44 protein-coding genes and 2 pseudogenes are annotated in these 54,398 nt (G+C 59.0%); 28 read left to right on the top strand and 18 right to left on the bottom strand.

The window, feature by feature from the left end; genetic code table 11:
* Positions 1 to 44: 44 nt before the first annotated feature.
* The 6 genes from ACIY1O_RS08160 (at position 45) to ACIY1O_RS08185 (ending at position 5,695) form a co-directional block, all read left to right on the top strand.
* The gene (locus ACIY1O_RS08160; protein WP_397474594.1) at positions 45 to 794 is read left to right on the top strand and encodes a PIG-L deacetylase family protein; all 750 of its coding nucleotides are present in this window, start codon (positions 45 to 47) and stop codon (positions 792 to 794) included.
* Complete coding sequence (locus ACIY1O_RS08165; protein ID WP_397474595.1) at positions 791 to 1,492, top strand: 4-carboxy-4-hydroxy-2-oxoadipate aldolase/oxaloacetate decarboxylase; 702 nt, start codon at positions 791 to 793, stop codon at positions 1,490 to 1,492. Before ACIY1O_RS08160 ends, ACIY1O_RS08165 begins: the two co-directional genes overlap by 4 nt.
* A gap of 2 nt (positions 1,493 to 1,494) precedes the next feature.
* Positions 1,495 to 2,595 (top strand): 4-oxalomesaconate tautomerase, encoded by a 1,101-nt coding sequence (locus tag ACIY1O_RS08170; RefSeq protein WP_397474639.1) that lies wholly within the window; start codon positions 1,495 to 1,497, stop codon positions 2,593 to 2,595.
* Positions 2,592 to 3,314, top strand: a complete 723-nt coding sequence (locus tag ACIY1O_RS08175; protein ID WP_397474596.1) for an alpha/beta fold hydrolase — start codon at positions 2,592 to 2,594, stop codon at positions 3,312 to 3,314. Before ACIY1O_RS08170 ends, ACIY1O_RS08175 begins: the two co-directional genes overlap by 4 nt.
* A gap of 66 nt (positions 3,315 to 3,380) precedes the next feature.
* Positions 3,381 to 4,289 carry a DUF1932 domain-containing protein gene (locus ACIY1O_RS08180; RefSeq protein ID WP_397474597.1) on the top strand — a complete coding sequence of 303 codons (909 nt, stop codon included), beginning with the start codon at positions 3,381 to 3,383 and terminating at the stop codon, positions 4,287 to 4,289.
* A gap of 272 nt (positions 4,290 to 4,561) precedes the next feature.
* On the top strand, positions 4,562 to 5,695 hold the full coding sequence (locus ACIY1O_RS08185) for an aminotransferase class V-fold PLP-dependent enzyme (RefSeq protein WP_397474598.1): 1,134 nt from the start codon (positions 4,562 to 4,564) through the stop codon (positions 5,693 to 5,695).
* Positions 5,696 to 5,805: 110 nt separating this feature from the next.
* Here the strand turns inward: ACIY1O_RS08185 and ACIY1O_RS08190 are convergent, their stop codons facing one another.
* Positions 5,806 to 6,165: a protocatechuate 3,4-dioxygenase gene (locus tag ACIY1O_RS08190; RefSeq protein WP_397474599.1), complete on the bottom strand. Its 360-nt coding sequence runs from the start codon at positions 6,163 to 6,165 to the stop codon at positions 5,806 to 5,808.
* 8 nt (positions 6,166 to 6,173) lie between these two features.
* Complete coding sequence (locus ACIY1O_RS08195; protein WP_397474600.1) at positions 6,174 to 7,070, bottom strand: gallate dioxygenase; 897 nt, start codon at positions 7,068 to 7,070, stop codon at positions 6,174 to 6,176.
* Between the two features lie 178 nt (positions 7,071 to 7,248).
* Between ACIY1O_RS08195 and dinB the strand changes: the two genes are divergently transcribed.
* The 5 genes from dinB to ACIY1O_RS08220 all read left to right on the top strand — a co-directional run bounded on the left by dinB (position 7,249) and on the right by ACIY1O_RS08220 (position 12,434).
* The gene (dinB, locus tag ACIY1O_RS08200) at positions 7,249 to 8,409 is read left to right on the top strand and encodes a DNA polymerase IV (RefSeq protein ID WP_397474601.1); all 1,161 of its coding nucleotides are present in this window, start codon (positions 7,249 to 7,251) and stop codon (positions 8,407 to 8,409) included.
* Between the two features lie 205 nt (positions 8,410 to 8,614).
* Positions 8,615 to 9,448, top strand: coding sequence for an alpha/beta fold hydrolase (locus ACIY1O_RS08205; RefSeq protein ID WP_397474602.1), 834 nt, complete (start codon positions 8,615 to 8,617; stop codon positions 9,446 to 9,448).
* A 34-nt stretch (positions 9,449 to 9,482) separates the two neighbouring features.
* A complete protein-coding gene (locus tag ACIY1O_RS08210) occupies positions 9,483 to 10,517 on the top strand; it encodes a 2,5-dihydroxypyridine 5,6-dioxygenase NicX family protein (RefSeq protein WP_397474603.1) in 1,035 nt (344 codons plus the stop codon).
* Between the two features lie 6 nt (positions 10,518 to 10,523).
* On the top strand, positions 10,524 to 11,150 hold the full coding sequence (locus ACIY1O_RS08215) for an N-carbamoylsarcosine amidohydrolase (RefSeq protein WP_397474604.1): 627 nt from the start codon (positions 10,524 to 10,526) through the stop codon (positions 11,148 to 11,150).
* 93 nt (positions 11,151 to 11,243) lie between these two features.
* Entirely contained in the window at positions 11,244 to 12,434 is a 1,191-nt protein-coding gene (locus ACIY1O_RS08220) for an acetylornithine transaminase (RefSeq protein ID WP_397474605.1), read from the top strand.
* Between the two features lie 593 nt (positions 12,435 to 13,027).
* Here the strand turns inward: ACIY1O_RS08220 and ACIY1O_RS08225 are convergent.
* Positions 13,028 to 14,182, bottom strand: a complete 1,155-nt coding sequence (locus tag ACIY1O_RS08225; protein ID WP_397474606.1) for a porin — start codon at positions 14,180 to 14,182, stop codon at positions 13,028 to 13,030.
* A 338-nt stretch (positions 14,183 to 14,520) separates the two neighbouring features.
* Here ACIY1O_RS08225 and ACIY1O_RS08230 point away from each other — a divergent pair, with 338 nt between their 5' ends.
* The 9 genes from ACIY1O_RS08230 (at position 14,521) to ACIY1O_RS08270 (ending at position 24,563) form a co-directional block, all read left to right on the top strand.
* On the top strand, positions 14,521 to 16,440 hold the full coding sequence (locus ACIY1O_RS08230) for a TRAP transporter permease (protein ID WP_397474607.1): 1,920 nt from the start codon (positions 14,521 to 14,523) through the stop codon (positions 16,438 to 16,440).
* Positions 16,441 to 16,502: 62 nt separating this feature from the next.
* Positions 16,503 to 17,519, top strand: coding sequence for a TAXI family TRAP transporter solute-binding subunit (locus tag ACIY1O_RS08235; protein ID WP_397474608.1), 1,017 nt, complete (start codon positions 16,503 to 16,505; stop codon positions 17,517 to 17,519).
* Positions 17,520 to 17,578: 59 nt separating this feature from the next.
* Positions 17,579 to 18,208 (top strand): NIPSNAP family protein, encoded by a 630-nt coding sequence (locus tag ACIY1O_RS08240; RefSeq protein ID WP_397474609.1) that lies wholly within the window; start codon positions 17,579 to 17,581, stop codon positions 18,206 to 18,208.
* A 19-nt stretch (positions 18,209 to 18,227) separates the two neighbouring features.
* Complete coding sequence (locus ACIY1O_RS08245) at positions 18,228 to 19,712, top strand: amidase (RefSeq protein ID WP_397474610.1); 1,485 nt, start codon at positions 18,228 to 18,230, stop codon at positions 19,710 to 19,712.
* 20 nt (positions 19,713 to 19,732) lie between these two features.
* On the top strand, positions 19,733 to 20,356 hold the full coding sequence (locus ACIY1O_RS08250) for a hypothetical protein (RefSeq protein WP_397474611.1): 624 nt from the start codon (positions 19,733 to 19,735) through the stop codon (positions 20,354 to 20,356).
* A gap of 122 nt (positions 20,357 to 20,478) precedes the next feature.
* A complete protein-coding gene (locus ACIY1O_RS08255; protein WP_397474612.1) occupies positions 20,479 to 21,174 on the top strand; it encodes an FCD domain-containing protein in 696 nt (231 codons plus the stop codon).
* A gap of 46 nt (positions 21,175 to 21,220) precedes the next feature.
* Positions 21,221 to 21,889 (top strand): dienelactone hydrolase family protein, encoded by a 669-nt coding sequence (locus ACIY1O_RS08260; protein WP_397474613.1) that lies wholly within the window; start codon positions 21,221 to 21,223, stop codon positions 21,887 to 21,889.
* A 123-nt stretch (positions 21,890 to 22,012) separates the two neighbouring features.
* Positions 22,013 to 23,380, top strand: coding sequence for an MmgE/PrpD family protein (locus ACIY1O_RS08265; protein ID WP_397474614.1), 1,368 nt, complete (start codon positions 22,013 to 22,015; stop codon positions 23,378 to 23,380).
* A 79-nt stretch (positions 23,381 to 23,459) separates the two neighbouring features.
* The gene (locus ACIY1O_RS08270) at positions 23,460 to 24,563 is read left to right on the top strand and encodes a cupin domain-containing protein (protein ID WP_397474615.1); all 1,104 of its coding nucleotides are present in this window, start codon (positions 23,460 to 23,462) and stop codon (positions 24,561 to 24,563) included.
* Between the two features lie 133 nt (positions 24,564 to 24,696).
* Here ACIY1O_RS08270 and ACIY1O_RS08275 read toward each other — a convergent pair whose 3' ends face one another.
* Positions 24,697 to 26,856 carry a malate synthase G gene (locus ACIY1O_RS08275; RefSeq protein ID WP_397474616.1) on the bottom strand — a complete coding sequence of 720 codons (2,160 nt, stop codon included), beginning with the start codon at positions 26,854 to 26,856 and terminating at the stop codon, positions 24,697 to 24,699.
* Between the two features lie 189 nt (positions 26,857 to 27,045).
* Here ACIY1O_RS08275 and ACIY1O_RS08280 point away from each other — a divergent pair, with 189 nt between their 5' ends.
* Both ACIY1O_RS08280 and ACIY1O_RS08285 read left to right on the top strand, forming a co-directional pair.
* Positions 27,046 to 27,330 carry a 4a-hydroxytetrahydrobiopterin dehydratase gene (locus ACIY1O_RS08280; protein ID WP_397474617.1) on the top strand — a complete coding sequence of 95 codons (285 nt, stop codon included), beginning with the start codon at positions 27,046 to 27,048 and terminating at the stop codon, positions 27,328 to 27,330.
* Between the two features lie 72 nt (positions 27,331 to 27,402).
* Positions 27,403 to 28,854 carry an AMP nucleosidase gene (locus ACIY1O_RS08285; protein ID WP_397474640.1) on the top strand — a complete coding sequence of 484 codons (1,452 nt, stop codon included), beginning with the start codon at positions 27,403 to 27,405 and terminating at the stop codon, positions 28,852 to 28,854.
* 484 nt (positions 28,855 to 29,338) lie between these two features.
* Here ACIY1O_RS08285 and ACIY1O_RS08290 read toward each other — a convergent pair.
* The 6 genes and pseudogenes from ACIY1O_RS08290 to aceK all read right to left on the bottom strand — a co-directional run.
* Positions 29,339 to 29,833, bottom strand: a pseudogene (locus ACIY1O_RS08290) (SET domain-containing protein); the annotation flags it as partial.
* Positions 29,834 to 29,867: 34 nt separating this feature from the next.
* Complete coding sequence (locus ACIY1O_RS08295; RefSeq protein ID WP_397474618.1) at positions 29,868 to 32,519, bottom strand: DNA topoisomerase III; 2,652 nt, start codon at positions 32,517 to 32,519, stop codon at positions 29,868 to 29,870.
* Between the two features lie 90 nt (positions 32,520 to 32,609).
* Positions 32,610 to 33,467 (bottom strand): tRNA glutamyl-Q(34) synthetase GluQRS, encoded by an 858-nt coding sequence (gene gluQRS / locus ACIY1O_RS08300; RefSeq protein WP_397474619.1) that lies wholly within the window; start codon positions 33,465 to 33,467, stop codon positions 32,610 to 32,612.
* Between the two features lie 37 nt (positions 33,468 to 33,504).
* A complete protein-coding gene (locus tag ACIY1O_RS08305; protein ID WP_397474620.1) occupies positions 33,505 to 33,966 on the bottom strand; it encodes a Smg family protein in 462 nt (153 codons plus the stop codon).
* A 319-nt stretch (positions 33,967 to 34,285) separates the two neighbouring features.
* The gene (locus ACIY1O_RS08310; RefSeq protein ID WP_397474621.1) at positions 34,286 to 35,467 is read right to left on the bottom strand and encodes an acetyl-CoA C-acyltransferase; all 1,182 of its coding nucleotides are present in this window, start codon (positions 35,465 to 35,467) and stop codon (positions 34,286 to 34,288) included.
* Between the two features lie 19 nt (positions 35,468 to 35,486).
* Positions 35,487 to 37,358 carry a bifunctional isocitrate dehydrogenase kinase/phosphatase gene (gene aceK / locus ACIY1O_RS08315; RefSeq protein WP_397474622.1) on the bottom strand — a complete coding sequence of 624 codons (1,872 nt, stop codon included), beginning with the start codon at positions 37,356 to 37,358 and terminating at the stop codon, positions 35,487 to 35,489.
* 136 nt (positions 37,359 to 37,494) lie between these two features.
* Between aceK and ACIY1O_RS08320 the strand changes: the two genes are divergently transcribed.
* Positions 37,495 to 38,574: an MBL fold metallo-hydrolase gene (locus ACIY1O_RS08320; protein ID WP_397474623.1), complete on the top strand. Its 1,080-nt coding sequence runs from the start codon at positions 37,495 to 37,497 to the stop codon at positions 38,572 to 38,574.
* 485 nt (positions 38,575 to 39,059) lie between these two features.
* On the opposite strand, the gene ACIY1O_RS08325 is transcribed toward ACIY1O_RS08320, so the two are convergent.
* Positions 39,060 to 39,692 carry a LysE family translocator gene (locus ACIY1O_RS08325; protein ID WP_397474624.1) on the bottom strand — a complete coding sequence of 211 codons (633 nt, stop codon included), beginning with the start codon at positions 39,690 to 39,692 and terminating at the stop codon, positions 39,060 to 39,062.
* 57 nt (positions 39,693 to 39,749) lie between these two features.
* Here ACIY1O_RS08325 and metC point away from each other — a divergent pair, with 57 nt between their 5' ends.
* Positions 39,750 to 40,946, top strand: a complete 1,197-nt coding sequence (metC, locus tag ACIY1O_RS08330) for a cystathionine beta-lyase (protein ID WP_397474625.1) — start codon at positions 39,750 to 39,752, stop codon at positions 40,944 to 40,946.
* 108 nt (positions 40,947 to 41,054) lie between these two features.
* Here metC and ACIY1O_RS08335 read toward each other — a convergent pair whose 3' ends face one another.
* The 4 genes from ACIY1O_RS08335 to ACIY1O_RS08350 all read right to left on the bottom strand — a co-directional run bounded on the left by ACIY1O_RS08335 (position 41,055) and on the right by ACIY1O_RS08350 (position 48,055).
* The gene (locus tag ACIY1O_RS08335) at positions 41,055 to 41,672 is read right to left on the bottom strand and encodes a thiol:disulfide interchange protein DsbA/DsbL (protein WP_397474626.1); all 618 of its coding nucleotides are present in this window, start codon (positions 41,670 to 41,672) and stop codon (positions 41,055 to 41,057) included.
* A 65-nt stretch (positions 41,673 to 41,737) separates the two neighbouring features.
* Positions 41,738 to 42,409, bottom strand: coding sequence for an SPOR domain-containing protein (locus tag ACIY1O_RS08340; protein ID WP_397474627.1), 672 nt, complete (start codon positions 42,407 to 42,409; stop codon positions 41,738 to 41,740).
* An 8-nt stretch (positions 42,410 to 42,417) separates the two neighbouring features.
* A complete protein-coding gene (argS, locus tag ACIY1O_RS08345; RefSeq protein WP_397474628.1) occupies positions 42,418 to 44,103 on the bottom strand; it encodes an arginine--tRNA ligase in 1,686 nt (561 codons plus the stop codon).
* Between the two features lie 91 nt (positions 44,104 to 44,194).
* On the bottom strand, positions 44,195 to 48,055 hold the full coding sequence (locus ACIY1O_RS08350; RefSeq protein ID WP_397474629.1) for a phospholipase effector Tle1 domain-containing protein: 3,861 nt from the start codon (positions 48,053 to 48,055) through the stop codon (positions 44,195 to 44,197).
* 96 nt (positions 48,056 to 48,151) lie between these two features.
* Here ACIY1O_RS08350 and ACIY1O_RS08355 point away from each other — a divergent pair, with 96 nt between their 5' ends.
* Entirely contained in the window at positions 48,152 to 48,496 is a 345-nt protein-coding gene (locus ACIY1O_RS08355; protein ID WP_397474630.1) for a DUF1840 domain-containing protein, read from the top strand.
* Between the two features lie 66 nt (positions 48,497 to 48,562).
* Here ACIY1O_RS08355 and leuA read toward each other — a convergent pair whose 3' ends face one another.
* Together leuA and ACIY1O_RS08365 are read right to left on the bottom strand one after the other, a co-directional pair.
* A complete protein-coding gene (leuA, locus tag ACIY1O_RS08360; protein WP_397474631.1) occupies positions 48,563 to 50,263 on the bottom strand; it encodes a 2-isopropylmalate synthase in 1,701 nt (566 codons plus the stop codon).
* A gap of 405 nt (positions 50,264 to 50,668) precedes the next feature.
* A complete protein-coding gene (locus ACIY1O_RS08365) occupies positions 50,669 to 51,250 on the bottom strand; it encodes a hypothetical protein (protein WP_397474632.1) in 582 nt (193 codons plus the stop codon).
* On the opposite strand from ACIY1O_RS08365, the gene rpoN reads away from it, so the two are divergent.
* The 3 genes from rpoN (at position 51,249) to bfr (ending at position 53,902) form a co-directional block, all read left to right on the top strand.
* Complete coding sequence (gene rpoN / locus ACIY1O_RS08370; RefSeq protein ID WP_397474633.1) at positions 51,249 to 52,670, top strand: RNA polymerase factor sigma-54; 1,422 nt, start codon at positions 51,249 to 51,251, stop codon at positions 52,668 to 52,670. The genes ACIY1O_RS08365 and rpoN overlap by 2 nt on opposite strands.
* A gap of 147 nt (positions 52,671 to 52,817) precedes the next feature.
* Entirely contained in the window at positions 52,818 to 53,084 is a 267-nt protein-coding gene (locus ACIY1O_RS08375; RefSeq protein WP_397474634.1) for a (2Fe-2S)-binding protein, read from the top strand.
* A 347-nt stretch (positions 53,085 to 53,431) separates the two neighbouring features.
* The gene (gene bfr, locus ACIY1O_RS08380) at positions 53,432 to 53,902 is read left to right on the top strand and encodes a bacterioferritin (RefSeq protein WP_397474635.1); all 471 of its coding nucleotides are present in this window, start codon (positions 53,432 to 53,434) and stop codon (positions 53,900 to 53,902) included.
* Between the two features lie 117 nt (positions 53,903 to 54,019).
* On the opposite strand, the pseudogene ACIY1O_RS08385 reads toward bfr, so the two are convergent.
* Positions 54,020 to 54,398: pseudogene (locus tag ACIY1O_RS08385) on the bottom strand (hypothetical protein); the annotation flags it as partial.

A 54,398-nucleotide genomic window follows, 5' to 3' on the forward strand; every position in this document is an offset into this window, starting at 1 on the left:
CGCATCGGGTCTCAACAGCTTATTTCATTCATACAGGAACCCCCATGAACGCAAGTAACGCATCCACCCTACGCGCGGGCCTGGTCATCAGCGCGCACTCGGCCGATTTTGTCTGGCGCTCGGCCGGAGCCATTGCCAGCCATGTACGTCAGGGCTATCGCATGAAAGTCGTGTGCCTGTCGTTCGGCGAGCGGGGCGAATCGGCCAAACTATGGCGCAAGGGCAGCGACATGACCCTTGAAAAGGTCAAAGAGGCACGGCGCGAAGAGGCGCAGAAGGCCGCCGACGTGCTCGGCGCCGAGATCGAGTTTTTCGACCTGGGCGACTATCCCATGCGCATAAGCGACGAGGCGCTGTTTCGCCTGGTCGACGTGTACCGAGACGTGCAACCCGCCTTTGTGCTTAGCCATTCCGTCAAAGATCCATACAACTTCGACCATCCGCTGGCGATGCACGTGGCTCAAGAGGCTCGTATCATCGCCCAGGCCGAAGGCCACAACCCCGGCCAGAAAGTGGTGGGCGCGCCGCCCGTGTACGCTTTCGAACCGCACCAGACCGAGCAGTGCGAGTGGGTGCCCAACACCTTCCTGGACATCACCGATGTGTGGGACATAAAGCGCCAGGCCATTGAGTGCATGGCGGGCCAGGAACATCTCTGGGCGTACTACACCCGCGTCGCGCAGCAGCGTGGTGTGCAAGCCAAGCGCAATATAGGCATTACCGCCAGCCGCAACATCGAATATGCCGAAGGCTATATGCGGCTTACCCCCGCCGTGGTGGGAGACCTGTCATGATCCGCGGCGTAGTGGTGCAAAACATTCCCCGCGCCGATGCCGCCGACATCGAAATCCTGAGGGCCGCGGGCGTCGCCACCGTGCACGAGGCGCAAAGCCGCCTTGGCTTGCTGGCGCCGTATATGCGCCCCATTTGGGAGGGCGCGGCCATTGCCGGGTCGGCTGTTACTGTGTTGGTGGCGCCGTCCGACAACTGGATGCTTCACGTGGCTGTCGAGCAGTGCCGCGAAGGTGATGTATTGGTGGTGGCGCCCACCTCCGAATGCCTGGACGGCTATTTCGGCGAGCTATTGGCCACCTCGCTTGCGGTTCGCGGCGTTCGAGGCCTGATTATCGACGCCGGCTGCCGCGACGTCAGAGACCTCAAGAAAATGGGTTTTCCCGTGTGGTCCAGGGCGGTGTCGGCGCAAGGCACGGTGAAAGAAACGCTGGGCTCGGTGAACGTTCCCGTGGTTTGCGCCCAGCAGATCATCAACCCCGGCGATGTAATCGTGGCCGACGACGACGGCGTGGTTGTTGTGCCGGTGGCCAACGTGGCCCAGGTGGCGCGCGCGTCTCAGGCCCGGCTTGAAAAAGAAGCGAAAACGCGCGAGGCGCTGGCGAAGGGAATTTTAGGGCTCGACTATTACAAGATGCGCGAAAAGCTCGCAGAAAAGGGCCTGCGTTACGTCGATTCGCTTCAAGATTTGCGAGGTTGATGATGCAAACCCGTATTCCCTGCGTGCAAATGCGCGGCGGCACATCCAAAGGGGCGTATTTCCTGGAGTCCGATCTGCCGGCCGATCCCGCGTTGCGCGATCAGGTGTTGCTGTCGGTAATGGGCTCGCCCGATTCAAGGCAGATCGACGGCATCGGCGGCGCAGACTCCCTCACAAGCAAGGTCGCCATTGTTTCGCCGGCCAGCCGAAAGGGCGCCGACGTTGATTATCTTTTCGCCCAGGTGCTTGTCAACGAAGCGCGGGTGGATTATGGGCAGAACTGCGGCAACATGCTGGCCGGTGTGGGGCCGTTTGCCATCGAGCGCGGCATGGTCAATGTCCAGGGTGATACCACCCGCGTTGCGATACACATGGTCAACACGGGCCAGGTGGCTATCGCCACCGTCGCCACGCCTGACGGCCATGTGCAGTACGACGGCGACCAGCGCATCGACGGCGTGCCCGGCACGGCGGCGGCCATTCCGCTCGAGTTCAAGGATACGGCGGGTTCGTCTTGCGGCGCCCTGCTGCCCACGGGTAACGTGCGCGACGTCATCGACGGCGTAGAGGCGACGCTTATCGACAATGGCATGCCCACGGTGGTGCTGCGTGCGCAAGACTTCGGCCGCACCGGCTATGAAACCAGGGCCGAGCTCGACGCCGACGAACAGCTCAAGGCGCGGGTCGAGGCAATACGCCTCAAGGCCGGGCCCATGATGAACCTGGGCGACGTCGCGCAGCGAACCGTGCCCAAGATGTGCCTGGTGTCCGCGCCACGAGAGGGTGGCGCCTTGAATACACGCAGCTTCATTCCCCATCGATGCCATGCTTCCATCGGCGTGCTGGGGGCGGTCAGCGCTGCTTCGGCAGCGGTCTTGCCAGGCAGCGTGTGTGACGGCTTGGCGCAAGTGCCGCCCGGAGACAACCCGGTTCTCGGCATCGAGCATCCTACCGGCGAGCTAAGCACGCAAATGCATTTGATCCGCGAGGCGGATGCAATAACCATCGCCAGTGCCGCCCTGATACGAACGGCGCGCTGGTTGTTCGACGGCCAAGTTCATATTCCCGCCCGTGTCTGGAATAACAACCGGAAAGACGCATGACGCTCGAACAGGTTCTTTTTCTTCCGGGCCTGATGTGCGACGCGGCGGTATGGAAGCATCAGCAAAACGGGCTGGCTGCGCGGGCCGAATCTTTCGTGGCCGAATACCACGATCTGGATTCCGTGCCGGCCATGGCGGCAAAGGTGCTGAAAGACTCGCCTTACGACACGTTTTCAATGGCCGGCCACTCCATGGGTGGCCGCGTTGCGCTTGAGGTCATGCGTCAAGCGCCGCAACGTGTGCGCCGCCTGGCCCTGCTGGATACCGGCTACGAGGCGCTGGAGCCGGGCCCGGCGGGCGAGAAGGAAAAGGCCAGGCGAATGGAATTGCTTGACTACGCCCGCAGTAATGGCATGCGAGAAATGGGCAAGACGCGTTGGGCGCCGGGCATGGTTCATCCCGATCACTTGAATACCCCGGTGTTCGACGAGATTCTGGCCATGATCGAGCGGCGTAGCGTAGAGCAATTTCATGCCCAGATAAAGGCATTGCTGGGCCGGCCCGACGCGGGCCCGGTATTGCGTTCGCTGGCCTGCCCCACTTATCTGATTTGCGGGCGCCAAGATGCCTGGAGCCCCTACGAACGCCACGAGATAATTAGAGACATGGTCCCGGCGCCACATGCAACTTTGGTGGCCATTGAACATAGCGGCCACATGTCGACCATGGAGCAGCCCGACGCCGTCACGGCCGTGCTGGCCGAATGGCTCCGCCAATAAAGATAGCTGCCTTGAAAGTTGAAAGCGGCCTTGAAAAGCCCCCGTTTGCCTTACACAGAGAACATCATGAATGACGTACTTGCACCCACATTGAATTCCATCGCCCTGATCGGCTTTGGCGAGGCGGGCTTTCTGCTCGGCCAAGGCTTGGCCGAAGCCGGCGTTAAAGTCGCCGCCTACGATATCAAAGTGCACGACCCGGACCAAAGGCCGTCGCTCGAAGCACGGGCGCAGCAGGCCGGGGTGATGCTTCATGCCGGCCTTGAAGCGGCTGTGTCGGGGGCTGACCTTCTGATTTCGGCCGTCACGGCCAGTTCGGCGGCCCAGGCCGCTGTCGATGCGGCCAAATGCATGAGCGCCGGCCAGTATTTCCTGGACATCAACTCTGTGTCGCCCGCCACCAAGCATGCCGACCATGACGCCATTGAAGCCGCGGGCGGTTTCTATGTGGAGTCGGCCGTCATGGCGCCCGTGCCGCCATATGGCCTGAAGGTGCCCATGCTGCTGGGCGGCGGCCATGCAAGCGCCCTTTCCGACAGTCTTAACAAGTTGGGCCTGCGCACCAAGGCAGTGTCCACCCAGGTGGGCGTGGCATCTGCCATCAAGATGTGTCGCAGCGTGATGATCAAGGGGCTTGAGGCGCTTACTGTGGAATGCATGACAGCTGCGCGGCGCTATGGCGCCGAAGACGCGGTGCTGGCCTCGCTGAATGAAACGTTTCCCGGCATGGGGTGGACCGACCAGTTGCCCCATTATCTAATAAGCCGCGTCGCCGAACACGGCCGTCGCCGCGCCGCAGAAATGCGCGAGGTAATGGAAACCCTTCAAGACGTTGGCGTCATTCCCTTGATGGCGCAAGCCACAGCCCAAACCCAGGACGCGCTGGTCGACGCGATGGAGGCACAAGGCATGGCCTACGACACAGAGAATGATTTCGTCTGGCAAAACTTCGCAGACCAGCTGAAAAAGGGATAGAAGAAGAAAAGGTTAAGACGAATAACCGCCTTGCCGTCGCCTCGCTGTACCGTTTACCGGCACATGCCCCTACAATGAACAATCGGTCCGGCGCATCGCGACCGGCCCCCGATCTCAGACCTTCGATGTGTCGCCATGCCAGGGTAAGGGGCGACCTGTAAATTAGCCAGCCGCCCCTTGCCAAGCTGAAGAACCCAAAAACAACGCAATAAGTAATAAAGTAATCCGAACCAAGAAAGCGCCTTAACGCCCCCAACATTCTGGAGAGACTTATGTCTGGCCTGCTACCCGACGTCGACCCCGACGGGCTTCTCGAATACTCCGTCGTATATACCGATCGTGCTCTCAATCATATGTCGTCCGCTTTTCAGGACGTCATGAACGACATCTCCCGCACGCTGAAGACGGTGTACGGTGCTGATGCCGCCATTGTTGTGCCTGGCAGCGGAACGTTCGGTATGGAAGCCGTGGCCAGGCAGTTTGCCACCGACAAGCGCTGCCTGGTAATACGCAATGGCTGGTTCAGCTATCGCTGGACGCAAATCTTTCAGGCCGGCTCCATTCCCTCGCAAGAAATCGTGTTGAAAGCCCGCCCTGTAGAGGCTGGCCCCGAAGCTGCATTTGCCCCGCCGCCCATCGACGAGGTGGTCGAGGCCATCAAGCGCGACAAGCCTGACCTGGTCTTTGCCGCCCACGTCGAAACGGCCTCGGGCATCTTGCTGCCCGACGATTACCTGCGTCGTGTTTCCGAGGCCGCCCATTCGGTCGGCGCCTTGTTTGTGCTCGACTGCATCGCCTCGGGCACCATCTGGGTCGACATGCGCGACACCGGTGTCGACATTTTGATCAGTGCGCCGCAAAAAGGCTGGACCGGGTCGGCTTGTTGCGGTTTGGTCATGCTGTCGGCCAAAGCGCTTGAACAGATTGAGCACACCGCCAGCACAAGCTTTGCCTGCGATCTTCGCAAATGGCTGGGCATCATGCGCGCCTACGAACAGGGCGGCCACGGCTACCATGCCACCATGCCTACCGATTCGCTTACCGTGTTGCGCGATGCGATGGTCGAAGCCGAGTCGGTTGGGTTTGAAGCGCTGCGCAAGGCCCAGTTCGAGCTGGGAACGCGGGTGCGTGCGCTGCTGCGCGAGAAGGGTTTCAAAAGTGTTGCCGCGCCTGGCTTCGAAGCGCCCGGCGTGGTAGTGAGCTACACCAGCGATGACGGCATTCATTCGACCAGCAAGTTTGCGCAGGCCGGCATCCAGGCCGCAGCCGGCGTACCTTTGCAATGTGACGAGCCTGAAGGCTTCAAGACCTTTCGTCTGGGCCTATTCGGCCTTGATAAACTGCGCGACGTTGGCAGCAGCGTCGAACGTCTGAAGAAGGCGCTGGACCAGATTTTGCCGGCGTAATAAAAAAAGCGCCGGGCAGCCTCAACGGCGGCGCATCATGCAATCCATAGCAAAATAACCGCCCGCCTGCGCGCGAATTTCTATTTGCGCAGGCGGGCGCGCCCCGGGCTTCAGCGTGACTCTGGCACGCGCCGGGTTTGCATGAACTCTTCGAAGGTTTCGCCGCGCATCAGGGCGTAGACCTCGAGGTTGGTCTTGCGCACCACACGAGCAAATTTTTCGACGACAAAGAAGCACGCGCCGTATTGGACAAGGCCGAGCCAGTCTTCGTTGCGCACCAGCTCTTTCTCAGTGTCGTTTAGGCCGGCTTCTTCCATAAGGGCTTCGGGGTCGGCTTTGTAGCGATCACGCCATTCGGCGCGGATCATGTTCCAGAAAAAGCGGTTGAGCCTAAGGGCCTTATTGCTGGTTCGGATATCGAATGCGTACGTGCCTTCGATGTCTTCGATGCCTTTGAGTTGTGGGTTCATGGTTGTGCCTACGCGGATACGTTGTCGAAGGTTTGAGCGGCAGCCGCGGTGGCCTGCCCCGCCGGCTCTTCGCCTTCTTCGTAGAGTGCGAGGGTCATGGCGGTGGTGGTGGCCAGGTAGTAGTTAAGATGCAGCCTGCGGATTTTTTCTGGCATGGCGCCGCGCATGGCCAGCCACATGATCTGCTCGACGCTTTCGGCGCCGCCCAGCCGCACGAAATCGGCATGAGTCATGTCCAGGAGCTTCTCGGGCTCGAACTGCAGAAGGCGCAGAAACTCGTGGTCCCATTCTTCATTATTGAAACCGGTGCGCTCGCCGTGAATTTGATGCGAAAGGCCGCCCGTGCCCACGATGACCACTTTTAGGTCTTCGGGGTAGGATTCAACCGCTCGACGCACGGCCTGGCCCAGCTTGTAGCAGCGTCTGCCGGTGGGTAGCGGATATTGCAGCACGTTGATGGCGATGGGCACCAAGGCGCCCGGCCAATCAGGGTCGTGGGGCCAAAGCAGCGGCAAGGGCGACGCGCAACCGTGATCGATGGGCTTTTCCTGGAAGATGGTCAGGTCGAATTCGTCGTTGACCAAAGACTCGGCGATATGGCATTGCAGGTCGACGTTGCCCTTGATGTGAGGCAGGGGACGAAGGCCGGCGCCTTCGTCGGCGACCGGAAAGCGATCACCCACGCCTAGCGCGAAGGTGGGATACATGTCGAAGAAAAAAGTGGTGGCGTGGTCGTTGTAGAAGAAGACCAGCGCATCGGGTTTTTTCTCGGCAAGCCACTGTGCGACCGGTTTGTAGCCGTCAAACAGTGGGGCCCAGGCGGGATCGGTCTGGCGACCTTTATCGTAAGCGACGCCGATGGTGGGAACGTGCGAAGTGCCGATGCAGCCGATGATCTTGGCCATGCTGTGTATCCTTGAACGAGTTGGACGACCGAATGCCCCGAGCGCTTTGGCGCCGGTGGGGACATTATACTTTTTGTTTCCTGACCAGGCCCTAACGGTGCGGGCCGAGCACCGACGGTGGAATCCATTAAACTTGTCGCCAGTGGCGCTGCGAGGTCGCAACGCTGGTTGGCCGCCCATGGAACTACCTGAACACAAGCCTTCGATGCCGCGCCGTGTCGCACACCTGGACATGGATGCGTTTTTCGCCTCGGTCGAGTTGCTGCGTTACCCCGAGCTGCGGGGGCGCCCCGTCGTTATCGGAGGGCGTGGCGATCCGCCCTTGCAACTTAAGGACGGCACCCATCGCTTTGCCCGTCTGGGTGATTATGTCGGACGAGGCGTCATCACCACATCCACGTACGAAGCGCGCAAGTTCGGCGTCTTTTCGGCCATGGGCATGATGAAGGCGGCAAAGCTGGCCCCCGAGGCCATTCTGCTGCCCAGCAACTTTGCCACCTATCGAGACTACTCGCGGCGCTTCAAGGAAGCGGTGGCTTCGGTCACTCCGTGTATTGAAGATCGCGGTATAGATGAAATCTACATCGACCTGACCGAGCATGACGAAGCGGATGAGCCCCTGGGCCGCCGCATCAAGGAGGCCGTACGCGAGGCGACGGGGCTGTCATGTTCGATTGCCATCGCACCCAACAAGTTGCTGGCCAAGATTGGTTCCGATCTGGATAAGCCGGACGGCCTGACGCTTTTGGGCATGGACGACGTTCCGAAACGGATCTGGCCCTTGCCGGCGTCGAAGATAAACGGCATTGGGCCGAAGTCGGCGCGCAAGCTCACGTCGCTGGGAATAGAAACGGTGGGGCAACTGGCGCAAGCCAGCCCGGCGATGCTGCAAGAGCATTTCGGCCTGAGATATGCGCGCTGGCTGCTGCGGGTTTCCAATGGCCACGACGAGCGGCCGGTAGTGACATATTCGGAACCTAAGTCGATCAGCCGCGAAACCACTTTCGAGCGCGATCTGCACGTCGTGCAGGATCGGGCCCGGCTGTCTCAGGTCTTGACAGGCTTGTGTGAACAGCTGGAAAGCGACTTGAAGCGCAAGCGAGTGGTAGGGCGTACAGTGGGCATCAAGCTGCGCTTCGATGATTTTCGTACCGTCACCCGCGACCTGACCTTGCCTTCCGACATGGCTGATGCGCAGGCAATACGTGGTGCTGCGGGCCAATGCCTGAAGCGAATCACTTTCGAAAGCCGGATACGATTGCTGGGTGTGCGGGTCAGCGGCCTTCGGAAAGCTCCCAACGGGCCTGAGCTGGACAGGCAACTGAACTTACTGGATTAAGCGGGGCCGTTGCGCATTTTGGCTTTTCATTCTGCGCGCACGGCCATGCGTACCGTGGTGCGATGTTAAATTAATCGAGCGACCACTACATGCAAGGCGGCTTCTCTGCTACGCTTTAGCTTAGCCTGCGCCGGCCTGTGGAAACTTTGCAGACGCGGCTGTTCATGTTTCGCTTATTTTTTTTAGTTGGTTGGAGAAATACGAAATGAGTACCCTTCTTTATGGTGCCAATGTGCATGCCAATGGCATACGGCAACACTATTTGCGCTATGGCGGCCAGAAAGGCGAGCGCGCCGGCCGCGACGCAGTAATCATCATCCCGGGCATTACCAGCCCGGCCATCACATGGGGCTTCGTCGGCGAGCGTTTCGGCACTCATTTTGACACCTATGTGCTGGATGTGCGGGGGCGTGGGCTGTCCGAGGCATCCGAGGCGCTGGACTACAGTCTGGATGCACAGGCGGCCGACGTGGCTGCTTTTGCCCAGGCGCTGGGCCTTGAGCGCTATGCACTGGTGGGCCATTCTATGGGAGGCCGCATTGCACTGCGGGCCGCCCGCAGCCAGCCGAAGGGCTTGACCCGCATGGTGCTGGTCGATCCGCCGGTGTCGGGTCCGGGCCGCCGCGCCTATCCTTCCAAGCTGCCGTGGTATGTCGACTCGATGGCTCTTGCGCGACAGGGCTGCGATGCCGAGGCCATGCGTGAATTTTGTCCCACCTGGACCGACGAGCAGCTTGCGCTGCGAGCCGAATGGCTGCACACCTGCGACGAACGCGCCATCATCGACAGTTTCGAAGGGTTCCATACCGACGACATTCATCCGGATTTTCCTGAAATCAAGGTGCCGGTATTGTTGATGACGGCGGAGCGCGGTGATGTCGTGCGCGATGAAGACGTCGAAGAGATCCGCGGCTTGTTGTCTTCCATCAAACATATTCGAGTTGGCGGTGCGGGCCATATGATCCCCTGGGACAACGAAGAGGGCTTCTACGAAGCGTTCGGCAGTTTCCTGGGCGCGCGGCTTGCACCTCGGGCTTAAGGCGTACATTCTTTAGCTTACCAAGGAGAAACCCATGGCTGTAAGCGACTACCAATTGCTTCAGGCCTGGCAGCAGGTATTGAAGCTTTCCCGGCTCGAGCCGGGCCAGACCGTGACGATACTGACCAGCGCCTCGACTCATCCACAAACCCTGGCCATGGCCGGCATTGCGGCGCAGTCCATGGGCGCCATCGTGAACCGCCTGGACCTTCCCCCGGTCAATGCCGAAAAATCCCTTAGCCGCGATCCGCTGGCCTATTTGGGCACCACCCCGCTTACCGGCAACACGGCGGCTATCGCCACGCTGAAGGCCAGCGACCTGGTGCTTGACCTGATGACGCTGCTGTTCTCACCAGAGCAAATCGACATTCTTAAAAGTGGTACCAAGATACTGCTTGCCGTCGAGCCGCCCGAGGTGTTGGTGCGTACGGTACCCACCGAACAGGATCGCACTCGCGTCAAGGCGCACAGCGACCGCCTGGGCCGGGCCAAAGAGATGACGGTAGTGTCCGACGCGGGCACCGATATTCGTTTCGCGTTGGGCGAGTTTCCGGTTATCAGCGAATATGGTTACGTCGACGAGCCCGGGCGTTGGGATCACTGGCCCAGCGGCTTTTGCTTCACCTTCCCCCGCGAAGGCGGCAGCAACGGTGTCATTGTCATCGACAAGGGCGATATTCTATTGCCGCAAAAAAGCTATACCTCCGACAAGATTGTGCTGACGGTCGAGAACGGCTATGCAGTCAAGATCGAGGGCGGTGTCGACGCCGAGCTGCTGCGCGATTACATGGCCTCGTTCAACGACCCGGAGGGTTACGCGATCTCGCATATCGGCTGGGGCTTGCAGCCGCGCTGTCACTGGTCGACCCTGGGTCTATACGATCGCGAGCAGACCATCGGCATGGATGCGCGCGCCTACGAAGGGAATTTCCTGTTTTCTTTGGGGCCCAACAACGAGGCAGGCGGTAATCGCACAACAGCCTGCCATATTGATATTCCGTTGCGCAATTGCACGGTACGGCTGGACGGTGCTGATGTGGTGCGTTACGGGCAGGTAATAGAGGATTAGATTGCAATGAGCAACGATGTGCAGACGTATTCGCGCCAGGGCTTTGGCGCTCAGCTCGAACTGAAGGCTCCGGTTGGTTTACTGATCATCGACCTGGTCAATGGCTTTGCCGACCCCAAGGTATTCGGTGGCGGGAATATCCCGCAGGCGATTGCCAATACCGTTCCGCTTTTGGCTGAGGCACGCAAGCGCGGCTGGGTGGTGGCTCATACGCGCATTGTCTTTGCCGACGACGGCTCGGATAACAATATTTTCAGCCTCAAGGTTCCCAGCATGCTGGGCCTCAAAGAGCGCGACCGCAACAGCGCCATCGTGCCCGAGCTTGCCCCGGCTTCAGGCGAGCTGGTGGTTCGCAAGACTGTGCCCTCGGCCTTTTTTGGCACTTCGCTGGCGGCATGGCTGGCGCAGCGCGGTGTCCAGACTCTGGTGGTGGCAGGGGCGGTTACCAGCGGCTGCGTGCGCGCCAGCGTGGTCGACGCCATGCAGTTCGGCTTTCGGCCGCTGGTGGTGTCCGACTGCGTGGGCGACCGCGCCATAGGGCCGCACGACGCCAACCTGTTCGACATGCAACAGAAGTACGCCACCGTAATGACGCGTGACGAGGCGTTGGCGGCATTGGCCCAAATCGAATAGAACCGCCGGCGTGCTTCCGCGTATGGCGTTGGGCTAAAATCGGCCTTTAATTGCCGTTCTCCGTTCTGGAGGCGGGGCACCTTCGGAGCAAACATGAAATTCGATCGGTCGGGCGTCGACGCGCTTATGGATATTACGGCTCGTCCGGAACTTGTGTTTGTGCGAGGAGAAGGCTCTTGGCTGGAAGATCATACGGGTAAGCGCTATCTCGATCTGGTACAGGGTTGGGCGGTTACGTCACTAGGACATTGCCCGGCGGCGCTTGTCGAGGCCATCACCGCCCAAGCCAAGACACTGATCAACCCTTCCCCGGCGTTCTATAACCAACCATCGATGGATTTGGCCAAGCGCCTGGTGGGTGCTTCGTGCTTCGACCGGGTCTTTTTCGCCAACAGCGGCGCCGAAGCCAATGAAGGCGCCATCAAGCTGGCCCGCAAATGGGGCCGGGTCAGGCGTAACGGCGCATACAAGATCATCACGTTTGAAAACAGCTTTCATGGCCGCACCTTGGCCACTATGTCAGCATCCGGAAAACCAGGGTGGGACACTTTGTTCGCGCCTCAGGTCGACGGCTTCCCAAAAGCCCGCCTGAACGATCTGGCGTCCGTCCAGGCGCTGATCGATGACCAGACTGTTGCGATCATGCTTGAGCCTGTCCAGGGCGAGGCGGGCGTGCTGCCGGCTTCGGCGGGGTTCATGCAGGCTCTGCGTGAATTGGCCGATGAGCATGGCATGCTGTTGATGGTGGACGAGGTGCAGACTGGTATGGGCCGTACTGGAAAAATGTTTGGCTATCAGCATTCCGGCATTACGCCCGACATCATGACGCTGGCCAAGGGCATAGGCGGCGGCGTGCCGCTGGCGGCTCTGTGCGCCCGTGAAGAAGTTTGCGTGTTCGAGCACGGCGATCAGGGTGGCACTTATAACGGGAACCCACTCATGACGGCGGCGGGCATTGCGGTGTTCGACACTATCAATGCGCCTGGCTTTCTTGATTCCGTCAACGAGCGTGCGCAACAGCTTTCCACTGGCTTGCTGGCGCTGTCTACCAAATGGGGTATGAAGGGCGAGCGCGGCCAAGGCATGCTTCGCGCGCTGTTGATGGATCGCCCGGATGGGGCCGCTATTGTAGAGGCGGCCCGTAACCGCTCGCCCGAAGGCATGCTGCTTAATTCGCCGCGAGCCGACCTGCTGCGTTTCATGCCGGCGCTTAATATCACGGCGGATGAAATTGATCTGATGCTGGTTTGGCTGGACGAGGTGATTGCGCAGGTGCGTGGTTAAGTGCGCCGCTGAGGCGTAGGTCTGTCTGGCAGTTTTCTTTTTTGCTGATAGGCCCTAGCAGCCCAGGTAACGAAATTCCGACGGCGACAATCGAAACAGGCGTAAAGCCTACATAGGTTTAGTTTATAGGGTCGTGCAGGCCTCATTGGAACGCCAGGTCGGCAAGCGGAAGATCGAGTGCAGGTGTTTGCAGCAGGTGGGTGAGTTTCTCAAGGCGCAGTCCACGGATGTGGGCGGCGCCTACCCGGCCCCGCGGCAAGGTGACCTGGGTGAACCTTAAGCGAACAACAGGAATTGCTCCGATTGCGGGTGGGCGTTCTTTTGGGCATCGCCGCATGGAGGACGGTACTGTGGCCCATAGGCCGTGGATATCGTTGAGATGGATCGAGGTGTCTTATTGTGGCATAACTGCTTGGGGTCTGCCGGAGCAAGAACTCGAAGAATGAGGAAAAAAAGCCCACTTATTTCAAGTGGGCTTCAAAATCAACGTTGTAGAATAAGTAGCTGCGTCGTCCGGGCTATCCATCACACTGGCAAGCTGCCATGATTAGAGCTTGCCGTGACGCGACGGATGACGATACCGCCAAGAACTGTTAAAAGCTGTGCCGCAAGCCTACCATGACGGCCGTTTGGCTAGCGCCGAAGTCGGGACTCGCGCCTTGAGAGCCGCTGCTTGCGGATACATTGGCGTCGCCCTTGTTGCGGACATAAGCCGTTGATAAGTATGTAGTGGTTCGCTTGGAAAGTGCATAGCGTACGCGCGCGACATATTGCCAGGTTTTGGAGCTGTCGGACGCATTTTTGTAGTTAAGGTGATTGACTGCGCCGTCCAGCGCGAAGGCGGGCGTAAATTGGTAGGTGGCACTGAGCGACCAAAGGTCGCTGCGGTTACCCAAGGTCCGCGACCCTGCACCGGGTACGGGGTTGCTCAGGATTCCGCCTTCATTTTTGCGATTCAGATAGAGCGCCCCGATTTTGAGTGCGTCGAACTTGACATAACCATTTATGGTCCAGCGTATGTCTTTATGATCCGGGTTAGACAAGCCGCTGCCCGGCCAAGAGGTGTCGCCGCCTTGGATGACGTCGTAGGCACTGGCGACTCCCCAGTTGGCGGAGTCATAGCCCATCATGAAAGAATAGGCTTGGCAGGCCGAAGAGTCGGTATAGTCAACGCCACACCCCCGCGCTGCTGGGCCGCCTGTACTCACGGTGTCGCGACCGCGGGCCCAGGCTGCACCGAGTTTGAAGCCATCAAAGCTGCCGCGATACGTGATGGCGTTATCCATGCGGGCGTTGGGAATATAGTTATCCAACCCTCCCAGGCCCTGAGAGTTCGGCCCCAAAAGATTGGCACCCAGCGTTCCCCAGAACAGCATGTTGTATTGGCGACCGAAGGCGATCTGGCCCCAGTCGCCTTTCAATCCCGCCCAAGCTTGGCGACCGAATAAACGACCGCCTTGCCCCTGCACGCCGGTACCCGGTGTGAAGCCGGATTCCAGGGTGAAAATTGCGCTTAGGCCGTTTCCGAGGTCTTCGGTGCCCCGTAGCCCCCAGTTGGACGGTACGGAAGAAGTCAGGGTGTTGAAGTGGACTGAACTGTTTGCTCCGCCTGTTCCGTCGGCAATGTTGTTGACATATTCGACACCTGTGTCAATGGTGCCGTACAGCGTGACGTTGGTGGAGCTCTGTGCCCCGGCCATAAGGGGGAAGGCTATGGCCAACCCGATTGTTAATATTTTCGACCTCATTTATTTCCTCCGTGAGTGAAAAGCAATGGCACTGTTGTCATGCCTTGACGATTGTTGACGTAATAAAGAGATCGTATTATTGTCTACAATCTACTTGCCTGCAATATGCGCTAGGGTAAATACTGAAGGAAGCGGGCGGGAGGAGGACTGCGGCCTGAGGGACTGGCTCTATGGAGACGAGTGTGGATGGTTGAATTGCGCTATGGGGCGTGAGCAATTCAAGCAGTGAAATGCTGGTATTTACCCTAGACCCTATTGCAGGCAAGTAGATTGTAGACAATAATACAATCTAACTATTACAAAACTGTCAGAGCACGATGGCGAACAAAGGAGGGACTATGGAGAGTAGTGACGCAATGGCCAAGGGGTGGAGCTTAAGCTCAAGCGCAATCGCTTTGCTGATTATTCTATCTGCGGTGATCTATTCGTTGGGCATTTTGCCCGAGTTCGGAATCATCATTTACAAAGAGCAGTACTTGGCGTTTTTTCTGACGCTTTGCTTGGCATTGACCTTCATCAAGGTATCAGCTCAGCGCAACAGTGACAAGCTCAGGACGGTTGTGCCATGGTATGACGTCGCCTTTGTCGTGGCGTCTTTGGCAGTAGGGATCTACATGTTCTTTGGCTACCAAAGCCTGATTGTCGGCCAGACTGGCTTGCTGACGAACGATAAGATCTTGGCCAGCGTAGTTGGAATTGTGCTGTTGCTTGAGGCAGTTCGCCGGCACGCGGGCTGGTCCATGGTTGGAGTTTGTCTCGTGGCGCTGGCCTATGCTTATTTTGGACATCACCTGAGCGGCATTTTCGAAACGCGGGTGATCAGGTGGGATAGGCTATTTGTTTACACCTTTCTGGGCGAGGACTCAGTATTGGGTATGCCCCTAGCGGTGGCAGGTACGATCATTGTGGCGTTCGTACTGTTCGGGCAAATGCTGTTTCTGGTGGGCGGGGGCGATGCCATCTCCAACTTTTCGCTTGCCTTGATGGGCAAGCGTCGAGGCGGGCCGGCAAAAGTTTCCGTAGTGGCCAGCGCGTTATTCGGTTCATTGTCGGGCAGCGCTTCGGCCAACGTTGCCACCACGGGCATCGTCACGATTCCAATGATGAAAAAGGTAGGCTACAGCGCGGAAAAAGCGGCAGCGGTAGAGGCGGTTTCATCAACGGGCGGGTTGATTCTTCCTCCTATCATGGGCGCGACTGCTTTCATCATCGCCGAATTTCTAGGTGTGCCTTATTCCGAGGTTGCGCTTGCCGCGCTGATACCGGCCTTGCTGTTCTTCCTGTGCGTATATATGCAGGTGCATTTCGAGGCGGGCAAGGCGGATCTCAAGCCACTGGACATGGACAAGGCGCCAAGGTTGAAAAGCTCCTTCCTGGCGATGCTCCCCATGTTGATACCGTTCGGGGTGCTTGTTTATGTGTTGTTTTCAATGTCATGGACAGCCCAGGCTGCGGCGTTTATCGCGACAACGGTCACGGTGATATGTAGTCTGTTCTGGCGCGAAAAACGCGTCTCGTTGCGCAAGTACGTCAGTGTGCTGATATCAGCAGGTGAGATGGTGGTTTTTATTTCCCTGATGTGTGCCGCAGCGGGGCTTGTCGTCGGTGTATTGGGGCTGACGGGCCTCGGCGCGAACCTGGCACAAAACTTCATCACCATGTCGGGTGGGAACGTAGCGATTCTGCTGCTGCTCGCCGCCATTGCGTCCATCGTGCTGGGAATGGGTGTCCCGGTTACAGCGGCCTACATCATCTTGATCGTACCGATAGGTCCGGCACTGGTACAGGCAGGTGTGAATGAACTCGGCACGCATCTTTTCATCTTCTATTTTGGAACGCTGTCTTTCCTGACCCCGCCTGTGTGCCTTTCCGTATTCGTCGCGGCGTCATTGGCAAAATCCGCGGTATGGAGCACAGCCATGTACTCGATGCGCCTGGGGGTTGTGGCTTATGTGATTCCGTTCATTTTTGTCATGAATCCGGCGTTCTTGCTGCAGGGCGACTCGGCAAGCATATGGAATGCCGTGGTCGCAGCGGTGGCAGGCATATTCCTTTTGTCAGCCGGCCTGGTTGGCTTTTATCGGAAGAAACTTGACATTGTGACCCGGGCGGGGATGGTTGTGCTGGGTGGCGTCATGTTGTGGTTGGGCGCTTCGTCGTGGTGGCTTGCTGCTTTGGGCTGGTTTGCCTTGATCGGCTTGTATGCCTATCAGCGTCCAGGCATGTGCATGGGGGGCGTGTCCGCGGTCAAAAGCTAGCCAGGTGAGGTGTGTTGTCTAAAGGCTTATAGCCACATGTTTATATAGAAAAGGAGACTTTGATGTTGAAATTAAAAAAACTACTTCGAGCGGGCGCGGCAGTGGGGGCGCTGCTATTTGCGCAGGTTGCCAGCTCGCAAATCATTGTGATGGGCGGCAATCCGCAAGGCAGTATTTATTATCCCGTAGCCCAGGGCCTGGCAAATATAGTCAGCAAGTACTCCCCGGACACCAAGATAGACATCCTGCCGCAAAGCGGCACCGTATTCATCCCGATGTTCGTGACGGGCGAAGTGGACCTGGGCATTGTCAATCCCATCGAAGCCAGGTTCGCCCTGACGGCCGAAGCGCCTTTCGATAAAGGGAATCAAGGCAAGGGGTACGCCATGTGGACGGTAATGCAAGGCTCGCCGATTCGAGTGGCGCTGATTACCTCCAGTGACTCCGGAATCATGAAAATCGAAGACTTGAAAGGCAAGCGCGTCGTTGCCAACTATGGAGCCTATAAGGGCGCGAGCATCAGTGTCGAGTCGGCCTTGGCGAATGCAGGCCTGTCTTTAGACGACGTAAGGGTGGTCAACGTGTCCAGCTATCCAGAAGGCGTGAGGGCGGTGCTGGAAGGCAGGGCGGATGCGGCTATCGGTTCCATAGGTAGCGGCATCGTGCAAGAGCTTGACGCCAGTAAGGGGGCGCGGTTTCTTAGCGTGGACCCGTCCGGCGACGCCATGAAGCGGACTACGGCGGTGAGCCAAGCGTGGTTCTCAATGCCGATGAAAGCGGGAGAGACTGCTGGTGTAAAGGAAGACATCAATGTGCTTGCTTACAACATGACGGTAATGTCGCGGTTCGATTTGAGCGATGAGCTGGTGACGAAGTTCATAGATGCGGTCTGGGAGCATGAAGATGAATTGACGAGCACCAGCAGGTTGCTGGCAACTTGGACCAAAGACCGTTTCGTCACGCCCCAAGCAACGGTTCCCTATCACCCGGCCGCGGTGGAGTACTACAAAGACAAAGGCGTGTGGACCGCCGAAATGGATGAAATCCAAGAGGTGCTTTTAAAAGACCTGCCGAGCTAGGCGGTGGTGGCAAGGCCGGAATTCAAGGACGGCCTTTCCCCTTTCTTTTGAGCAGGTTCATGGAGCGGTATGAAATGATTGTCGAGTTATGCAGAGATTTGGTAAAGCCTCGTCAGGTGCCTGCGCTTGAAGAGCGTGTCAGGGCACGCGTTGATGACCGGTGCCGCTTGTCGCCATTAGTGGGTTTCTGGCAAACAGAGCTCGGTACGGTCGATCAGGTGGTCCATGCATGGTCATATCGAGACAGTGGGCACCGCGATGAAGTTAGAGCGGAAGCAGGCGAAACGCCCGGAGATGCGTCGTATCTGGATGACTTACTACTCAGCAGAGACACTATGTTGATCCAGCTTGCATCCTTCAGTCCACCGCTTCAACCTGGCCGCAAGGGCCCGGTTTACGAGCTAAGAATCTATAGCTACGAGCCGGGTTGCATGTCCATGGTCACGAGCCGTTGGGAAGAAAAAATCGCCCAGAGAAATAAGTTGTCGCCGTTGATCTTGTGCGGACACTCGCTCACGGGACGCTTGAATCAATGGGTGCATATCTGGGCTTATGACGATCTGATGCAACGTCAAGAAATCAGAAGTGAGGCGCGGCGGCTGGGAGTTTGGCCGCCGGATGCAAGGGCCGGGCTGATTACCCAAGAAAGCTCAATTTTGCTTCCACTGGCGTTCTCACCGTTGTCTTGAACACCGAAAAATACTTTATATGTCAAACAGTTTAATCTACCTGACGGCGACCGAAGTCGCCCAGAAGCTCAAGCGCAAGGAAATCAGTCCTTTGGATTTGATTGATGCAGTTGAAAAGCGGGTTGCCGAGGTTGATCCGGTTTTAAATGCATTGCCGACGCTTTGTCTTGATCGAGCCAGAGAACACGCAAAACGTCTGATGGCGGCTAAAGACGCGCGACGCGAACACGAGGCCGGTTGGCTATGGGGCATCCCGATCGCCATCAAGGACACTGTGGATGTACAGGACGTTCGTACCACGTATGGATCCCCTCTTTTTGCAACGCATGTACCAAAGCAATCTCATGCGCTTGTGCAGAGAATCGAGGGCAAGGGCGGCATTGTCATTGCAAAATCCAATACGCCTGAATTCGGAGCGGGGGGTACGACATTCAACGAGGTGTTCGGACGGACAGTCAACCCTTGGAATACCGCGCTCACTTGCGGCGGCTCGACCGGAGGCGGCGCGGCGGCCTTGGCAAGCGGCCAAGTCTGGCTGGCGCACGGAACCGACCATGGGGGAAGCCTGCGCAGGCCGGCCAGTTATTGCGGCGTAGTAGGTATCCGCTGCTCGCCCGGGCGGGTAACGCGGGGGGCGGGCTCGGATCTCTGGTCCCCCTTGGTGGTGCAAGGGCCCATGGCAAGAAACGTACCCGATTTAGCTTTGTTCCTGGATGCGATGGTCGGGGAGTGCATTCATGACCCCTTGGCAAGACCTGCGCCTTCGACTTCTTTTGTCGAGGCGTTGGAGCGACCGCGAGTGCCCAAGCGCATTGCTTTCACCCCGGATTTTGGAGGCAAGGTCAGAGTCGACCGTGAAACACGGGAAATCTGTGCAAGGGCGGTAAGACGGTTTGAGGATTTGGGGGCAGAGGTAGTAGAGGACTGTCCAGATATCGGTAATGCGGCCGAGGTATTCCAGATTTTGCGGGCCCATCATATGTTGGTTGGACGTGAATGGCTGCTCAAGCAGCCAGCCGGCAAGGTGAAGCCTGATTTGCTGCGTAATATTGAACGCGGCCAGGGGCAAAGTGTTCTTGAACTGGCCTGGGCCGAACGTGAGCGTGCGTTGCTATACCAAAGGATCACGCAGTTTATGGAGACCTATGATCTTTTGATCAGTCCGGCTGCGGCAACGCCACCGTTTGACGCGGCGTTACGCTACCCCCAATACGTGGATGGCATGCCGGTAGAGCATTACACCGCCGCCTCTTTGATTAACTCGTTGGTGACGTTGATGAGTAATCCGGCCATTGCCCTGCCATGCGGGCTCGACGAGTTTTCACGGCCGATAGGCTTGCAGCTAATCGGAAAAATGCATGGCGAAACCGAGCTGCTGCAAGCGGCTGCCCTGTTCGAGGAATCGGTCGGACTCAGTCAGAGGGTGCCCTTGAATCCCATTCAGGGCCAGGTGCCGCCTGCAAACCTACGAGATGCGCAATCAGGCGTCTCTCGAAACGCGTGATCGATGGCGAGGCGCAATCCATGAAAACACCTCCTGGGCTCTTGTTGGTCACCATGGAGCCGCCCCCTGCGATGGAAGAAGAGTTCAATGCCTGGTATGACTCCGAACACATGCCCGAGCGGGCTGAGCTGCCGGGCATATTACGCACGCAGCGCATGGTGTGTACTACGGGATGGCCGAAGTACGCGGCAATCTACGATTTGGAATCAACGGACGTCATGGAGAGTGCGCCGTACCAGCGCATCTCGGGCAAGAATTTTTCGCCCTGGTCAAAAAGAATCGGGGGGAAGGTAAGCGGGCAGTGGCGGTTCGTCGGCAGGCTGATAGGAGACGAGCCCTGTATCACAGGCCAAAACGGTGTGCCGGGGTCTTTTTTCTTGATGCGGTGGCGTGATGCTTCGGCGCAGTGGGAAACGACCATTCTTGATGGGGTGCACGCCAACTTCGGCGATAAGTCGTCGGTGCTGCAAACACGGGTATTTATGGGTGAGGGCGCTCAGGGGATCGAGTTTTGTGCGCTCATAGAGGCCAGTCTGCCGCTTGCGCCACAAGATATTGATGTAGAGACGTTCGGCCCGAGTGCTCGGGGTATTGATTGGGTCAATGCATACGTTCCCTATTGGCGTCGTTTATCGTCAGCGTGAGCAAAAATGGAAACGCTAAATTGTATGATTGTCAACAATCTGTGATATACTGGAATTTAAATTGAGTGCGCGGCTTTTCGTGCTTTGTTATTAGTCCAAGCCTGGCTTAGTGAGTAAATAAAATGAGTAGAAACTTAGAAACCATCGACGTCATAAGGTCAAAGTCACTGGCCCAGGCTGCTCAAGAGGCCATTTTTAATTTGATAATGAGCGGCGTGTTAGAACCCGGCGAAAAGCTTTCTGAAGCCAGTCTGTCAGAACGCCTCGGCGTTAGCCGCGGGCCAATCCGGGAAGCGTTCAGATCGCTTGAAGCAATGGGCTTGGTCCAGTTTTCGAAAAACCGAGGGGTCTTCGTCAAGGATATAACCCTTGAAGAAATACAGGAGCTCTATCAGGTCAGAATAGGCTTGGATGCCATGGTGGGGGAAATCTTGGCGCCGGTAATAACAGACGAGCAAATAACCGCGCTGCGAGAGATGGCCGACCAAATGGAAATGGCACTCACAGAAAACAAGTTAACAAAATATTTTTTGATGAACGTGGACTTTCATAAAAAGATCGTTTCCTTCACGCAAAATAAAAAACTGATAGATATTTACGAAAGAGTCGTCAACGAAATGCTTTTGATGCGTCGCCGAAGCGTCATCGAAAGCGGTGGCGGAGCAATGTCGAATCAAGAACACAAAGAAATAGTGGATGCGCTGGCGACTCGCGATGGCAAAGTCGCTGCGGAAGCACTTGCAAAACATGGTACCGAAGGCAAAGGCCGGTTGCTGGAAACGTTGGTAAAGATCGACTCAGAAAAGTATGGGTCCTGACACGGGTCAGGGTGGATTCAAAGCTATTAGAAAAGGAGATGCAACAATGAGCTTGCTAAAGTTTATGGGCTTGGACGGCAAGGAAATTACCGCTTATGAAGCAACACCAAAAGGTGAGGCCATAGGTAACATTATTTTGCTGCAAGAGCTGTTTGGCATAAATAGCCACATTCGTAGCGTTGCGGACGATTATGCCAGTCAAGGCTATCACGTGATCGCTCCCGCGTTCTTTGATCATGTCCAGCAGGGCATCGAGATGGGATACGCCCAAGAAGACGTCAAAAAAGGCCTGGAATTGCGTGACCAGCTTCCGTGGGATTTGGTCCTCAAGGACGTTGAGTCGGTGTGCGGGCTTTTTAAAAACGATAAAAAAATAGCACTCTTGGGCTATTGCTGGGGAGGCTTATTGGCGTGGGTTGGCAGCGCCCGATTAAACGGCCTGACGGCAGTCGTTTCTTATTATGGCGGCGGCATTGGCAATTATGCAGAAGAGCAGCCCAAGTGCCCGGTTATGTGCCACTTTGGCGAAACGGATAAATTGGTGCCGCCTGCCGCTATCGAAAAAATAAAGAGCAATCATCCTGAAACGGTGGAGGTGCATGTCTACCAGGCCGGGCATGGATTCAATTGTGATCAGCGCGGAAGCTTTCACGCTGAAAGCGCGAAATTGGCGCGCGAGCGCACATTGGCTTTTTTGAAAGAGAAACTTGCTTGAAGAGTTATTCAAGAGGTTTCAGGTGATGAGTGTTCTAACCATCAGAGCCCGCATGCGCGCCACCATTGGCGGAAGCGGGTAAAGCGTCCAAGGCATATATTGCTTATCAGGAAATGAAATACAGTGGCTACCAATAATATTACTTATACACTTGCAGACTGGGCGGTGAGCTTAAAAGGGGCAGATATACCGCAGCCCACGAGGTACGAGGGTACCCGCTCATTAGTCAACTGGATTGGCTGCGCGATAGGGGGCAGCCAGCATGATGCCGTCATGCGCGCTCTTGCGGCTGTGACGCAATTCAGCGGCCCCCGTCAAGCAACGGTGCTGGGGCGCCCAGAAATGCTGGACGAGCTGTATAGCGCGTTGCTTAACGGTATTTCCTCCCATGTGCTGGACTACGACGACACCCACCTGCAGACAATCATTCACCCCGCCGGCCCGGTTGCGGCAGCATTGATCCCGTTCGCCGAAACCAGAAATATCAGCGGCAGCGACCTGCTGACAGCCTTTATCGTAGGGATGGAGGTCGAGTGCCGCATCGGTAATTGTGTTTATCCAGATCATTATGACCGCGGTTGGCATATTACTGCTACAGCAGGTGTATTCGGTGCAGCGGCTGCGGTGGGCCGGCTGCTGGGGTTGAATCCCCGCGAAATGAGTTGGGCCTTTGGGTTGGCGGCCACTCAATCGTCCGGCCTGCGCGAGATGTTTGGCACCATGACAAAAAGCTTCCATCCCGGCCGAGCGGCCCAAAGCGGAATGCTGGCTGCCATCTTGGCAAAGGCGGGTTTCGACAGCTCGGAGCGCGCAATCGAGGCGCCACGAGGTTTCGCGAACGTGATGTCGACCAAGCAGGATTATTCTCGCATAGTCGATGGGCTGGGTATTGAATGGGAAGCCGCGACCAATACATATAAACCTTTTGCCTGCGGCATTGTTTTACACCCCGCGATCGATGCTTGCAGCCAGATTCGCGAAGACTTGAATAATAAGCCCTTGGCTGTTCAAAAGATTGAGCTACGTGTTAATCCGTTGGTGCTCGAATTGACGGGTATTCGTAATCCAACAACGGGGCTCGAGGGTAAGTTCAGCGTTTACCACGCGGTTGCCTATGCCCTGATTTACGGAGGCGGCTCGCCCGAGGCCTTCACTGATAAAGCGGTTAATGATCCGAGTGTCGTTGCGCTGCGCGACCGCGTTACCGCCAGTGTCGATCCGGCAATTCACGAAGCTTCAGTCAAGGTTCTGGTGCACCTGGAAAACGGCGGCGTTGTGAAAAAAGATATTGAGCATGCCATCGGCAGTTTGGAAAGGCCGCTTTCAGATGAACAAATCAACGATAAGTTTTTACGCCAATCTTCAGAGATTCTAGGCCAAAACAGGGCTGAAGAAGCACTCAAGCTTGCCTGGGCTGTCGAGGAGCTGGACGCAGCCGGAAAGATGATTGCTCAGGCGTGCAGTCCCATACGAGACGTGGCAACTATGTAATTATAAATGCGTAGCAGCCAATAATTTTTATAGCAGACACGCGACAAAAGTATATTCAACCAATATAGGAGGTGCCTCTATGATCACAGTTGAGGAACAAACTAGGGAAGAGTTCATAACAAAACTGATAGACAGCAATTTCACAACTTACTACGCGGCTACGCATCCCAAGCACTCAAAAAGTAACCCGGCATACAGGTTTACCAAAAGCCCTGTCAGTATTGCGATTCCTCATCAGTGGTCATATCGGGACGCACGCGAGCGTTTGATGGAGCTCAGCACTTTATTGACGCCCCAAGAAGCCGAGCGCATGAACATCAATTTGGTGAACCCAGCGCTAAAGGATTTCATGCCTGCCGCCGCCATGCCAACGCTACGGGCTGGTATCCAGATGGTCCCGCCTGGCGCCAAGGCCGCCGCGCATAGGCATTCGGCAAATGCGTTCCGTATTGTGCTGGAAAACCCCGAGAAAGGCGCATATACGGCGGTCCAAGGAAAACGCCTTCGCATGAAACGAGGCGATTTAGTGCTGACCCCTAATTGGGCTTGGCACGAACATCATAACGAAGGCGATAAGCCCGTTATCTGGTACGACGGCCTGGACGTCATGATGCCCTATTGGATAGGGGGTGTGTTCTTTGAAGAAATGCACAGCGTGACGGGCCACGAATTCCAGGAGCTGGATGGCGATCAAGATGATATGGCGGCCGCTGTCGGCACGGGTGGAATGATCCAGCACAGTGCAGTGGGCGATGCCCAGCAAACCAAAAACAGCCCGCTCATGCATTATCCCTACGAGAACGCGCGCTCAGCCTTGCAGCGCCTGGAGGATCAAGGCGCTGGCAACCCTTTTGAAGGGGTGCGCCTGGAATACATCAACCCGATAAACTGTGGGCCGGTCTTTCCTTCGATGAGCGTCAGTATCCAGATGATTTCCGCAAAATCCACTGTGGAAGCCATGCACAGAACGGAAAACATCTTGTATCTCACGCTAGAGGGCTCCGTTACTTTCAATTTGCCGAATAACCAGTCATTCACGACTGAAGAAAACGATGTTGTCGCGATACCCTCTTGGGTGCCCTATTCCATTACTAACAACGAACAAGCGCCAGCGGTATTAGCCTCTCAGTCAGACCGGCCCGTATTCAAGGCCCTGGGTTGGTACCGAGAGCAGGCAGCATAAAAACTTAAAAACTGCGTTACATAGGTTTGGCGCATTTTTATTAGGTCTGGAACGCGGCTAATCAAAGACGGCTCAATCGATCTCGGATTGAGCCGTCTTGAATTGCGTGCGAAGGCTCGTGGACAGAATAACGTCAGCGGGCCTTGGCGACTTGGCGCCAGTGGTGCAGCAGCGGCTCGGTATAGCCGTTGGGCTGCTCCATGCCTTTGAAAACCAGGTCGCAAGCGGCCTTGAAGGCTACCGAGTCGTTGAAATTGGGTGCCATGGGCAGGTATAGCGGGTCGCCCTGGTTCTGCTTGTCGACGACCGCCGCCATGCGTTCGAGGGTTTCTTGCACTTGTTCGCGGGTGACGATGCCGTGGTGCAGCCAGTTGGCCATGTGCTGGCTTGAGATGCGCAGCGTGGCGCGGTCTTCCATCAGGCCTACATCGTGGATGTCGGGCACCTTTGAGCAGCCTACCCCCTGATCGACCCAGCGCACGACGTAGCCCAGGATGCCTTGGGCATTGTTGTCGAGTTCTTGCTGGATTTCGTCGGCCGACCAGTTGGTGTCCGTTGCCACGGGGATGGTCAGGATTTTCTCGAGCAGGGGCTCGGATTTGCCTTCCATGCCGCGCTGGATTTCTTGAACATCGACCTGGTGGTAGTGCAAAGCGTGCAGGGTGGCCGCTGTGGGCGAAGGAACCCAGGCCGTGTTGCCGCCCGCCTTGAGATGGGCGATTTTCTGCTCGAGCATGTCGGCCATGAGGTCGGGCATGGCCCACATGCCCTTGCCGATTTGGGCGCGTCCGCGCAGGCCGCATTCCAGGCCGGTCTGGACGTTGCTTCGTTCGTAGGCGTCTATCCAGACGCTGCGTTTCATGTCGCCCTTGCGGATCATGGGGCCGGCATGCATCGAGGTGTGCATCTCATCGCCGGTGCGGTCGAGAAAGCCTGTGTTGATGAAGGCCACGCGCTCGATGGCCTGGGCAATGCAAGCCTTGAGGTTGACGCTGGTGCGGCGCTCTTCGTCCATGATGCCCATTTTGAGGGTGTTGGGCTGAAGGCCCAGCAGCTTCTCGACGCGCCCGAATAGTTCGGTGGAGAAAGCCACCTCGGCAGGGCCGTGCATTTTGGGCTTGACGATGTAGATGGAGCCGGCACGAGAGTTTCCCTTGCGTTGCAGGTCGTGCATGGCCGCCAGCGAGGTGACCACGGCATCCAGAATGCCTTCGGGCGTTTCGTTTCCGTTTTCGTCGAGAACGGCCGGATTGGTCATGAGATGGCCGACGTTGCGGATCAGCATGAGTGAACGGGCCGGCAAAGACTGCTCTTTGCCCTGAAGATCGATATAACGGCGATCGGGGTTGAGTGCGCGGGTGAAAGACTTGCCGCCTTTGCTGATTTCTTCGGACAATGTGCCCTGCATGAGGCCCAGCCAGTTGCGGTAGGCCAGCACCTTGTCTTCGGCGTCGACGGTGGCGACGGAATCTTCGCAATCCATGATGGTGGTTAGCGCGGCTTCGAGCAGGATGTCTTTGATGCCCGCGTTGTCTTGCCCGCCGATGGGATGATTTTTATCGATCTGGATCTCGAAGTGCAGGCCATGGTGGCGAAACACCAGCGCTTCGGGCGACTGCGCGGCGCCCCGATAGCCGAGCAGAACCGAAGGGTCGGCCAGGCCGGTGGCGCCGCCGCCCGAAAGCTCGACACGCAGCTTGCCGTCGACGATGGCGTACGAGGTGGCGTCGCTGTGTGAGCCCTGCTGCAGTGGAATGCTGTCGTCCAGGAAACGGCGGGCGAATTCGATGACCTTGGCGCCACGCACTTCGTTATAGGCGCCGCCGCGCGTTGCGCCATCGTCCTCGGATATGGCGTCGGTGCCATACAGCGCATCGTACAAGCTGCCCCAACGGGCGTTGGCGGCGTTGAGGGCATAGCGGGCGTTGGTGATGGGAACCACAAGTTGCGGGCCCGCCTGTTCGGTGAACTCGACATCGACCCGGTCGGTGCGCACGGTGACGTCGGCGGGCGCGTCCTGCAGGTAGCCGATCTTGCGCAAAAAAGCCTGGTAAGCCGCAGGATCAGCTATCGGCCCAGGGTGTTGCCGGTGCCAGTCATTGATTTCGCCTTGCAGACGAACCCGCTCTTGCAGCAAGGCCTGATTGCGGGGGGCGAGGTCGTGCATTAATTCGTCGAAGCCGGCCCAGAACGCCGCCGCATCAAGCCCGGTGCCCGGCAAGGCCTCGTTCTGGATGAAGTCGTGAAGCTGTGTGTCGACCTGGAGCCGGTGGCATCGTGTTCTGTTCGTCATGATGTGTTCCTGTTAAAGCGAGAATTCATGTTGCGGCAACAGTGTTCCGCTATGATGTTTAGCAGTAGTATGGACTTCGCTCCCACGGTGCTCAACCGCTGCGAGGTTAAAGGACTTTATACTTTTATTGATGTAATTAACTGGTTTTACCGCACATAATTGCCAAAATCACTTGAAGGAGCAGGCGTCATGGAACGTGTCAAACGTGTCGGCGCAGCATCCGCGTTATTGCTGCTAGAGGGCTGGACCGCAGCCAGGGATCGTGATGCATTACAAAAAACCTATGTCTTCAAGAATTTCAACGAAGCGTTCGCCTTCATGACCCGTGTCGCTCTTCAGGCCGAGAAACTCGATCATCATCCCGAGTGGACCAACGTCTACAATCGAGTGGACGTCACCTTGACGACTCACGACGTTCAGGCCGTCACAGAGCGCGATGTGGCCTTGGCGTCATTCATGGATCAACTGGCCTGAAACGGTTCGACAGCCGGAGCAATAATGTCCGAACACTTGGGATTTTTGGGCCCGACACTGACGCCCCCTCTGATGCCCTACGCCGGGTTTCGCGATGCCGACGAGGCGTTGGCGCGACTGGTGGAAATATATGAGCGTAATACTGCCTTCTTGCGAAAGGCGTTCGACGATTACGTGCAGGGCAAACTGACCCCAGGGCAGCGAGTACGTGCGTGCTACCCGGCAATGCGTATCAAGGTGGGCACCTACCAAGAGGTGGACAGTCGGCTTTCATACGGCCACGTGGTTGAGCCCGGCGCATACATGACCACCATCACTCAGCCCAAGTTGTTCGGCAGCTACCTGCTGGAACAGATAGGCCTGTTGCTGAAGAATCATGGGGTTCCGATCGAGATCGGCGAGTCTGACACGCCCATTCCCCTGCACTTTGCGTTCGAAGAGGGTGAATACGTAACGGTGGACCACAGCGCCGATATGGGCAACGTGCTTCGCGACCATTTCGACGTACCCGATCTGCGGCTTACCGACGATGCCATCGTCAACGGCACCTGGCAGGGCCGGCGTGGCGAACCCGAGCCCCTGGCGCCGTTTACCGCTCCCAGGGTGGATTACTCCCTGCATCGCCTGCAGCACTATACGGCTACGGCGCCAAGGCATTTCCAGAACTTCGTGTTGTTCACCAATTACCAGTTCTATATTGACGAATTCTGCCAGTGGGCGCGTGGGGTGCTTGCCCGAGGCGAAGGCGGCTACACGGCACTGGTCGAGCCGGGCAATGTCATTACCGAAAGGGCCGACGCGGGTCAGCCGGCGGGGCCGGCCTTAAGTCGGATGCCGCAAATGCCCTCGTATCATCTGGTTCGCGAAAACCATACGGGCATTACGCTGATCAACATCGGCGTGGGGCCTTCCAACGCGAAGACGATTACCGATCATGTGGCGGTGTTAAGGCCTTCGGCCTGGTTGATGCTGGGTCATTGCGCGGGCCTGCGCACCACACAAAGGCTGGGCGATTACGTGCTGGCGCATGGCTATGTGCGCCAGGATCATGTCCTGGACGACGACCTGCCGTTGTGGGTGCCCGTGCCGCCGCTGGCCGAGATTCAGGTTGCGCTTGAGCAAGCGGTGGCCGAGGTTTCCGGCCTATCAGGCTGGGAACTCAAGCGCATCATGCGTACGGGCACGGTGGCCAGCATCGATAATCGTAATTGGGAACTTCGTGATCACGAAGAGCCGGTGCAACGACTATCGCAATCGCGGGCGATCGCGCTGGATATGGAATCGGCCACTATCGCTGCCAATGGATTCCGTTTTCGAGTGCCTTACGGCACATTGTTGTGTGTATCCGATAAACCGCTGCATGGGGAACTGAAGCTGCCTGGCATGGCCAGTGATTTTTACCGGCGTCAGGTTTCGCAGCATTTGCATATTGGGATACGGGCGCTGGAAAGCCTGCGTGAGATGCCGCCGGCAAGGCTGCATTCGCGGAAGTTGCGTAGCTTTCTGGAGACGGCTTTTCAATAGTGGAGCTGCTATTTTAGTTTTGTGGTGCAAGCTGCGTAGCTAAGTTCTTCAGCCGGGTGAGGGGAGGCCTGTATTTTGCAGGCCGCATCGTGCGGTCCCGCTACGCGGGACTTCCCGGATTTTCTCGCCTTGGGCGGGCGGCGTCCGAACTCAACCTCGTCGCTACGCTCCTCGGGATTCGGACAAGCGGGCGCCTTCATCCCGCCCAAGGTGAGAAAATCCGGCGTACGCTGGACGGCCTGCAAAATACAGGCCTCCCCTCACCCTGGTGTTTGCGTTGCCTTCGAGAGTAGAGTTTTTTTGGTGGTTTGCTTCGGCTTGATGGGGCGTGGCGTCTGGGCGCTTTGCGTCACTGTGGTGAATCGCTGACTTCGTCCCGTTCGGTCAGCAATTCAAGCATACGGTCCATCTGTTCTTCCAGCTTGCGCACACGCTTTTTAAGTTTCTTGTGTTTTTTGCGCAGCTTTGCCAACTGGCGGTCTGTTTGCCTGGCGTCCGCGCTATCGGTGTCCGCTTCATCAGGCAGAGCCAGCATGGTGCCGCGGCAATTATCGCTGCCGCATAGGCAGCGATATTGATCTTTCAATGTTTGGGTGATCTCTTCATCCATGACCAGGCCATAGTCATAGAACAGTTCTTCACCCTGAGCAATGTCGCGCAGAGCGACGACGTAGACCCGTGTGCCCGTGGCGTTTTCTTCGGTTTCGCAATTAGGTGAACAGGAATGGTTGACCCAGCGGGCGTCGTTGCCGTTCTGGGCGCCATCAATCACCTTGCCGCAGCTTAGCGAAAAGTAGAAGGTGTGAAAGGGGTCGTCGGGGTTGGCTGGGTGCTTCTCGTCGGCTTCTTCGGGGGTGATGTGCGCGCCGGTGTATTCGATTATGCGGGTGCCGGCGGGGATATCGCGCGCGGCAAAGACGCCGTTACCGTGCAGGGGCGAGCGCTGCACGGTATGCCAGGGCTTGGTTTTTCTAGTCATGTGTGGTCGGCTGTTTGGTGCTTGGGCGACGAAGCTAGAAGGGTGGATCGTCCGTATCGGTGGCTGGGACGGCTTTGGCAGCCTTCTTCGCGGCCGACTTTTTCGTGGCGGCTTTCTTGGCAGCGGTTTTTACTGCTTTCTTCGCTGCCGTCTTCGTTGCTTTTTTAGCCGCCTTGGCCGCTGTTTTTGCGGCCTTCTTGGCGGCTGTCTTGCCTGCAGTCTTTTTGCCCGGCTTTTCTGGACGAGGCTCGAACTCGAAGCTGATTTTTCCGTTGGGCTGCTTGACCAGGAAGGCCTTGAACTTGCGGTTGGTGCGGCTGGACACGAAGCCTTGCAGGAGGTCGGTTTTGCCTTCGGACAGAAGCTTGCTTACTTGCTCGGGCGAGATCTCTTGTTGCAGGATGATTTTTCCGGTGCGGAAGTCGCAGCTTTTCTCGGGCCCGACGGATTTCTCGCAGACGTAGTTCATGCCGTGCTCGAAGACCCGGCCGCCGCATTTGGGGCAGTTGCCCAGTGCTGTGTGCGAGGAGAAATCGACGGGCTCGGCATTTTCGTCATCATTCTGACCAAAATCGAATTCGAGCTTGTATTCGTCGGTGATGCGCAGCAGCGCCGAGAAGGGGCGGCCCATTTTACTGATGAAGCCGGTAAGCGGGCCGAGCGTGCGCTCTTTGAGCAGGGTTTCGACCTCGGGGATCTCAAATGTGCGGCCGCCGGGGTGCTTGCCTATGGAAAAGTCGCATTGGGTGCAGGCGTAGCGGCGATAGTTTTCTTTGACGACGCCGCCGCATTTTGGGCAGGGCGTTTGCAAGGTGACATAATCACCTGGCACGGTGTCGCGTTCGTACTCTTTGGCGCGCTTGACGATGACCTGAGTCATTTGCTGGATTTCGCGCATGAAGGTGTCGCGGTCAAGCTGGCGCTGTTCTATCTGCTTGAGGCGATGCTCCCATCCGCCGGTTAGCTCGGGCGACGTGAGCTCGTTGACCCCCAGGCCGGAAAGCAGCGTCATCAACTGGCGCGCCTTGGCGCTGGGCACCAATTCACGTCCTTCGCGCCGTAGATAGCCTTCGTTGAGCAGGCCCTCGATGATGGCGGCGCGGGTGGCGGGGGTGCCCAGGCCGCGCTCCGACATGGCGTCGCGCAATGCTTCGTCGTCGACCAGCTTGCCGGCGCCTTCCATGGCGGACAGCAGCGTGGCTTCGGTAAAGCGCGCAGGCGGCTTGGTGGCCAGCGCTTTGGCGTCGACTTCTTCGGTGTTGACGGTTTCTCCGTCAGCGACGGCGACAAGTGTGGTGTCGTCGGCTTGCTTGTCGCGACCATATATGGCCAGCCAGCCCGGCGCAACCAGCACCTTGCCCTCGGTTTTGAAATGATGCCCGGAGACTTCGGTGATGCGGGTGGTGACGCGAAATTCGGCGGCGGGGAAAAACACGGCCAGGAAGCGGCGGGCGACCAGTTCGTAGATCTTGCCTTCGGCATCGCTAAGTTCGCGAGGCAGCTGCAAGGTGGGAATGATGGCGAAGTGATCCGACACCTTCTGGTCATCGAAGATGCGCTTGTTGGGCTTGATGCGGTCGGCCTTGAGCAACTGGTCGGCAAAGGGTTGCACGCTGGTGGCAGCCGCCGAGCCGCCTTCCGCAAGAGCCTTCACTGTGTCGCGCACCGTGGGAATGTAGTCCTCGGGCAGATAGCGTGAATCGGTACGCGGATAGGTTAGCGCCTTGTGGCGCTCGTAAAGAGTCTGCGCAAGGGCCAGAGTGGTCTTGGCCGAGAAGCCGAAGCGCGAGTTGGCCTCGCGCTGCAGCGAAGTAAGGTCAAACAGAGCCGGCGACATTTGGGTGGTCGGCTTGGATTCTTCGGTAACCTTGCCGGGTTTGTCGCGGCAGGCCGCGACGATGCTTTGCGCGGCGGCCAGCGACCACAGACGCGAATCGCGCTGTTCATTGTCTTCGGTTTTTTTGAACTTTGGGTCGAACCAGCGGCCACTGTAGAACCCCGCCGCCGCCACGAAGCTGGCGTGAACCTCCCAGTAATCGCGCGAAACGAAGCGTCGTATGCGCTCTTCACGTTCGGCCACTATAGCCAGGGTGGGTGTTTGCACGCGGCCCACCGGAGTCTTGAAGAAGCCGCCGTCCTTGCTATTGAAGGCCGTCATGGCGCGCGTGCCATTGATGCCCACCAGCCAATCGGCTTCGGCGCGCGAGCGGGCCGCCGCTTCGAGAGGCTTCAGCACTTCGTCATCGCGCAGCGAATTAAAAGCCTCGCGGATGGCGGTTTGTGTCATGGAGCGCAGCCACAGCCGCTTGATGGGCTTGTTTACGCCCGAGTACTGCACGATGTAGCGGAAGATGAGTTCGCCCTCGCGGCCCGCGTCACAGGCGTTGATGATGCTGTCGACGTCTTTGCGTTTGAGCAGCTTCACCAGCAATTTCAGTCGTTCGGCCGACCTTTTGTCGGCCGGCCCCAGGTCGAATTGGGGCGGAATCACCGGCAGGTGGGCGAAGCTCCATTTGCCGCGCACCGGGTCGTTGGGTGCCACCAGCGTCAACAGGTGTCCGACGCTGGACGCCAGCACGTACTGTTCGCTTTCGAAATAGTCGCCCTCACGCGTAAACCCCCCGAGGGCGCGGGAAATGTCCAGGGCGACCGAGGGTTTCTCGGCAATGATCAACGTTTTAGTCATGGTGTTCCAGGGCGCGGCATTAGCGCGGATGATACGGGGGGATAATGGCCCAGCGCAAGTTCGCCGGTTAAAAATCCGTGGCTCAATATATCAAATGTTGAATCGGGCGGCCCAGCGGGGTAATGCTCGGTCCCAAAAATCCGGTACGGCGGCCAGGTGGGGCAAAGGGTCGAAACCCAGATGCCCCCAGGCTTTTTCCAGGGCGTGCAGCGCGTTTCGGCTGTCGACCGGCGTGGCGTGATTCTGCTTCGACATCTTATGCCCCGCATTGTCCAGCACCAGCGGCACGTGCATGACGCGAGCTTCGGGCAACCCTAGCCGCCGGGCCAGGACTCGTTGGCGGGCGGTCGAATCGAGCAGGTCGGCCCCCCGCACAATGTCGGTGATGCCTTGGTCGCCGTCATCAATCACGACCACGAACTGATATGCCCACAGGTCGTCGGCCCGCTTGAGAATGAAATCGCCTACTTCAGCCGCGACATCCTGGCACTGCGGACCCAGCCAACGATCTTCGAAGTGTACGACACCCGGCGGCACACGCAGCCGCCATGCACGGGCCTGCCGGCCTGGAGCGAGCCCGCGGCTGCATGTGCCGGGGTAAGGCCCTTCCGGAAGCTGCCGGCGGGTACAGGCGCAGCCATAGACCAGTTCTTGCGCCTGCAACTGTTCGAAGACGGCTTGGTAGCGGCTCAATCTTTGGGACTGCCAAGCAGGAGGTTCGTCCCATCGCATGCCCATCGCTTCGAGCTGCCCCATGATGATGCGGTCGGCGCCGGGCACGGTACGCGGTGTGTCGATATCTTCGATGCGTAGCAGCCATCGCCCGCCATGGGCGCGCGCGTCAAGGTAGCTTGCCATGGCCGCCGCCAGTGAACCGTCATGTAGCGGACCACTGGGGCTGGGCGCAAAGCGTCCTGCATAGCTGGCTGGCTGCGGCGCGTAGGCCATGGCTTACCGGGCGTGGGAGGCCGGAGGCCTCTGGGCTTTAGTGTGATCGACGCGTTCGGTCGTCGGTCAGGAGTTCTTCGAGGACGAGGTGGTCGACCTCGGCTTCCTGGCTCCAGAGCACCATGAGGGCAATGATTTTTATTTTTTCCAGAGGAACCGGCGATTCGTCGGCCGCCAGGGCGCGATCGATGAGAATTTCGCGCAGGGCTGCCGGAAGAACGCCGGATCCTTCGAGAAAACTGATGAAACCGATAGCCTCGGTGCCCAGAGTCTGGTATTCGAGATCAGTATAAATGCGCTGACTGGCGCCCTGCGGCGTTTGAGCCAGCTGGACGCATTGCTCGGTGGTTTGGGCCAGACCATACAGCCAGCCGAGGGCCTCGTCGATGTCTTCGTGCTCGAAGCCGACGGCCGCCAGCTTGTGAGCCAGGGTGTCTGCATCGGGACAAGACTGGGGCGTGTAATAGTTTTCGAAAAGATAGACGAGAATGTCGAACATAAGCGATTCAGGTTGCCCTTTACAGAGTCAGTCCGGTAATGGACGGGTCGGCCGGCAAAGTCAAAAAAGACTTTACGCCGATTTGGTAGGGCAGGCAACGTGTGTTTGCCTGGATTGCCAAAGGGCTGTCTTGGTGTTGTAAGCTCTTTTTTAAAGACTATTTTACGGCTTATTGGCGCCCGGCGCAGAAGCCCGCCATCGCGGCAAGGCTCTGCTCAATATCGGCGCCGATCAATAGCCTGCCGGCGGTGTGTGAGCCGCGCGCGGGCCGCCGGCGGGGCGATGGGTCCGGCCGGCGCCAACCGGACCGGGCCGTTTGTTACAGCATTTCAATCGCCATGGCCACGGCTTCCCCGCCGCCGATGCACAGCGACGCGACGCCCTTCTTGCCGCCTGTCTTGCGCAAACCCCCAACCAGGGTGGCCAGCAGGCGGGCGCCGGACGCTCCGATGGGGTGGCCCAGCGCGGTGGCTCCGCCATGGATGTTGACTTTGGCGTGCTCGAGCTTGAGGTCGTGCATGGCGGCCATGGTAACCACTGCGAACGCTTCGTTGATCTCATACAGATCGACATCGGAGGTGTTCCAGCCGGCTTTGTCGAGCAGCTTTTGCATGGCGCCGACGGGGGCGGTGGTAAACCACTCGGGCTCTTGCGAATGCTGCGACTGGGCGACGATGCGCGCCAGGGGTGTGACGCCAAGCTGCTTGGCGGTGGATTCACGCATCAGCACCATGGCGGCCGCGCCGTCCGAGATGGAGGAAGCGTTGGCTGCCGTGACCGTGCCGTCTTTCTTGAAGGCCGGCTTGAGCGTGGGGATTTTTTCGGGCATTGCCTTGGTAGGCCCTTCGTCGGTGTCGATGACGGTGTCGCCCTTGCGGCCGGCCACGGTGACAGGTGCGATCTCCCATTTGAAGCTGCCGTCTTCGGTGGCGGCGCGTGCGCGGCGCAGGGATTCTAGCGCGAAGTCGTCTTGTTGCTCGCGGCTGAAGCTGTATTTGCCTGCGCAGCTTTCGGCGAATACACCCATGGCGGTGCCGCGCTGATACGCGTCTTCGAGGCCGTCGAGGGCCATGTGGTCGTAGACGGTGGAATGGCCGTAGCGATAGCCCTGGCGGCCGCGCAGCAGCAGGTAGGGCGCGTTGCTCATGCTTTCCTGGCCGCCGGCCACGATGACGTCGGCGCTTTCGGCCTTGAGCAGGTCGTGCGCGAACATGGCGGCCTTCAGGCCCGAGCCGCACACTTTATGGATTGTGGTGCAGCCGACGGCCTGGGGAAGGCCGGCGCCCAAGGCCGCTTGGCGCGCCGGAGCCTGGCCTTGGCCGGCTTGCAGCACGTTGCCCATGATGACCTCGTTGACGGCATCGGCCGCGATGCCTGCGCGCTCGACGGCAGCCTTGATGGCGATGGCGCCCAATTGATGCGCGGCCAGACCGGACAAGCTGCCCATCATGCCGCCCATGGGTGTGCGGGCGATGGAAACGAGTACGATGGGATCCGACATGATTTTTGCTCCTGATGCGTTAAAGATTATGGCTTGATGATAACGACGTGGGTAATTGCGATGCGTCTGTGAAATTTCTTAGGCGGCGGGTGGCATCGTACGGGAAAATATCTTCGATGCGTCCCTGAATGACCCTTTCGCGGCAGGCTTGCCACCAGTCTGCGTCCAGCAAACAGGCATGGTGCCTGAGAAATGCTTCGCGTACCCTTGGGTCGCCAAGTAAAAAGTAGGCGAACTCTTCGGGAAAGACGTCGTTGCGCCCGACCGGATACCAGGGCTCGGCGGCCATTTCGGCTTCTTCGTTAGGGGCCGGTGGTATACGGCGGAAACTCATTTCGGTCATGCGCTGAATTTCATCATAATCATAGAATACAACACGCCCGAGGCGGGTGACGCCGAAGTTCTTGTACAGCATGTCGCCCGGAAATATGTTGGCGGCCGCCAGCTCGCGTATGGCGTCGCCGTACTGCCGCACAGCGGCATCCAGGGCCTGGTCAGAGGCGCGACCAAGATAAATATTCAGCGGTGTCATACGCCGTTCGATGTAGACATGCCTAAGTATGACGCTGTCGGGCGTTTCTTCGAGCAGGGACGGCACTTCGCGGCGCAGTTCCTTCAGCAACTGGGCCGAGAAGCGCTCGCGCGGCAGGGCCACTTGCGAGTATTCCCAGGTGTCGGCCATGCGCCCCACCCTATCGTGTTTCTTGACCAGCTGGTATTTGCGTTTGACCGTGGCGCTGTCCATCTCCGGCTTGTTAATGCGGTCGCGGATCAGCTTGAAGACATAGGGATAGGAAGGCAAGGTGAACACGGACATGACCAGCCCCTTTATGCCCGGAGCCAGGTCAAAGGCATCGTGCGAATGGGCGAGGTGGTGTAGAAAATCTCGGTAAAACAAGGTCTTGCCTTGTTTTTGCAAGCCAATGGTGGTGTAGATTTCGGCTTTGGGTTTGCGAGGCAGCAAGCTGTTCAGAAAATGTACGTAAGCTGAAGGGGCCTCCATGTCGACCAGAAAGTAGGCCCGCGTGAAGCTGAACAGCGTGCTCAGGTCGTCGGCCGTGTACAGCAGGGCGTCCAATTCGATCTGACCGGAAGGCCGGCGCAGCAGGGCGATGGCAAAAGGGTGAATGGCGCCCTGGTTGATAAGGCGGCCCACGGCGTAGGCGCCCTTGTTGCGAAAGAATAGCGAGCTCAACACATGAATCTGGCAATCAGGCGCGATGCGGGAACCGCCTTCCCGCGCCAGGCCGGCCCGCAATTGGCCCACGGCCTTGCGCGCCAAGGCCCTGACATCGCGCGGCAGGTCGGAGAATGGCGCTGCCAGGCCGAAGTCGGCCATCACGCGGATCAGGCTTTCTTGCAGGCCTTCGCTGACGGGGTAGTACACGCGGTATGAGGGCAGGCGGCTATCGAGGTAGTCGGTGGCCACGGCCGGGCGCACGAACATGAAGTCGTTGTTGAAGTAGTCGCGATGCAGGATGCGGCTCGAGACCGAGTTGAAGAAGGTCTCGGCGCACTCGGGTTGGCGATGGCCGGCGAGCAGGCCGATATAGGCGGTTTTGGCGGACTGCCAGAACTCAAGCTGTGCTTCGGTAAGATCGATTTCGGCGCCCGAGCCCGCAGGGCTGGCATCGCTGCCTTTCAAGGCGGTGTTGAGCGTGGCCGTGCATTCTCGCACCCGGGTGTCGTAGTATTCGATGCGCTCACGCGAGAGCTGCTGGATGGAGCGCCAGTCGCCCGACTCGAACAGCGACTTTGCCCGTTGCGCGCCGTAGCGAAACAATGCGTAGTGGCGATCGAAGCCGGACAATATGGTTTGCGCCACTTGGTGGGGAGACAAACGCTGGCGCGACACGGGTTCGATGTGCTGGTGGTCACCGGTACGAATCATGCCCAGCCTCGATATTTTGCATGGATCAGGTACTGTCCCCTTTAAAGGGGTAATGAGCAAGGACCGTTTATAGTACGGTAACGGCGGCTGCCACGTAAACCATCAACAATTGCGGCCCAGAGTATGGAGAGATTTGATGAACCCTAATGAACAGAAGCTGACGTATCCCTGGGGTGATACTTTGCCTCAAGCCGGTCAGGCGGTGGCGATCGGAGACGGTGTGCGTTGGATTCGCATGCCCCTGCCCTTTGCGCTCGACCACATCAATCTTTGGTTGCTGCGCGATGAAATCGACGGTAGGCAGGGTTGGACGGTGGTTGACTGTGGTGTGTCGCGCGACGAGGTGAAGGTGCTGTGGGAAGAAATCTTCCAGAACGCGCTGGACGGGCTGCCGGTGCTGCGGGTGCTGGTGACTCATATGCACCCCGACCATCTTGGCCTGGCGGACTGGATCTGCAGCAAATGGGACGCGCCTTTGTGGATCAGCATGACCGAGTACATGACGGGTTCGCTTTGGTCGCGTCCGGCTGTGGGAGAGGTGGCGGCGGGTGGTATCAGTGGCCAAGCGGCCCTCGATCACTTTGTCCGGCATGGACTCACCGACCCGGACGCGAAAGAGCAGATTCGCCAGCGCGGCAAGTATTACCCTTCTCATGTGCCTTCTGTGCCGGCTCGCTTCCGACGCATCATGGACGGCGACCGCATAGCGATTGGCGGGCGTGATTGGCAAGTAATTGTGGGCTATGGGCATTCTCCGGAGCATGTGTCTTTGTATAGCGACACGCTGCAGATGCTGATCTCGGGCGACATGGTGTTGCCCCGTATTTCCACCAATATCAGTGTGTTCGACTTTGAGCCTGAGGCGAATCCGCTGCCCTTGTATTTGAAGTCGCTGCGGGGGTATGACGGGCTGCCGGAGGACACGGTGGTGCTGCCTTCACACGGGCGTCCGTTCAAGGGCTTGCATGAGCGCATTGCGCAACAGCATGCGCATCACTCTGAGCGCCTGGCTGAGGTGCTGACGGCCTGCCGGGCGTCGGCGTGTTCGGCGGCGGATATTGTCCCCATCATGTTCAAGCGTTCACTTGACGCGCACCAACTGACCTTTGCCATGGGCGAGGCTTTGGCGCATTTGCATGCTTTGTATTACGAGGGGCAGCTAACGCGTGAAGTTGGCGCTGAAGGTGTGATTCGTTTCAGGGCTGTGGATCGCTGATTTCTCTGACCCACAGTTTGGGGCTCTGGTCTTCGGCCGTGAGATTTTCGTTTTTAAGATGGCGCTGTGTTTGTGTTCTTAAGGCGGCGCGGGGGCGCACGAGTCTTTCAGGCGCCGGTCGCTGCGGCCCGGCTTTGCCGGGCTTCCCTCGCCCCTTATCAATTCGGGGCGCTCGCAGAACTCGCGGCGTCGGACCAGTGGTCCGACAAGCGCGCCGCTCGAACATGCTGCGAGCTTGCCTCCCCGAATTGACAAGATGCTCGGCTTGCTCCGACGTCGCCTGAAAGACTCGTGCGCCCCCGCGCCTTAACGCGTCTTGTGGTGGAGTGCAATGTGCTTTCGTCCTCCAGCCCTTCAATTTCGGATTCGCGAGCCACCCCCATGCCGTCTTAAGAACGAAGAGTCGGAACCGAATGGAAGAATCTACGAATGGGGGCAGAGCCACAAGAAATATACGCTAGGAGCTCTTAGCAGCGTCAAAAAGATCATCGCTGCGAAAAAATTAGGCGAAGCGCTAGGCCGATGAATACGATGCCGGCTACCCGGTTGAGCCAGCGTTGGGCGTGCGCGGATTTTTGCAGCATTTCACCGAAGGCGCCGGAGAAGACGGCGATGGCGCCGAAGACCAGCAAGGTGGCCAGCATGAACAGAGCGCCCAGGCTGATGGTCTGCAACGCGACCGAACCGCGTGCGGGCGAGGTGAATTGCGGCAGAAAGGCCAGGAAGAACAGCGACACCTTGGGGTTTGTCAGGTTCATGATGATGCCTCGCCGGAACAGCGCGCCGTGGGGCAGGCGCGGGGCCTTCTTGCCGGTGTCGGTGGCGGCGACGGCGGGCGCGCGGAAGGCGCCCCAGGCCAGATACAGCAGGTAGGCGGCGCCGGCCAGCTTCAGCACCGTGAAGGCGGTTTCAGAGGTGGCGAACACCGCCGCCAGGCCCACCGCCACGGCCACCGTGTGGCCGATCAGGCCGGTGCACAGCCCCAATACCACCACCATGCCCGCGTCTTTGCCCCACATTGCCGCTTGCATCAAGACAAAGAGATTGTCCGGCCCCGGCGCCAAGGCCAGCAGGACGGCAATGCCGAAGAACGAGAGGGCGATCTGGTAGGTAAGCATGGGACGGGGAAATTATGTGGTAGTTTTAGGCGAACAGAACACTTACCTTGGACGACCATGGCCAGCAATTCGTCGCATATCGACACCCTGTTGTTGCACTCGGGCATTGCCGAGTTTAATCCCAAAACCCAGTCAGCCCCTGTGGCGCTGCCGGCCATGCGGACCAGCACCGTGCGCTTCGCCAACATGGACGCGCATGATCGTGCAGTTGCCGAAAAGGCGCGCGGCGAACGTGCGGCCACCTATGGCCGCGCGGGCATGGACACCCATGCCGCGCTGGAGCAGGTGTTTTGCGAGCTGGAAGGCGCACACAGAGCCTTCCTGGCGCCTTCGGGCCTGTCCGCCATCACGCTTGCCTTCCTGGCCCTGTTGAACGCCGGCGACCACGTGTTGGTGGCCGATTGCGTGTATGGCCCGGTCCGATACCTGGACAAGATTGTCATGGGGCGCATGGGCATTGAAGTTGAGTACTGCCGCGCCACACCCGAGGCCCTAGAGGCGCGCGTACGGCCCAATACCCGGATGCTGTATATCGAGTCACCCGGCTCGCTGCTGTTTGAGATGCTGGATATCCCCGCCCTAGCCCAATTCGCCCGCCGGCACGACCTGGTACTGGTGGACGACAATACATGGGGAGCCGGCTATGTGTACAAGCCTCTTGAGCTTGGCGTGGACGTGTCCGTCGTGGCGGGTACCAAATATATCGGCGGGCATTCCGACCTGATGCTCGGCGCCGTAATGGCCAAAGACCCTGACCTTGCCCGTCGCATCAACGAAACCCATTACGCCATGGGTTACTCCATCAGCGCCGACGATGCGTGGCTTGCCTTGCGAGGGGTGCGCACGTTGCCCTTGCGCATGCGCCAGCACGCCGCCAATGCGATTGAGGTGTGTAATTACCTGGCGGGGCGCCCCGAAACACTACGCATATTTCATCCTGCCTTCCCGAGTGATCCCGGCCATGCCCTTTGGCAGCGTGATTGCGTGGGTTCCAACGGCATGCTGGCTGTCGAGCTCGCCCTGAACCAAGCCCAGGCCCGCCGCTTCGTCGACAGTCTGAGCTTGTTCAGCATCGGATATTCGTGGGGCGGGTTCGAAAGCCTGACCCAACTGGTCGAGCCCTCGGCGTTGAAGGTGCATGGTTATTGGCAAGATAGCGGCGCCGACCGCAGCGTCGTGCGCCTGCACATCGGCCTGGAAGACACTCGCGACTTGATCGCTGATCTGGAACAGGCGCTTCAGGCTGCTCGTTAACATTTCATGCCTCGCCCCGCACCCGCACTTAAAAACCCAATGTGCCGTAGGTAAGAACCCAACGCGCGACGCAAGATCAACTTTCTCAAGACCGTCGGCAAAGCCTGTTTATTTCTTAAGGCTTTCCAGCAATCGCTGGGCTTCGTCAATTGTGCCTTGATAGCTTCCGGTCATCGACGGCGAAGTAACGAACTTGCCCCCGATCGCCAAGCTGGGCGTACCCTGAATACCGTAGGTGTCAGCCAATTCGTTCGCGCGGGCGATTTTGGTTTGAACTCCGAAGGACTTGAACACCGACTCGAACTTGGCTTTATCCACGCCCTGGTCGGCCACCCAGTCGATGATGGCGTCTTGGGTGAAGATACGCTTGTTCTCTTGATGGATTGCCTTGAAAACAGCCGGATGCAGGTCTAGACGCCCGAGGCTTTCCAGCGAGTAATACAGCTTCTGCAGATCGGCCATGCTGGCGTTGAAAGCGACTGGCACATGCTTGACTACCGTGTCTTCCGGCAGCGTTTTAGACCACTTTTCGACCAGGGGCTCCATCGTCGCGCAATGCGGGCAGCTATAGGCGAAAAACTCCAGCACCTCTGTTTTTCCGGCCGTGTCCGACGGCTGCGCCGGATCAACGACGGTGTGGGTTTGCGCTACCGCAGCAGGCGCAATAAAAGCTGTACCAAGAGCGATGGCTGCCAATGCGTGAGAAAAAATGGATTTGAGCGACATTTGAATATCCTGAACGATGTTGAGCATTAAGACCGGGAAACAGCAGGCAAGTTCAAGCCGGGGGGTCAAGGCGCCTTTACGACGTTTGATTCGATTTTGGCTTCGCTCAGGCGCACGCGCGAGCGGTTCATCTCGTCGATGCCCTTGAAAGGACCCACACGCACACGATGCATGGCGGAGCCCCCGACCTGCGCCTCTTGCACCTGCGCGGGAAGGCCCATCAGCAGGATCTGCGCCTTGACCGCCTCGGCGTCGTTGCTTGAACGGAAGGCCCCAGCCTGCAGAAAGTAGGTGGTTTGGGTGGTGGCCGCGATGTCGGCTGCCGACGGCCTGCGCTGGCTTTCGGCCTGCGCGGGCGGTGGCGGTTTGTCGGGCGTACCGGGTTCGGCCGTGTCGAGCGTTTCAAGCAATGCGCCCAGCGCGTCTTGATCTGCTCCTCGCGCTTGGCCGGGAAGCGGCGCGGGCGGCGTTATGGTGGGCCCGTTGGCTGCGCTTCCCGCACCGCCGCCCTGGCCATAAAGCCCCAGATTCGGATCGGGCGCGTCACTTACGTTGGGAGGCAGAAGCACGTTTGCCGGGTCGCGGCTGGCCTTGTCGACGAAGGGCATGGGTACCTGGGTGACGAAATACGCCACCGCCGCGGCGGCGCCCAGGCCTATGATCAGGCCCGCCAACAGGCCGAACAGCGTGCTGCCGCCGGTTTTCTTCGAGCTGGATGATTTGCGACGTTGTGCCATTTCAGCGTTTACATCCTTTCGGGGGCGGAAACCCCAAGTAGTTGCAGCCCGCTTGCCAGTACCTGGCGCGTGGCCTGGGCCAGGCGCAGACGAGCCAGCTTCAGAGCTTCGTCGTCCACCAGCACACGTTCGGAGTTATACCAAGCGTGGAAATCCGAAGCGCAGTCGCGTAGCCAGAACGCCACATGGTGGGGTGCGAGCTCTTGGGCCGCTTGTGCAATGACGGCGGGATATTCGGCCAAGCGTTGAAGCAGTGCGATTTCGCTGGGCGCGGTCAGGGGTGAGGCATTGGCCTGGTCAATGCCGGCCTGGGCTTGGGGCGACTGGGCCAGCATGGAACAGATGCGCGCATGCGCGTATTGAATATAGTAAACCGGATTTTCTTCGCTCTTGGACAGGGCCAGGTCAATGTCGAAGACGAATTCGGAATCGGCCCGCCGCTGCACCAGGAAGAAGCGTACGGCGTCTTGCCCCACCCAGTCGATCAGGTCGCGCATGGTGACGTAGCTGCCGGCTCGTTTCGAGATCTTGACCTCGGCGCCGTCGCGCACCACCTTGACCATCTTGTGCAGGATATAGGCGGGAAATTCTTTGGGTATGCCCAGGTTGAGCCCTTGCAGACCGGCGCGCACGCGCGCGATGGTGCCGTGGTGGTCGCTGCCCTGGATATTTACCGCATGATGGAAGCCGCGCTGCCACTTGGCGACGTGGTAGGCGACATCGGGCACGAAATAGGTGTAGCCGCCTTCAGACTTGCGCATGACACGGTCTTTGTCGTCGCCGGTGCCCAGCTCGGTCGTACGCAGCCAAAGCGCGCCTTCGTGTTCGTAGGTGTGGCCGGCCTGGGTGAGGGCCTTCACGGTTTCTTCGACCCGGCCACTGGTGTACAGCGAGCTTTCCAAGTAGAAATTGTCGAACTTAAGGCCGAATGCCTGCAAGTCGAGGTCTTGTTCGCGACGCAGATACGCCACCGCAAAGCGGCGTATGTCGTCAAGGCTGTCTGCGTTGCCGCTGGCCGTCACCGACTGGCCGTCGGCGGCCTGCACTGTCGCCTTGGAGGCGAAATCGCGGGCGATGTCCAGAATGTAGTCGCCCTTGTAGCCATCGGCGGGAAATTCGGGCGCATCGGGCGCAATGCCTTTGGCCCGGGCCTGCACGCTGATCGCCAGGTTATCGATCTGGTTTCCCGCGTCGTTGTAATAGAACTCGCGCGTAACCTCGTAGCCCTGTGCGCTCAGCAGGCGACACAAAGAGTCGCCCAGTGCGGCCTGGCGCGCATGGCCGACGTGAAGCGGCCCTGTGGGGTTAGCCGACACAAACTCGACCAGCATTTTTTCGTTGCGAGCCGGTTGCGTGCCGAAGCGCTCGCCTTCGTGGCGCAGGGTGTCGAGTACCGCCTGGTGGGCGGCGTTCGTCAGGCGCAGGTTGATGAAGCCGGGGCCGGCCACTTCGGCGGACGCGATCAGATCGTCTGCGCCGGGTTGGGCGGTGAGGGCTTCCACGATCTGCCCAGCCAGCTCGCGTGGATTGCGTCGAGCCGCCTTGGCCAATTGCATGGCCACGTTGGTGGCAAGATCGCCATGGCTGGCGACTTTGGGTCTCTCCAGCAGTATGGCGGGCGTGGCGTCGGGAACGATGGGCTGGATCGCGGCGCGAATGAGGGAGATAAGTTGCTGTTGTTGCCCAGAAAGCATAAGAAGAGATTCATGTAGGCGACCGGACCCCGGCGCCGCCCTTGAGGCGGCCCGGCGCGCGTAGGCGCGGCGGCGCATTGCTTGGAAAGGCTTAAATGATAGCGTGATTTTCCCCAGGTGTGGCCTGGAGGGGCGCCGCGTGCCACCCAAGCTCATCCTGAAGCCAACGGGCATAAGCTTCCAGGTCGACGGTTCCCACTTGGTCCGAACCACTGCCGTGCCAGTCTTCATAGCGTTTTATCAACGCTTCGGTGGCGTCTCGTTGCGCGCTTCCCAGGCGGGCGTGTTCGTCCTGGCGGTCATGCAGGGTGCGTCCGTCAGGGCTGTCGACACGCCGGTCACCGTCATGCAGGCTGCGAACCAGAGATGAGCGCGGATCGTGCACGACGGGGTTGGCGACGGTGGCTTGTTCAGGCGCCAGGGCGCCCAGCGGCACAGAGGCTGCGCGCGCTTGCCATAACATCCAGTTGAGTGCGACATCGGACAGGTCGCCGGGTGTCGGCCCGGCGTGTGACGCGTCGGGAGGCACGCCGCCGCCGACATCGGCGTGCGCGCCGATAAATGGCGCTTCGATCAGATTGGCGGAGGCATCGTGCCCGGCGGCCAATAGCGGGAAAAGTGAGCGTCTTTCGTGCAGGGCAACAGCGTGGGCGACCCAGCCCCAGGCCGCGGCAATGCTGAAATCGTACTGGGAATTAAGCGCGCCGCCCAGGCCGAATTGCGCCACGGTATCGAACAACCCCATGAACCGCAGGTCGACACAGGCTGTGACGTTTCCTCGTAGGGGATCGGCGTAAGAGAACAGTCCGCGATCTATGTGTTGTTCGATCAGGTTGCCGAAATGTCGAGCCAGGGCGGCGCCGCGCGAATAGCCGATGATGTCGATGGGCACGGCTTGGCCGGCGCTGACCGGGGCGGCATGCAGTGCATTGAGCAGATGCTGCCATTGTGTTTCGATGGTTTGCGGCGCCACATGCGCGGCCAAGGCGTCCAGGTCCCAATAATAGGGGTTGCCCGGGCCCGAATGGTAGAACACGGGGCCGTCCAGATAGCGTTGGCTGAGCAGCCAGACATTTCCGCGGGTGTGCGCATTCATTCGGGTACCGTCGAAGGCGAACAGCAGCAGGCCCAGAGGGTCAACATAGCGCCGGGGCTGTTGGCCCGCATAGCCCCATGCCTGTGTTCCAGGCAGCGGCCCCAAGGGGTCGGGCTCGAGATAGTGGCCGAAGCGCGGGTCGTAGGTGCGCAAGAGGTTGTCGTGCCAGCCGGTGGAGGCATCGGCGACCTGCCCTGGCAGCCTCGGGTCGAAGCGCAGGTCTCCCGCTGTTTGGCGCGCCGTACCCAGCGCACTGTAATCGGCCAGCCAGCGAATTTTTCGGTGCGAGTCGGTGACCATGTGCGGGGCGCCCAGCAAGTCTGTGTGTACGGCGTACAGCGTCCCTGCGGGCTGAGCGGCTGAATAGTCGATGACGCCTACCAGGGTGTGGCCTGCATGTATGTATCGGCGGGTAATCGGCAGGCCTTCGGGGTGCGGCGCCTTGCCGCGAGGCCGACGCAATTCAGCGACAACGCGGTTGTCGAGATAGAAATAACGCATATCCTCGTCGGGGGTGAGCACCTGGATGCGATGCCCGAACGCATTGTGCCGATATATGGCCAATAACTGTTTATTGCGCCGTACTTGTTCCAGCCGGCGCTGAGGGCCGTAGCGCAAGTCGAACCCATCTGCAGTTTGGGGCAACCCGGAAGCGTCTCGTTCAATTCGGGGCTGGGAAGAGCTGCCGTTATGCCGGGCGGCCTGCGCTAGCCCATCTTGTCGCCATGCGAACCAGTGTTCTTGTTTGGTGCGCAAGGCATCCTGGTTCACGCGTGTAGCGGCGGATGTCGGCGGCAGTGCCGCAACTGGTGCCGGAAGCTCGGACGAGGATGCGGCCATCAAGCGTGCCTGGCCGTCGTAAGCGTAACGCCACTGGCGCCCAGTGCCCATGGATGGGAAGTGGTTGGCTTCGCGTACAGGACGGTCGCCGGCATCGTGCGCACGAAAATGGTCCCACAGGACAACGTCGTCGTCATAGAGCGCCAATGCCCGAGCCCCGCCTTGCCTATAGGCCACGGCCAGCCTCAGCCCATTGCCATAACGATAGCCGGGTTGCGCCGCCCAGGCCTGGATGACATTGCGCCGCCGGCCTTGCGGGTCGTGCCAGTCGATGCGCATCAGGCTTCCGTCAGCGCTCCAGCCGTAATGCAGGGCGCCTCCTTCGGGAAGGTGGTGGACGAGCGGACGGTGTTTAGTGTCGTACTCGAAGCGATCGACGTATTCACGAAAATTGGCAACATGGCCAGACGTGGCGAAACCGGCCGAAGGTGACGGAAGGGATCGAACCAGGCGTCTTTCAGAGAGCCGACCGTGGCTGTCGTAGTGACGCGATTCGTTTTCATGCGGATGGCGTATGGCTGACAGCCTTGAGCCGTCCCAACCTAGACGGGTTATGTGGCTTGCGCTGCGGTTATGCGCCGTGATGCGCAGGGGCCGACCCTGGGCGTCGTAAACATAATGCCATGCGTCGCCGTTGGCAAAGCGCCGCCTTATCAGCCTTCCCTGGGCATTGAAGCTTACGGTTTCGGCGCCTGTCGCATTGGCATGCCAGGCTTTGCGCCGGCCTAGCTCGTCGAACTCAAGGCTCAGCCCCGGCCATCCTGGGGCAAAAGGCTGCAGCCGTGCCAGGCGGCCCGACGCGTTGCGCAGAATTTCAGTGCCATTGATATGCCGGAGGCGCCCCTGTTGATCGTAGGCGGCGCGGGTTCCCGGTGCGGCGCAACCCGGACATTGGGCGCCATCGACTTTGAGCAGCGCATAACGGCCGGCGTGCCGGGCGAATTCGAAGCGTGTTTGGCGACCGTCGGCTCCGTCAACGACGGTTAGCCCGGTGTGCCGCTCCGTGGCTGCGCGCTGATATGTGATGCGCAGTGCATAAGCCCGGTGGGCGGGATGATGCAGTGAGGATTCGATGGCGCGTGCGCGAACGTCATAAGCCCAGCTATGGGTGCGCAGCGTAGCGGGCTGCTTGCCAGTGGCAGCCAGGGCGATTCCGGTAATCAAGTGCGGCATGCCCGACTGCCGCTGCGCTTCGTATAAATAGCGACGTTCCAGGCCATCCGGGCGGCGCACGGACATCAGTCGCAAGGGGGCGGTACTTTGTTCGCCGGTTACCGCCTCGTAGCGATAATCGAAGCTCCCCAGAGGCGTCTCGATTGTGCTTACATAAGCCCGCCCGGCGCTGATTCGATATTGAAAATGCAGTTCGGCCCGGGTTGGCGAGCCGGCGCCTGTTGTGACGCGAGCGATGGCTCCATTCAGCGGCCCGGCCGAATTGTGACGGACGATGTCGATTACCGCCGGTGCAGCCGTGGCGGCCTGGGATAGGGCGCCGGCTGCCGGCGCGACAATACGCGTCAGCCTTCCGTGCTGGTCGAAGCGCAAGCTGCGACCGTCAGGCCAGCGCCAAACCCATTGCGCTCCATCCTGCTGCAGCACGCCGTGGCGATTGCGCAGGGGCTTGTGCGCGTTGCCCGAGAAGATGATGCGGCTGCCGTCGGCCTGGATGATCTGAATGCGGCCGCCCGCCCGGTAGACACGCGTGTCGTACGAGGTGCCCCAGCCGCGGCCAAACGCGCCATGGCGCGGATCGAGGGAGTTGTAGTGGCGCAGCACCTGCAATAACGGCGCGGCCGGATTCGACGGAAGGTCGAGTTCTTGCTGATGCTTGTTCCCGGTGGCCAGGTGCACCGGGTTGCCGATGCCCAAGCTCGGTTCGGGTTCGGTCAGGCCTTGGCTGCCCACCCCTTCTAGGGCGCAGGGATGCCCCAGCGCGGGCGGCGAGCAGACGTCTTGAGCTTGGGCCGAGGCAAGCTTAAGCGCAAGAAAAATAGCGAGCAAAAGGCGGGTGATCACGAGGCTTTCCAGATGGAAAAGAAACCTTGATCATGCCGCTTGGCACGCTTCGGATGTTAGGGTAGTGTAGAACTTCGTCTATTGAGGAAAACCGACATGCTAGTTGTCTTTTATTCCAAACCCGCCGCCGAAGTCCTTATGTTTGCCCAGCATGCCCTGCCCATCCTCAAGGCAGCAGGCAAGCCTTACACCAACACTCTGCCCGAGCGCGGTGTCATCACGAGCGAACAATTGGCTGACGCCATCGCGGGTATCGAAAAGGCCATCGCCGAAGGGCCGCCCACAGACGATACGGAAAGCGACGACGACAATGACGATCGCGAGCACCCGATCTCGCTGCCGGTCAGTTTTCGCCAGCGCTCGTTTCCATTGCTGGCCATGCTTAGGCTGGCACAGCAGCATGGCGCCGACGTAACCTGGGAGCCGGCGCCTTCATGGTAGAAAAAAGGCCGGCCCTGTCAAAAGAGCCGGCCTAGGGCCTGTACGGTCAAGCTATATCGCCATGGCCTATACCGCTACGGCCGATGCCTTTTCGACGGGGTGAGCCGCTGCGTGGCGGTTGATCGCGCTAAGAATGGCCAGGAACGAGGCCGTCACGATGTCGGCATTGATGCCTACGCCAAAGCCCGTGGGAGCGTCTCCGATACGCATTTCCACATAGCAGGCTGCTTTTGTGTCTGTGCCGGTACCGATGGCGTGCTCGTGATAATCCATAATGCGCACATCCAGGTCGAGGGCATTGACGAAGGCCGATATGGCGCCGTCGCCCTGGCCGGTAAGATGGCGGATTTCGTCGCCGTGCTTAAGCTCTACCTCAATGGAGAACTGCTGGCCGCTCTTGGCTTCGGGCGTGCCGGTGATGCGGTGACGCACCAGTTTCCAGGGTGTCTCGAGCCCGAGGTACTCGCTGTTGAACAGCTTGTGGACGTCGTCAGAGGTAACCTCGGCGCCGGTCTCGTCCGACACACGCTGGATGGCGCGGCTAAACTCGATTTGAAGGCGGCGAGGCAGCACAAGCCCATGCTCTTGCTCGAGCAGGTACGACACCCCGCCCTTGCCCGATTGGCTGTTGACGCGGATGACGGCGTCGTAGTTGCGGCCCAGGTCGGCCGGATCGATGGGCAGGTACGGAACCTCCCAGACGGCGTCGGGTTGCTGCTGTGCAAAGCCCTTTTTGATGGCGTCTTGGTGCGAGCCCGAAAATGCGGTAAAGACCAGATCGCCCGCGTACGGATGGCGCGGATGCACAGGCAACTGGTTGCAGTACTCGACACAGCGCCGCACTTCGTCGATATCGGAAAAATCAAGCCCCGGATGTATGCCCTGGGTGTACAGGTTGAGGGCCAGTGTGACGAGGTCGACGTTGCCGGTGCGCTCGCCGTTTCCGAACAAGCAGCCTTCGATGCGATCAGCGCCGGCCATGACCGCGAATTCGGCGGCCGCCACGGCGGTGCCGCGGTCGTTGTGCGGGTGCACGCTAAGCACGATGCAGTCGCGCCGCTGAAGGTTGTTGTGCATCCACTCGATCTGGTCGGCGTACAGGTTGGGCGTGGTGGCCTCGATGGTGGCCGGCAGATTGAATATGATCTTGGATTCGGGCGTTGGCTGCCAGGCTTGGCTTACCGCATTGCACACATCAAGCGCAACCTCGGGCTCGGTGGTACTGAAGACCTCGGGCGAGTATTCGTAGCGCCAGTACGTTTCGGGGTGCTGCAAGGTGTAGTGCTTGACCAGCTTGGTGCCGCTGACGGCCAATTCGCGAACCTCGTCCTTGCTCATGTTGAAGACGATCTTGCGAAAAGCGGGGGCGCAAGCGTTGTACAGGTGGACGATGGCTTTTTTAGCCCCTGCGGCGGCCTCGACCGTGCGCTTGATAAGGTCTTCGCGTGATTGGGTCAGCACGATGATGGTCACATCGTCGGGAATGCGCTTGTCGTCGACCAGCTTGCGTACGAAATCGTAGTCGGTCTGCGACGCCGACGGGAAGCCGACCTCGATTTCCTTGAATCCAATTTTGATGAGTTGTTCGAAGAAGCGCAGCTTGCGCTCGACGCTCATGGGCTCGATAAGAGACTGGTTTCCATCGCGCAGGTCGGTACTCATCCAAATGGGGGGATGAGTGATGCGCTTGCTGGGCCAGGTGCGCTCAGCGTAGTCGCGTTCAAACGCAACAAACGGGCGATATTTGTCGGAAGGGTTAGAGAGCATAAGGCACCTATCTACGGAGTTCTTTCTTGTGTGGGTCGTCTGGTCGCCGTATTTGCACTGGACCGTGAATTAGCCCGCAGGCTTCAGTAGCACAAGTTGACGACGTAATAATATCGGCGTGGCTGACTGGCTGCCGAACTGCCACACGACGCTAGGCCCGGCAACCGATCGGTAGCAGCAGGGATAGGGCCAGAGCGGAAAGAGAAGCGCGGCAAACGCCGGCATTGGGAGCAAACGCCACCGCACCGGCAGCAGGGCTGCCGGAAGCAATAAATACAGAGGTGGCGTTGGTGAATTCCATATTTAATAGTCTAAACATTGTTACGTGCGCGCGCAAGAGCCGGGGCCTGTCGGGGCGTGGCGCGTTATAGCGGGAGCACGCCGTTGGCGAGGCGTTGCGACAAGTCAGGAAAGCGGCTGTGCAGCGACCGGCTGCTGGCGTGGATCGGTGGTAGCCGCCGGTTCGGCCAGTATCTGAGCTTGCTGGCGCGTAAGATCGATTTTACCCGCCCTGCCCGACTTCAATTCGGCGGCGGTGCGTTGTAAAACCCCAACAGTTACCGGCTGGCTGCGGTCTTGCCATGCCCAGCGCAGGACGTCGCGGGCCGGTTCGGACAATTGAGCGACCAGGCTCTGGAAAGTGTCGGCATTGACGATCTTGCCTCGCACCCGCTCCCCACTTGCCCGTACGAAGCCGAACAAAAGATAAGCGATGATAAGCGTGCACAATGCAACCAGAACCCACCAGAAAAAAGAGTTGTAGCGTTGCAGGAACGCAATGGAATCGCCGCCGAGCGCCTGCAAGCCCGAGTAATCGACCCCGTCTCCAAACGCGATGAGCCGGGTAAGGAGGTCATACCAGATGATGGCCACCACCGCCACCACCACGGTGCACAGAATTTTTTGCGTTGCTGTAAGCTTTAGCAGGGCGCTGCGCAGCACAGCTTGATCTTGTGGGGCCGCCCGAGTGCTTGATATTTGTTTCATGCGGGTCATTTTACCTATGCAATCGCGCCATTCAATCGAACTGCGCCAGCATCAGCAACTGGCGCTGACTCCTCAACTGCGGCAGGCCATACGCCTTTTGCAGTGTTCGGCGCAAGACCTTGAACTTGAGATTGCCCAGGCTTTGCTCGACAACCCTTTGCTGGAACGCGTTGAAGAGTATGACACCGAAGGCGCAGATTCGGAAACAGACTCGTTACAGGATGATAGGAGTTTCGACGTATCGGGCGAGCCGATGTCGCGCTTTCGTGACGGCGATGATTATGCACCCCGCGAAGCCACGATTGAGCCCACCTTGCGCCAACATCTTCTGGAACAGTTGCGTTTAACCAGAGCGACACAGCGCGACCGCGTGTTGGTGGAGCTGTTGATCGAAGAGCTGGACGATAACGGTTACCTGACGACTCCGCTGGATGAACTGGCCGCGCTGCTTCCGGCCGAGTTGGGCGTCGAAAGCGGCGACTGGCTGGTTGCGCTGCGTTTGCTCCAGTCGTTTGATCCGCCCGGCGTGGGTGCGGCGTCGGTGTCCGAATGCCTGCTGCTGCAACTTGGACGTCTGGATTGCACTGCGGGCGTTGAGGTAGTGGACTGCGCTCGCAAACTGGCTGCAGGACACCTGGCGTTACTGGCCTCGGGCAAGCTGACCGGCTTGCGCCGGCAATTGGGATACGAACAAGACGTCCTGCTCGAGGCACGGCGGCTGCTCCTGCGGCTTGATCCCAAACCGGGGCGAGATTGGGCCTCGGACGTTGCCGATTATGTGCGGCCGGAGGTTATTGCGCGTAAGTCGGGCGGCGTGTGGCGGGCATTTCTTCATTCGGCTGTGAAGCCGGCCTTGCGAGTCGATTCGGCCTATGAGCGCATCATCCGCCAGACCGGTGATGCGGGCGGCGATCCCCTGCGGCAACGGCTTCAAGAGGCTCATGGCCTGATCAAAAGCATTCAGCAGCGATTCGACACCATACTGCGTGTTGCCGGAGCAGTGGTGGAACATCAGCAGGCCTTTTTTGAACTCGGCGAACAGGCGCTTCGGCCGCTTGTACTGCGGGACATCGCCCAGGAACTGCAGATGCATGAGTCCACCGTGTCGCGCTCTACTCGGCAAAAATACATCCAGACACCCTGGGGTATGTACGAACTCAAATATTTCTTCACAACCGCCGTTGGCCTTGAGGATGGAGACACGACTTCGTCCGCTGCGGTGCGTTCAGTCATTCAAGAGCTTGTCGAGGGTGAGCCGGTTGGCAAGCCTTTGTCGGATGGTCGGATCGCGTCCATGCTGGGCGAGCGCGGCGTTGTGATCGCGCGTCGAACCGTGGCCAAATACCGCGAGGCTGCGGGCATTCCCCCCGCCGCGCAGCGTCGTGCGCGGGCGCGCCTGGATGGTGACAGCGTTCGCTAGTGCTCGCTTGCACTAAGGCGGGCAGGCGCACATCGACTGTTGCGATGCTTGAAATACCCACCAAGCCCCTGACTCATTTACAATTTTTGCAATAGAACCCGGTTTTTGTCGTTGCTTTTTCTTGAAAGCTGGATAATAATTATTCTCATGTTCATTTGTATATGTAGCGCCATCACAGAGCGCCAGGTCATCAAGGCCGTCGCAGACGGAGCTGAAACGCTCGTCGACCTCCAGGTGGATCTGGGTGTCGCGATGTGTTGCGGCCGTTGCGCCGACACCGCCAGCGAGTATCTCCCGGGCGGGCGAGAGGCTGAGCATCTTTCAGGCACCGCTATCGGCGCAGTTGTCGAAGAAGCCGCCAACGATGCTTCGTTGGGCGGCATGACGGTACGTGTGGTTGCGCGCCGCGCCTGAGCCCTTTTACAAAAAGAAACAATATTCTTCAGGCAGGCTCTCTTTCGCAGAACCGGCCCCGGGCAGGTTGTTCCCGCCTTGCAGTCATAAATAGTTACCTGCTTTTCGCCACCCCCTGATATGCGCTGAGCCGCATGGCGCCGACCTTGCGCAGGTACTGCTAGCGACAAGCGAACTCATTCTTATTCAGCGAAATGCTGTATTCATGCGGGTTTCCGGACGTTTTCCGCCTTGTGAAGGTACTGATAAATTACCTTCTCCATGGTAGGCTATTGCCTAACCAGAGCATACACAGATCAATAATTCCGGGCCGCGCAAGCGGCCGTCGGGTTTACCAGGAGCACGTCATGAAGCGCGACCCCACTGTCATCCAGCATTTGAACGCACAGCTCAAGAACGAGCTTACGGCCATCAACCAGTATTTTTTGCATGCCCGCATGCTTAACCATTGGGGCTTCAACAAGCTGGGCAAGCACGAGTACGATGAGTCCATCGGCGAAATGAAGCACGCCGATCTCTTGATCGAGCGCATATTCATGCTCGACGGCCTGCCCAACTTGCAAGACTTGCACAAGCTCTTGATCGGCGAAGATGTGCCAGAGATTTTGTCTTGCGATCTCAAGCTGGAAACGGCTGCCCACAAGACGGTTACCGAGGCCATGGCCTACTGCGAGTCGGTACGCGATTATGTCTCGCGCGATTTGTTCCAGAAAATTCTCGACGACACCGAAGAGCACATTGATTGGCTCGAAACCCAAATCGAGCTGGTTGAAAAAGTCGGGCTGCAAAATTACCTGCAGTCGCAGATGGAAGAATAAGCGGCTTATTCCCATCCGTGTATACGCAGCCGGCCCTGAAAAGGGCCGGCTTTTATTTTTTGCGGTCGTTCGACCGCATCCGGATAAGTTCCGGGCAGGCAAGCGGGCTGCGAAAAGCTAGAAGCTCTTGGCCGGGCAGTCTGCCACTTTGCCCCAAGCGCCGTTCGGTGTGCAGTACTTGTTGCGTGCCGCCCAGGCGCAGCTGGGCCGGTCGAAGAAGCTCTCGGCATCGCAAGCTTGCAGGTCTTGGCGCAGACGGGCCTGCCAGGCGCCGGAATTGCCCACTGGTTGTGCCGCCACGTGGGGGGAAGGTACATCGGGCGCTTCGATAGGCTGTATGGGCGCGCCCTGGTTCAGGCTTCCCATCAGCTCGCCCACGTCGGCGATGCCGCTCAAGCTGCTCGAGCCGCCGCCGGCGGGTATCTGTTGGGCCTCAACCATGGTGGTCGAGGGGGTTGCCACCGCAATGGCCTGGTTGGATTTGGTTTCGTCCAAC

It is taken from the genome of Pusillimonas sp., from assembly GCF_044464525.1.
Lineage (GTDB): Bacteria > Pseudomonadota > Gammaproteobacteria > Burkholderiales > Burkholderiaceae_B > Pusillimonas.

Coding starts and splice junctions, on each gene's coding strand:
- ACIY1O_RS08230 (WP_397474607.1), top strand. CDS start 14,521: ATGGAGAGTAGTGACGCAATGGCCAAGGGGTGGAGCTTAAGCTCAAGC.
- ACIY1O_RS08195 (WP_397474600.1), bottom strand. CDS start 7,070: ATGGCCAAGATCATCGGCTGCATCGGCACTTCGCACGTTCCCACCATC.
- ACIY1O_RS08225 (WP_397474606.1), bottom strand. CDS start 14,182: ATGAGGTCGAAAATATTAACAATCGGGTTGGCCATAGCCTTCCCCCTT.
- ACIY1O_RS08325 (WP_397474624.1), bottom strand. CDS start 39,692: ATGCTTACCTACCAGATCGCCCTCTCGTTCTTCGGCATTGCCGTCCTG.
- ACIY1O_RS08275 (WP_397474616.1), bottom strand. CDS start 26,856: ATGACGAACAGAACACGATGCCACCGGCTCCAGGTCGACACACAGCTT.
- ACIY1O_RS08215 (WP_397474604.1), top strand. CDS start 10,524: ATGAGCAACGATGTGCAGACGTATTCGCGCCAGGGCTTTGGCGCTCAG.
- ACIY1O_RS08245 (WP_397474610.1), top strand. CDS start 18,228: ATGTCAAACAGTTTAATCTACCTGACGGCGACCGAAGTCGCCCAGAAG.
- ACIY1O_RS08335 (WP_397474626.1), bottom strand. CDS start 41,672: ATGTCGCTCAAATCCATTTTTTCTCACGCATTGGCAGCCATCGCTCTT.
- ACIY1O_RS08295 (WP_397474618.1), bottom strand. CDS start 32,519: ATGACTAAAACGTTGATCATTGCCGAGAAACCCTCGGTCGCCCTGGAC.
- ACIY1O_RS08280 (WP_397474617.1), top strand. CDS start 27,046: ATGGAACGTGTCAAACGTGTCGGCGCAGCATCCGCGTTATTGCTGCTA.
- ACIY1O_RS08285 (WP_397474640.1), top strand. CDS start 27,403: ATGCCCTACGCCGGGTTTCGCGATGCCGACGAGGCGTTGGCGCGACTG.
- ACIY1O_RS08220 (WP_397474605.1), top strand. CDS start 11,244: ATGAAATTCGATCGGTCGGGCGTCGACGCGCTTATGGATATTACGGCT.
- gluQRS (WP_397474619.1), bottom strand. CDS start 33,467: ATGGCCTACGCGCCGCAGCCAGCCAGCTATGCAGGACGCTTTGCGCCC.
- ACIY1O_RS08190 (WP_397474599.1), bottom strand. CDS start 6,165: ATGAACCCACAACTCAAAGGCATCGAAGACATCGAAGGCACGTACGCA.
- ACIY1O_RS08240 (WP_397474609.1), top strand. CDS start 17,579: ATGGAGCGGTATGAAATGATTGTCGAGTTATGCAGAGATTTGGTAAAG.
- ACIY1O_RS08175 (WP_397474596.1), top strand. CDS start 2,592: ATGACGCTCGAACAGGTTCTTTTTCTTCCGGGCCTGATGTGCGACGCG.
- ACIY1O_RS08210 (WP_397474603.1), top strand. CDS start 9,483: ATGGCTGTAAGCGACTACCAATTGCTTCAGGCCTGGCAGCAGGTATTG.
- aceK (WP_397474622.1), bottom strand. CDS start 37,358: ATGATTCGTACCGGTGACCACCAGCACATCGAACCCGTGTCGCGCCAG.
- ACIY1O_RS08270 (WP_397474615.1), top strand. CDS start 23,460: ATGATCACAGTTGAGGAACAAACTAGGGAAGAGTTCATAACAAAACTG.
- ACIY1O_RS08305 (WP_397474620.1), bottom strand. CDS start 33,966: ATGTTCGACATTCTCGTCTATCTTTTCGAAAACTATTACACGCCCCAG.
- ACIY1O_RS08365 (WP_397474632.1), bottom strand. CDS start 51,250: ATGAAACAAATATCAAGCACTCGGGCGGCCCCACAAGATCAAGCTGTG.
- bfr (WP_397474635.1), top strand. CDS start 53,432: ATGAAGCGCGACCCCACTGTCATCCAGCATTTGAACGCACAGCTCAAG.
- ACIY1O_RS08160 (WP_397474594.1), top strand. CDS start 45: ATGAACGCAAGTAACGCATCCACCCTACGCGCGGGCCTGGTCATCAGC.
- ACIY1O_RS08260 (WP_397474613.1), top strand. CDS start 21,221: ATGAGCTTGCTAAAGTTTATGGGCTTGGACGGCAAGGAAATTACCGCT.
- ACIY1O_RS08375 (WP_397474634.1), top strand. CDS start 52,818: ATGTTCATTTGTATATGTAGCGCCATCACAGAGCGCCAGGTCATCAAG.
- ACIY1O_RS08165 (WP_397474595.1), top strand. CDS start 791: ATGATCCGCGGCGTAGTGGTGCAAAACATTCCCCGCGCCGATGCCGCC.
- ACIY1O_RS08310 (WP_397474621.1), bottom strand. CDS start 35,467: ATGTCGGATCCCATCGTACTCGTTTCCATCGCCCGCACACCCATGGGC.
- ACIY1O_RS08185 (WP_397474598.1), top strand. CDS start 4,562: ATGTCTGGCCTGCTACCCGACGTCGACCCCGACGGGCTTCTCGAATAC.
- ACIY1O_RS08255 (WP_397474612.1), top strand. CDS start 20,479: ATGAGTAGAAACTTAGAAACCATCGACGTCATAAGGTCAAAGTCACTG.
- metC (WP_397474625.1), top strand. CDS start 39,750: ATGGCCAGCAATTCGTCGCATATCGACACCCTGTTGTTGCACTCGGGC.
- leuA (WP_397474631.1), bottom strand. CDS start 50,263: ATGCTCTCTAACCCTTCCGACAAATATCGCCCGTTTGTTGCGTTTGAA.
- dinB (WP_397474601.1), top strand. CDS start 7,249: ATGGAACTACCTGAACACAAGCCTTCGATGCCGCGCCGTGTCGCACAC.
- ACIY1O_RS08340 (WP_397474627.1), bottom strand. CDS start 42,409: ATGGCACAACGTCGCAAATCATCCAGCTCGAAGAAAACCGGCGGCAGC.
- rpoN (WP_397474633.1), top strand. CDS start 51,249: ATGCGGGTCATTTTACCTATGCAATCGCGCCATTCAATCGAACTGCGC.
- ACIY1O_RS08355 (WP_397474630.1), top strand. CDS start 48,152: ATGCTAGTTGTCTTTTATTCCAAACCCGCCGCCGAAGTCCTTATGTTT.
- ACIY1O_RS08250 (WP_397474611.1), top strand. CDS start 19,733: ATGAAAACACCTCCTGGGCTCTTGTTGGTCACCATGGAGCCGCCCCCT.
- ACIY1O_RS08180 (WP_397474597.1), top strand. CDS start 3,381: ATGAATGACGTACTTGCACCCACATTGAATTCCATCGCCCTGATCGGC.
- ACIY1O_RS08170 (WP_397474639.1), top strand. CDS start 1,495: ATGCAAACCCGTATTCCCTGCGTGCAAATGCGCGGCGGCACATCCAAA.
- ACIY1O_RS08320 (WP_397474623.1), top strand. CDS start 37,495: ATGAACCCTAATGAACAGAAGCTGACGTATCCCTGGGGTGATACTTTG.
- ACIY1O_RS08205 (WP_397474602.1), top strand. CDS start 8,615: ATGAGTACCCTTCTTTATGGTGCCAATGTGCATGCCAATGGCATACGG.
- ACIY1O_RS08235 (WP_397474608.1), top strand. CDS start 16,503: ATGTTGAAATTAAAAAAACTACTTCGAGCGGGCGCGGCAGTGGGGGCG.
- argS (WP_397474628.1), bottom strand. CDS start 44,103: ATGCTTTCTGGGCAACAACAGCAACTTATCTCCCTCATTCGCGCCGCG.